The organism is Pseudomonas sp. GW821-FHT02A08, assembly GCF_059422045.1.
This window is the reverse complement of the sequence record NZ_JBWKWD010000029.1, coordinates 1-56,184: the sequence shown is the minus strand read 5'-3', so window position 1 is coordinate 56,184 and position 56,184 is coordinate 1. Positions and strand designations below refer to the sequence as shown.

Sequence of the window (56,184 nt, the reverse complement as noted above, 5' to 3'; positions counted from 1 at the left end):
TCTGGCGGCGAACCGCGTAATCGTTCTTCGCGAGCAAGCCCGCTCCCACAGGGTCGGTGTTGTTTGTGGGAAACCCGTCAGAGCTTGACGTTGCCCCGCGGTCCGGCAATGGCCCAGATGATCAGTCCCAGCACCGGCAACAGCGCGATCAGCAGTACCCAGAGGATTTTCATCCCGGTCTCGGCGCTACTTTTGAAAACATTGATGATCGCCCAGATATCCAGGACAAAAATGATCAAGGCAACCAGGCTGTTGAACGTGGAACCCATGGTGACGCTCCCAAAGAGTGATATGCCCCCTCAGGATAGACGGTCGCCACGAGGATTCCTTTTTATTGACAGTGTCTGGATCAGACGTGGATCGCCACTTTCAGGGCTTCCAGGGAGGGCGCGGCTGCGATGCCGACTTCGGCGCACAATTGCAGCACACGTGGCAGGTCATTGCCGTAGACCAGGACCACCTGCAACTCGTCATCGAGCAACTGGCTGAAGTTCATCAGCGTGTAGCCACCGTTTTCCTTGTTCATGCTGCTCATCTGCACCTGGATGCGGTTGAGCGCGGTCAGGGCTTCGGTCTTGGCCAGTTGCTTGGGCTTGAGATTGAACTCCACACCCGGGCCGAACGAGGCGACGATCTGCGCGAACAGGTCCATGTAGGTGTCAGCCTGGAACAGTACCGTTTCCGGCAGGCTGCCGACCACCACCCACTCACCCAGCGGGATCGGGAAGGTTTCGTCGTAGTTGATGTCCGGATTGGCCGTCAGGAAAGCCTCGGCATCGGCGTAGGCCTGGGCCGCTTCGTCCGCGACCTTGAGGATTTCGTCTTCACCCATGCACCCGGAGCTGATTTTGCTGATGAGTTCGACGAGTGCGGCTTTCATGGGGAGGATCCTGTAGCGAGGTGAATTTTGAGGGCGCGAAGGATAGCGCATTAATGAGTGATATGCGGACCTGTGGCGATGCAATCCCTCGCCACACACCCCCTCGCCACAGGGCTCAACGTCAACCCAGCAGTTTTTCCAGCTGCGCAACCGTATCGGAAGCACCCATGGTTTTAGCCGCTTCCAGCGCGGTGATGCCATTGGCGTCCTTGGCTTTCGGGTCGGCGCCCTTGCTGATCAGGTAGTCGACCACTTCGACGCGGTTGAACATCGCCGCCATCATCAGCGCCGTGCGGCCATCGAAGGAAGAGCCTTCAATCTGGGCACCGCCATCGACCAAGGCCTTGATCACCGCCAGGTCGCCCTTGAAGGCGGCGCCGGCAATCGGGCTCTGGCCGTTGTCGTTGCGGATCTCCGGGTCGGCCTTGTGCTCCAGCAGGACTTTTACCGTGTCCACATGACCGTGATACGCGGCCAGCATCAGCAAGGTATCGCCCTTGTGATTACGCAGGTTCGGCGGCAAACCCTTGGTCAGCAGCGCGGCCATCATCGCCGCATCGCCCTCCCGTGCCTTGTTGAATACCTGTTCGGTGAATTCAGCGGCTTCTTCGGGGGTCATCTGGCGGCTTTTGTCTGACATTGGGCACTCCCTTTTCTGTCATTCGTAAAAGCCGACAGTTTCCCGAGCGCCCCCGGCACTGTCACTTGTTTTTTCTCATGGGCCACCATAGCCAGATTCAATAGCGGTATTTGCCGCCGTGAATATCGGACAACAACTGCTCCGTGACCTGCACGTAAGTCTGCGTCCCCGGCAGCCAGGCATAAATCGGGTCATCGCCGGTTTTACCCGGATCGAAGGCCTCGTCCTTGAGTCGGGTCTTTTGATATTTGAAAGTCCCGGTGGTTTCCATTTTCACTTTCACCCGCAGGAACAATGGCACCGCATAGGCCGGCATTTGCTCGCGGGCGAAGGCTAGCAGTTCACTGAAGTCCAGGGTTGCCAGGGATTCGGCAGGCGTGATCGCCGCCATCCCGGCCCGGCCATTGGTGTTGCGGATTTCCACGCCATAGGCCACGGCTTCGGAAATCAGCGGATGTTGCAGGAGGATGTTTTCAACCTCCGTGGTCGAGACGTTTTCACCTTTCCAGCGGTAGGTGTCGCCCAGGCGGTCGACAAACTGCGCATGCCCGAAGCCGATGTTGCGCAACAGGTCGCCGGTGTTGAAGTAGCGGTCACCCTTTTCGAACACATCCTCAAGCACGACCTTGGCGGTTTTCTGCGGATCGGTGTAGCCGTCCAGGGGTGCCTTGTCGTCGATTTTTGCCAGCAACAACCCCTGCTCGCCCTTGGCAACCTTGCGCATCAGGCCATTGGCCTGACGTATCGGCGCGCCGCTGTCATGGTCATACGCGACCAGCTCCCAGGACATCAGGGAAAAACCGATGGTGTTGTCAAAATTGAGAATGTTGGTGAAACCGATGTTGCCGTCGCTGGCGGCGTACAGCTCGCAGATGTGATTGACCGCAAAGCGGGTCTTGAACTCGCTCCAGGCACCGGGACGCAAGCCGTTTCCGATCATTTTTTTCACATCGTGCCGACTGTCGTCGGCGCTGGGCGGTTGATCGACCAGGTAGCGGCACAATTCGCCGACATAACCGATGGTGGTCGCCCGGTACTTGCGCGCGTCGTTCCAGAACTGACTGGCGCTGAATTTGCGACGGATGGCGAACCCGCTGGCACCACTGACGGCCGAACCCCAGCACACGCAAAGGCCCGTGGCGTGGTACAGCGGCAAGGTGCAATAGACGACATCCTCGGGGCGCATGTCCAGGGCGATCATGCCGAAGCTCGCCGAGCTGCGCATCCAGCGTCCGTGCTTGAACACGCCAGCCTTGGGCAGCCCCGTGGTGCCCGAGGTGTAGATATAAAAACAGGGATCGTCGAAGAAAATCTGCCGGCTGCTGGCCGGGTTGTCGCTGGCGTCGTCGAGACTGGCGGTCATCAGGTTGACGAAACCTTCAGGCGCGATACCCGGTTGGCGCGAGGTGTCCTGATCGGCGACGAACCAGGTTCGGTCAGCCTTGATCGACACCCGGTCACGCACCGCCAGGTACGCCGGGACCAGTTCCTCGCCGACAATGATCGCCACCGGCGCCACCAGGTTCACACTGTGCACCAGGGTATCGCGGGTCTGCGAGGTATTGAGCAGCGCACTGATCGCGCCGACCTTGGCCACCGCCAGAATCGTCACCAGCAGTTCCGGGCGGTTCTCGATGAAGACCGCCACCACATCACCCTTGCCGATGCCTTGGCCGATCAGGTGATGGGCGATTCGATTGGCCCATTGGTTGACTTCGCAGTAACTGAGCGTTACGTCGCCTTGCAACAGCGCCGGGCCATCCGGGTTGCGCAGCGTGGCTTGCTCGAAACTCCAGCCCAAACCACACGCTTGGGCCGGGTCCTTGACGTTGGCGGCCTTCATGCCCTTTACCACCCGGGGGATGGCCTTGGCGATGGAAGGCAGCTTGCGGAGCATCATGCTCCAGGTAATCGTGTCGTTCGACGTGCGGCTCATGATGCTCCCGTTCGATCTTTTTATTGTCGGGCTGCGATGACTGAGCCCGAAAATACGTCAACGGTTCTTGAGCTGTACACGCGGTTTTTGAAATGTTTTGTATCCGCGATCTTGATCTGCGATTGATCCGGGCCAATCGTGAACCCCCGCACACACAATGGTTCCATCGAAGTGCCGAACGACCTCGCAAAATGCAGGATGCACAATGGCCGTTCATGCAGAATGCACGAAAGCAAAAATCACCAAAGATACCAACTTGCTGTTTTATAAGGTTATTTACAAACAACCAAGGCTGGCACAATCACTGCACTCCTCTCCGTATGCTTGCCATTCAAGAGCCAACGGAGCTGAAAGACATGAACCTGATTCAGGAAAAATTTTCGTCCCTGTTCGCCAACTTCGAAGTCACCACCCAAGACCGCCCCGACGGTGGGATCCTGCTGACCCTGAGCGGCGGCGAAGGCAAAGTGTTCAAGCGCTCGATTTCCTACCAGCAATTGCACAATGGCGACCAACTGACGTGGGTGATCAGCGCGATTCGCCGCGACCTCGCCGAACAAGCCAGTGAACTGCCGCAGATTTCCATGCTGCAAAGCCAGCAACGGTTTGCCTTGCCGACTTATCACTCGCTGTAAAAAATGTGGGAGCGGGCTTGCTCGCGAAAGCGGGGTGTCATTCAACATTGATGTTAACTGACACTCCGCTTTCGCGAGCAAGCCCGCTCCCACAGGGGTTTGTGGCGTTTAGAAATTAGCGGGATTTATCCGCGCAAAGCTGTCCACGGTGACGTGCCCCACCAGTTCCCCGCCTTCTCGAGCCAGGCCGCAAGTGGCCATTCCTGCCAAGCGCGCCGCGTCGAGCTCTTCGACGATGTCCGACAGAAACAGAATTTGCCCCGCCTCGATGTTGATCGCCTGGGTGATGTTGGCGTAGGACTGCGCCTCGCGCTTAGGCCCTGACGTCGTATCGAAATAACCGCTGAACAGCGGTGTCAGATCCCCCGCCTCCGAGCAGCCGAAAATCAGCCGCTGGGCCTGGATCGAACCGGACGAATAAACAAACAGTTGAAAGCCGTCCCGATGCCAGCGCTTGAGCGCGTCAACGGCGTCCGGGTACACGTGCCCCTTCAATTGCCCGGTCTGATAGCCCTGTTCCCAGACCATGCCCTGCAACGCCTTCAACGGCGTGGCCTTGCGGTCTTCAGCGATCCAGCCCAACAGGATCTCGATGACCCGCTCGACGTCGGCGTCCGGTTCGTTGCTGTCGCGGCGCACGGCAGCCAGTTGCTCCGCCACATCGACGCGTTCGGCGTGCTGACGGACAAACGCCGGCAAGTGTTTGGCGGCATAGGGGAACAGCACGTCGAACACAAAACTCACCGCGCTGGTGGTGCCTTCGATGTCAGTGAGAATCGCTTTGATCGGCATCGACTCAGTCCTCCAGACGCGGGAATTGGCTGGCAATGTCTTCGCCGGTGAAATTGGCCACCCAGCCTTCCGGGTTGTTGAACAGACGGATCGCGACGAAATGCGGATGTTCGCCCATGTCGAACCAGTGCCTGGTACCGGCCGGCACCGAGATCAGGTCGTTTTTCTCGCACAGCACCGCGTAGACGTAATCGTCGATGTGCAGGGTAAACAGGCCACGACCGGCGACGAAAAATCGTACTTCGTCTTCGCCATGGCGGTGTTCGTTGAGGAACTTGGCGCGCAATTCGGCTTTTTGCGGGTGATCGCTGTTGAGGCTGATCACGTCGACAGTGACGTAACCGCGCTCGGTCATCAGTTGGTCGATCTGCTCCCGGTAGGCGGCGATCACTTCTTCCTGACTGGCACCCGGCTGGATCTTCGCCGCCGCTTGCCAGCGGTCGAAACGTACGCCCTGCTCGGCCAGGGTCGAGACGATGTCTTCGAAATGGGTCAGCACCTTGTTGGGAATTTCAGGGCTGGAGACGTGATAGACGGACAGGCTGCTCATCAGGGCAACTCCTTAACGGTTCATGCTTTAAAGAGCGAGCGCACCTTCAACTCGCACTCGAACAAAAATTCAAAGGCCTCGATCTGCCGCAGGGCATCGCTCATGCGCGCGCCCCAGGTGTACAGGCCGTGGCCACGGATCAGGTAGCCGACGCAATCGGGATGGGCGTCGAGCCAAGGCTGCACCTTGGCGGCCAGGCGCGCAATGTCCTGGTCGTTGTCGAAAATCGGCACCCGCACCCGGGATTCGTGGGTCGTCACACCGCTGAAGGCCTTTTGCAGTTCGTAGTCTTCGAACTCGATGAAGTCTTGCGGCGTCAGGCGCGACAGCACGGTGGCGTTCACCGAGTGGGTGTGCAGCACGGCACCGATCTCCGGGCGCCAGTTGTAGAGTTGGGTGTGCAACAGGGTTTCGGCGGACGGTTTCTTGCCCGGCTCCAGGCTGTTGCCCGACAGGTCAGTGGCCAGCACATCGTCCATACCCAGTTGCCCCTTGTGCTTGCCGGACACGGTCAGCAGGGCTTCGGTCGGCGACAGGCGGGTCGAGTAGTTGCTGCTGGTGGCCGGCGACCAGCCGCGGCCATACAGAAAACGCCCGGCGTCGATGATTTCCTGGGCGAGTTGTTCACGGGTAAGGCTCATGGCCTGTCCTCTTGCATACGAGTGGCAATGATAACGGCAGCCGCGACGGCTGCGAGACTGGCAATACTAAAGGTCCATTCCGCGCCCAGGGCATTCCAGCTGTAGCCGGAATACAACGCGCCCAACGCACCGCCGGTGCCGGCCAATGCGGCATACAGCGCCTGGCCCTGGCCTTGCTGGCGCGCCCCGAAGCTACGTTGCACGAATGAAATGGCAGCGGCGTGAAAGCTGCCGAACGTCGCCGCGTGCAATACCTGGGCAAACAACAGCACCCAGAGAAACTCCGCGAGCGAACCCAGCAACAGCCAACGCAACGCCGCCAGCAGAAAACTCGCCATCAGCACCCGACGCAGGGAAAACCGCGCGAGGATCTTGCTCATGACCAAAAACATCAACACTTCGGCCACCACGCCAACGGCCCAGAGCATGCCGATCACGCCCCGGCTGTAACCCAGGTGCTCAAGATGCAGCGTCAAGAACGTGTAATACGGCCCGTGGCTCATCTGCATCAGCGCCACACAACCGTAAAACGCTAACACACCGGGGTTGCGCAGTTGCTGGAGAAATCCCACCCCGGTCAACCGTTCACCCTGAATCGGTTGCGCGTTAGGCACCCACAAACTGCTGACCACGATGCCGGCCAGGATCAGCACCAGCGCCGCCGGGTAGATGTCCAGGCTCAGCCATTCGAACAAGCGGCCCAGCGCGACCACGGTGATGATGAACCCGATGGAGCCCCACAGGCGAATCTGGCTGTAGCGCGAGGTCTGCCCCTGCAAGTGCGCCAGGGTGATGACTTCGAACTGCGGCAACACCGCGTGCCAGAAGAACGCGTGCAAGGCCATGACCATCGCCAGCCAGGCGTAGGTCTTGCTGACGAAAATCAGCGAAAAGGTCAGCAGCGTACACACTGCGCCGAAGCGCACGATGGCCAGTCGCCGACCGGTGTAGTCGCCCAGCCAGCCCCAGATGTTCGGCGCCACGCAGCGCATCAGCATCGGGATCGCCACCAGCTCGCCAATGCGCGCGGCGCTGAAACCCAGGTGATCGAAATACAGCGCCAGGAACGGCGCTGTCGAACCGAGCAAGGCGAAATAGAACAGATAGAAACTGGAGAGCCGCCAGTACGGGAGCGCCGCAGTCGCCATCAGACGGCTGCGACCATGATGTCAGCCATTTACAGCTGACCCAGCACCGGCGTGCTCACGCGCACATCGGCGTTCTGCCCACGGTGGCGCAGCAGGTGATCCATCAGCACGATGGCCATCATCGCCTCGGCAATCGGCGTGGCGCGGATGCCGACGCACGGGTCGTGACGGCCCTTGGTGATCACTTCCACCGGGTTGCCATGGATGTCGATGGAACGGCCCGGCGTGGTGATGCTCGACGTCGGCTTCAGCGCCAGGTGCGCAACGATGGGCTGACCGGAGGAAATACCGCCGAGAATGCCGCCCGCGTTGTTGCTGAGAAAACCTTCCGGGGTCATTTCATCGCGGTGCTCGGTGCCGCGCTGGGCGACGCTGGCAAAGCCGGCGCCGATTTCCACGCCCTTGACCGCGTTGATGCTCATCAGCGCATGGGCCAGTTCGGCGTCGAGGCGGTCGAAGATCGGCTCGCCCAGGCCCGGCATCACGCCTTCGGCAACCACGGTGATTTTCGCGCCGACCGAATCCTGGTCCCGGCGCAACTGGTCCATGTAGGCCTCCAGTTCCGGCACCTTGTCCGGGTCCGGGCTGAAGAAGGCGTTCTCTTCCACCGAATCCCAGGTCTTGAACGGGATTTCGATCGGGCCGAGCTGGCTCATGTAGCCGCGAATGACGATGCCCTGGCTGGCCAGGTACTTCTTCGCAATCGCACCGGCCGCGACGCGCATGGCGGTTTCCCGGGCCGAACTGCGGCCGCCGCCGCGGTAGTCGCGCTCGCCATACTTGTGGTGGTAGGTGTAGTCGGCGTGGGCCGGGCGGAACAGGTCCTTGATCGCCGAGTAGTCCTTGGACTTCTGGTCGGTGTTGCGGATCAGCAGACCGATCGGGCAGCCAGTGGTGCGGCCTTCGAACACACCGGAGAGGATTTCGACTTCGTCGGCTTCCTGGCGCTGGGTGGTGTGGCGGCTGGTGCCGGGCTTGCGGCGGTCCAGGTCACGCTGCAGATCCTCAAGGGATATCTCCAGCCCCGGCGGGCAGCCATCGACAATGGCGACCAACGCCGGGCCATGGCTTTCGCCCGCGGTGGTGACAGTGAACAGCTTGCCGTAGGTATTGCCGGACATGCAGGACGCTCCGTGAAATGAACCTGAATACGTAATGCGCGCCAGTATACGCAGGCTACCCAAGTAGTTCATCCTCGAACCTTATGGGTGCCTGTGAGTCCAACCGGCATCTTCTTGATGATGGCGCGATGATGCTGCGAGTTCTAGCCTTGAGCCTTACCCTGATTTCCGGCTTCGCCCAGGCGACTGTCCTGCAACGACCGATCACATTGGATACGGGCACCGGCGAGCTTTTCGGCTCGCTGTTGCTGCCAAAATCCGACAACCCTGTGCCGGTTGTGCTGATCATTTCCGGTTCCGGCCCTACGGACCGTGACGGAAACAACACCGACGGCGGGCGCAATGACAGCCTCAAGCGCCTGGCCTGGGTGCTGGCCAAACACAACATCGCCAGCGTGCGTTACGACAAGCGTGGCGTGGCCGCGAGCCTGGCGGCGACCCCGGATGAACGCAACCTGACGGTGGAAGCCTACGTGGCCGACGCACAGGCCTGGGGTCGCAAGCTCAAGACCGATCCGCGTTTCGGCCAACTGATCGTGCTGGGTCACAGCGAAGGCGCCTTGATCGCCAGCCTCGCTGCGCCGGATATCGATGCCGACGCGGTGATTTCTATCTCCGGCAGCGCAAGGCCGGTGGATCAGGTCATTCGCGAGCAACTGGGCAATCGCCTGCCGCCACCGCTGATGCTGCGCAGCAATGAATTGCTCGACAGCCTCAAGGCCGGGAAACCCGACGACAATGTGCCGCCACCCTTGCAGGCGATTTTCCGCCCGAGTGTGCAGCCATACCTGATTTCCCTGTTCCGCCAGGACCCGGCCACGGCGTTTGCCAAGCTGAAGATGCCGGCGCTGATCATCCAGGGCAGCAACGACATCCAGGTCGGCGTCAATGACGCAAGGCTGCTCAAGGCGGCCAAGCCGGACGCCGAACTGGCACTGATCGAGGGCATGAACCACGTCATGCGCATCGTGCCCAACGACGTCAAACGCCAAATGGCCTCCTATAAGGACCCGCAGTTGCCTCTGGCGGCGGAACTGGGCACGCGAATTCTCGGGTTTATTGACGGACTTCGCGCCAGTTAACCTCCAGTCTTGAAAAAAACGGCCGATAAGCCTTTGTCGCCAACACATTGGTTGGCGACAAGCTGAGCTTGGACAGGATCTCGCCGTTATGACTGACACCCAGACTTCACCCGACACCAGCGCTGAAAAAGACGCACCGCCAGCGGTCGAGCTACCCTGGGCGGACGTCCACGCCGAGCACCACAAGATGCTCCGTCTGGCGCCGCTGCAGACTGACCGCAACACCGGCGGGCGCCCATTGCGCTTTGTCGAATTAGGCTATGCCGAACGCAACGACAAAGCGCACAGCCTGATGCGCATGAGCATCACCCTGCCCGGCCAGCGCGTGCGCAAGGAACAGAATCATCTGGATGTGTGGGTCGATCACGCCGAAAAACGCGTGCATTTCGGACCGGAAAGCGGCTTGCAGGTCGAACCGCTGAACCGTGGCATTGGCCGATTCATGGCGGCCCAAGGCATCAACTGGGCGAAGAAGCGCTGGCCGACCTACACCGTCGACGGCTTTGACCTGAACAACAAGGATGCACTGAACGAAGACACCCGCCTGCGCCGCGATCACTTTTTGCGCGTTCACGGTTTCGACGTGGCGTATGCCGATGCCCAGCATTTGAAAGGCAGCGTCAAGCCGGTCAAGGTCGGCGACCTCTCTGGCGACTGGAACAGTGAAAAACTGCAGGTCGTGGAGATTCTCGAGGCGGCGCAGATGCTCCAGCAAGCCGAGCAGAACCTGGCCGAGCAGGAAGTCAAACTCAAGAAACACGAAGAGAAAGTCAGCAAGTACAAACGCGAAGACGCCGGGCTGCGATTCACCATCACCTGCCTGGTGGCGTTTGCGGTGTTTCAGGCGGGATTGTTGATCTGGATTGCCACGCACCGGTAAAGGTTCAAGACCGCGGTGCCGCCATTCGCGAGCAAGCCCGCTCCCACACTCGATTGTTATCGATAACGGATTTGTAGTCAGACACAAATCCAATGTGGGAGCGGGCTTGCTCGCGAAGCTTTTGGAAGTCAGACGCGGGAAGCGAACAACGCCTGATGCTCATGGCATTGCTGCGCGCTCAGCATGAACACACCATGGCCGCCACGCTCGAACTCCAGCCAGGCGAAGTCGACTTCCGGGTACAACGCCTCGACGTGCACCTGGCTGTTGCCCACTTCGACAATCAGCAAGCCCTTCTCGGTCAGATGATCCGCCGCCTCGGCGAGCATGCGTCGCACCAGGTTCAAACCGTCATCACCGCAGGCCAGGCCCAGTTCCGGTTCGTGCTGGTATTCGTCCGGCATGTCGGCGAAATCTTCCGCATCAACGTAGGGCGGGTTCGACACGATCAGGTCGAAACGCTGACCCGGCAAACCCTCGAAACCGTCGCCCTGCACCGTGTACACACGCTCATCGACGCCATGGCGCTCGATGTTCTGATTGGCCACTTCCAGCGCTTTGAACGACAGGTCCGCCAACACCACCTCGGCATGCTGGAACTCGTAGGCGCAGGCGATGCCGATGCAACCGGAACCGGTGCACAGGTCGAGAATCCGCGCCGGCTCGTTGGCCAGCCACGGGGTAAACCGGTTTTCGATCAACTCGCCGATAGGTGAACGCGGGATCAACACACGCTCATCGACGATGAACGACATGCCGCAGAACCAGGCCTCGCCCAGCAGGTACGCGGTAGGCACCCGCTCCTCGATGCGGCGCTTGAGCAAAAGCTGCAGGTGAACCACTTCGTCCTCTTCCAGATTGCAGTCGAGGTAGCTGTCGGCGATTTCCCACGGCAGGTGCAGCGCGCCCAACACCAATTGCCGGGCTTCGTCCCAGGCGTTGTCAGTGCCATGGCCGAAAAACAGATCCTCCCCATGGAAGCGGCTGACGGCCCAACGGATATGGTCACGCAGGGTACGAAGGCGGGAAGTGATCACGACGGCAAACTCCAGAAAAATCGACGGGAGATTCTACCAGTCAAACGACGTCACGACGACGCGGGAAACTACCGATTCAAATGTAGGAGTTATCCATTTTTTCGCCAGGCTATTGAACAAAACGTGACTATTGACAAGGCTACAGGCCAGCAACGACGGCACCTACGATCGTAGCGATTCACAGAACCGCTCAGCCAGAGGACAATGGCGCAAAAGCCCCACTTCAAGGAGCCCCAGAATGTCTGTTCCAAAAACGATGTTTCAACTCAGCGGCCGCGGTTATGCAGCGGCCAATCTGAGCCATGCCACCCTGGTCATCATCGATGCCCAGAAAGAATACCTCAGCGGTCCCCTGGCCCTGAGCGGCATAGATGAAGCTGTCGCGAACATCAAGCAGTTGCTCGAGGCTGCCCGCGCCGCCGGCCGGCCGATCGTGCATGTCCGCCACCTCGGTACGCTCGGCGGGCTGTTCAACCCCCAGGGCGTAGGTGGTGAGTTCATTCCGGGCCTGGAGCCACAGAGCGATGAAACCGTCATCGGCAAATTGTTGCCAAGCGCGTTTCACGGCACCGAACTGGCAAAACGCCTGGAAGACTTTGGCGCCCTTGACCTGATCGTCTGCGGCTTCATGAGTCACTCCAGCGTCAGCACCACAGTGCGCGCCGCCAAGAACCTGGGCTTCCGCTGCACCCTGGTGGAAGACGCCTGCGCCACCCGCGACCTGCCCTACAAGGGCGGCGTGCTGAGTGCCGCACACGTTCATCAGACGGAAATGGCGATCATGGGCGACAACTTCGCCACCCTCGCGCTGACCCGTGAACTGATCTGATCGACGCTCAATGAGCGGCCTGAAACGCCGCTCATCCGCAAAAGCCTCCCATTTGCCGTAATTGTCTTAGCCTCAGGAACATCCCGGTCAACTCCCGGTCGAAGGGCCGATACCCATTGAGGAAGGTCGGAATGAAGTTATCCGATGGTTTTGACGCTCGCCGCTTGCGGCCCAAAGGGCAAAGCAACTGGCGTTTTCGAATCGGCGCGACGTTCGCGGCGTTGCTGGCGATGTGTGGCGTGTTGCTCGCCATGGCCGGTGTCGCCGGCCTGCTCGGCCACGCACCTGCCCTGGGTGAATTGAACACCAGCCGCACCGGTGCTGCCGTGATCCTGGCCATCGGCCTGTTCGTGCTGTACCTCGGTGTCTGGCTGTGGCGCCGTTGCCGTCGTCGCTCGCGACAGTCCCGGGAACTGGCCATGTCGCCGCACCTGATGAAAAAACACGACTGAGCCTGGCGTCGCGCGCGTTTTTGTCGCGCCCGATTCGCTTCGAGTTGGGTAAACTGGCCGCCCTTCGCGGAGGCTGACATGCAAGACGACGATTTTTCCCTGTTCAAAAGCGCGATCCAAGGCGTCAAGCCGATCAAGCATGATCGCGCCGAAACCGGCAAACCCAAGGCTGATCGCGCGCAGATTGCCAAGCTGCGTCAAGCGGCAACCGTACGCACCGAATCCACCACCGTTGACGGGCTGTCCGATCAGTTCGTCATCGACGTCGGCCCTGAAGACGAACTGATGTGGGCTCGCGATGGCGTGCAGGAAAGCCAGATGCGCAAGCTCAAGATCGGACAGATTCCGTTCGAAGGCAGCCTCGACCTGCACGGCATGAGCGTGGAAAAAGCCCGGGAAACCCTCTGGGCGTTCCTGGCCGAAGCCACCAGATTCGAAATCCGCTGCGTGCGCGTCACCCATGGCAAGGCGGTACGCCTGGACGGCAAGCGGCCGATGATCAAAAGCCACGTCAACACCTGGCTGCGCCAGCATCCACAGGTGCTCGGCTTCACCTCGTGCCAGGCGAAACATGGCGGTGCCGGCGCCGTTTATGTGATGCTCAAACGCACCATGATGGAAGGTCGCGACGAGTAAAGCTGACGCGTCACGCTTGCAGCGTCGTGTCCGTCACCGTACCCTTGCCCTTTGCGTAAAATCCCACAGGTAGTTTCATGTCCCTGGAACAGAATTACACGGCGATCCTCGGCCAGCTCGGCGAGGACGTTTCCCGCGAAGGCCTGCTCGACACGCCAAAACGTGCCGCCAAAGCCATGCAGTACCTCTGCCGCGGCTATGAACAGACACTGGAAGAGGTCACCAACGGTGCCCTGTTCAGCTCCGACAACAGCGAAATGGTGCTGGTCAAGGACATCGAGTTGTACTCGTTGTGCGAACACCACCTGCTGCCGTTCATCGGCAAGGCTCACGTCGCCTACATCCCGAGCGGCAAGGTGCTGGGCCTGTCGAAGGTGGCGCGGATCGTCGATATGTACGCCCGTCGCCTGCAGATCCAGGAAAACCTCAGCCGCCAGATCGCCGATGCGGTCCAGCAAGTCACCGGCGCCCTGGGCGTTGCGGTGGTGATCGAGGCCAAGCACATGTGCATGATGATGCGCGGCGTGGAAAAGCAGAATTCGACGATGATCACCTCGGTGATGCTCGGTGAGTTCCGCGAAAACGCCGCCACCCGCAGTGAATTCCTCAGCCTCATCAAGTAATTCGCGGCACGAAGAAAACCGGCATTCATCGCCGGTTTTTTTTCACCTGCAAAAAATCAGGTAAGCTGCGCGCCCTTCTTCGTTTGCACCGTGAGGCTTTCAACGTGTTCGTAAAAGCGCTTCGTGTCGGCCTCGGCCAACTGATCATTTTCATCGACTTCATCACTCGCCCAAGCAAGATGAAGCGTCCTGCCGCCGCTCAGGTCCAGGTCGAATCCGCCGCCAAGGGCCTGACCCTGTATCAATTCCACGCCTGTCCGTTCTGCGTGAAGACCCGCCGCACCCTGCGCCGCCTGAATGTGCCGGTGGCTCTTCGCGATGCGAAGAACAATGAACAGGATCGCCAAACCTTGCTGGAGCAAGGTGGCAAGATCAAGGTGCCGTGCCTGCGCATCGAAGAGAATGGCCAGACCACCTGGATGTATGAGTCCAAGGTGATCATTGATTATCTGGACAAGCGTTTCGCGGCGGCCTGATGTTTTTTCGGTGAGGCTGCCGGCCTCTTCGCGAGCAAGCCCGCTCCCACAGGTTTTGTGAGCACCACAATACCGTGTGGGAGCGGGCTTGCTCGCGAAGAGGCCGGCACAGACACCGCAAACCTCAGACAAAAATAAACCGGCCCTTGCGCCGGTTTATTTGTTTTCAGGCCGCTTGCGCCGCCTGCGCCTGTCTCACCACCGCCGCCAACCGCTTGAGCCCTTCATCCAGTCGCGCCGGATCAATGTGACTGAAGTTCAACCGCAGATACCCCGGATGATTATCCGGCTCAGGGAAGAACGGTTCGCCCGGCATGAACGCCACGTCGTTGGCCAGCGCGGCATTGAGCAAGGTGCGGGTGTCTTGCGGCTGCTTGAGTTTCAGCCAGAAAAACAGCCCGCCCTGGGGCACATTCCAGTCCGCCAGATCGGAGAAATGAGTTTCCAGTGCAGCCTGAAACGCATCCCGACGGCCCCGATAAAAATCGCGCAATTCACTGCGGTGTCGTTGATATTTCTCGGTGCCGATCCATTGCAGTGCCTGCCACTGGCCGACCCGATTGGTGTGCAGATCCGCCGACTGCTTGAGTTTCAGCAGATGGGGAAACAGGTCCGGGCTGGCGATCAGGTAGCCGATGCGCAATCCCGGCAACAGGGTTTTCGACACCGTCCCGGTATAGATCCAGTTGGCCTTCTTCAAGCGACTGACAATCGGCGTGGCGCTGCCACCGTCGAAGGTCAGTTCGCGGTAAGGCTCGTCTTCAATCAGTGTCACGCCGAACTCATCGAGCAATGCCGCCACCGCGTCGCGCTTGGCTTCGCTGTAACGCACCGCCGATGGATTCTGGAAGGTCGGGATCAGGTAGATGAAGGCCGGGCTGTGTTGCTCCAGGCGAGCGCGTAACTCCGTCAGGTTCGGGCCGTCGGCCTCCAGCGGCACGGTCAGGCAATCGGCGCCGAACAGCTGAAAAATCTGCAACGCCGCCAGATAAGTCGGCGCTTCGAGCAGGATTTCGGTGCCCTTGTCGATGTACAGCTTGGCCGCCAAGTCGAGGGTCTGCTGCGAGCCGCTGACCACCAGCACCTGGCTCGCCTCACAGGCCACTCCCAACGCTCGCGCCTCGGCGGCCAGCGCTTCACGCAGTGCCGGCTCGCCTTCGCTCATGCCGTATTGACCCATGGAAACTGGCATCCCGGCCCAATCGACTTTTGGCAGCATGGCTTCGGCCGGCAGACCGCCGGCAAACGACATCATCTGCGGACGCTGGGCCGCGGCGAGGATTTCACGGATCAAAGAACTTTTAAGGCGTGAGACACGTTCGGAAAAAGCCATGGGGATCACCGGTAGCGAGGCATGTGGAAAATGAGTCAAACTTATTGACCGAAATTACGCTTCCTCGAACGGATACGTCAATATGCTTGACCTTAAAAACCCGATCTCCCAGCAGCAAGCCATGGAAGCGTTTTTCTTTGGCTACCAGGCCTTCACCGCCAAGGCCGATGAAATGCTCGAACGTCGCGGCCTGAGTCGGGTGCATCAGCGCATCGTGTTTTTCATCGCCCGCTATCCGAATCTGAGCGTGAAGGAGCTGTTGGCGTTGCTCGGCGTGAGCAAGCAGGCGTTGAACATGCCGTTGCGGCAATTGCTGGAGATGCATCTGGTCGAGAGCGTCGCGTCCGAGACGGACAAGCGTAAGCGCCTGCTGGAGTTGACCGCCGAAGGCGCGCGGTTTGAACAGGCGCTGCGGCGCGAGCAGGTGAAGTTGCTGGAGCGGGTGTTTGCCGAGGCTGGGGAGACGGCGGTGAATGGGTGGTTGGCGGTGAATCTGGCGTTGGGGCAAACCCGGTTGTCGGCAGACTGAGTGTTGAATCAGCTGGATTTGTAGTGGCTGAACCGACGCCTTCGCGAGCAAGCCCGCTCCCACAGGGGAATGCGGTCACCTGTGGGAGCGGGCTTGCTCGCGAAGACGTCGGAACAGGCGATATATCCCTAAAGCCAAACTTTTCGTCGACAAAATCAAAAACATTATTTGCTTTCTTTGTATACAAAAGCATAATCCACTTCGTGCGAGTTCCTGACCATACGGTCAACAAATTCGCAAGTGCCTCAAAGGGCCGCTGCCACCCTCATGGGTCCGGCCCTGGAAATAACAATAAAACTCTTGAGGAGTATTCGCTGTGGAAAGCCGCAAATCCGAAGCATCGACGCTGGATCTCTCGCCGCCATTACGCAATGGCTTGCTGGAACGTCTGTTCAAACTCAGCTTGCACGGCACCACGGTGAAGACCGAGCTGATTGCCGGTCTGACAACCTTCATCACCATGGCTTACATCATTTTCGTCAACCCCAACATCATGGCTGACGCCGGGATCGATCACGGTGCGGCGTTCGTCGCCACCTGCATCGCCGCGGCACTGGGTTGCCTGTTGATGGGCCTGTACGCCAACTGGCCGGTCGGCCTGGCACCGGGCATGGGGCTGAACGCCTTCTTCACCTACACCGTGGTCGGCACCATGGGCTACAACTGGGAAACCGCCCTCGGCGCGGTATTCGTGTCCGGTGTGTTGTTCATGATCCTGACCTTCTCGCGGATCCGCGAATGGCTGCTCAACAGCATCCCGGTCAGCCTGCGCTTCGCCATGGGCGCCGGCGTGGGTCTGTTCCTGGGGCTGATCGGTCTGAAAACCGCGGGTATCGTCGTCGATAGCCCAGCCACGCTGATCAAGCTCGGCTCCCTGCGCGAACCCGGCCCGCTGCTCGCTGCCGTGTGCTTCCTGATGATCTCCATCCTCAGCTACCACAAAGTGTTCGGCGCGATCCTCATCAGCATCATCACCGTGACCCTCGCTGGCTGGGGTCTGGGCCTGGTGCACTACGAGGGCATCATGTCGGCTCCACCGAGCCTCGCCCCTACCTTCATGGCCATGAACGTCGCCGGCGTGTTCAACGTCAGCATGATCAGTGTGGTCCTGGCGTTCCTCTTCGTACACATGTTCGACACCGCCGGTACCTTGATGGGTGTTGCCCAGCGCGCCAACCTGGTCGGTGCTGACGGCCGCATCGAAAACCTCTCCCGCGCCATGAAAGCCGACAGTGCGTCCAGTGTATTCGGTGCGGTAGTCGGCGTTCCGCCGGTCACCAGCTACGTTGAAAGTGCCGCTGGTGTAGCTGCGGGTGGTCGGACTGGTCTTACCGCAGTGACCGTAGGTGTGCTATTTATTGCAGCCATGTTCTTCGCTCCGCTGGCCGGGATGATTCCTGCCTATGCAACCGCGGGCGCACTGATTTATGTAGCGATGCTGATGATGGGCGGCATGGCCCACATCGAATGGGACGAAGCGACCGACAGCATCCCGGCGATCGTCACCGCAATCATGATGCCGCTGACCTTCTCGGTCGCCGACGGCATCGCGCTGGGCTTCATCACCTACGTGGCGCTGAAGGCCGGCACCGGCAAGTACAAGGAAATTTCCGTGAGCCTGTGGGTGCTCTGCGCGATCTTCATCGCCAAGTTCATCTTCTTGTAAGCCACACGCGGTACATGCTTGAAAACAGCCTCACCCCGTCGGGTGGGGCTTTTGTGCAAATGGAGGAAAGTGATGAGTCTGGAAACCTGGCTGCTGTTCAGCGGCGCTGCGCTGATAGTGATCCTGATCCCGGGGCCGCTGTCGTTGCTGATGATCAGCAACAGCCTGAATTACGGCCTGCGCCGCTCTTACCCGGCCTTTCTTGGCGGCGTGTCGGCGTCGATCTGCCTGTTGAGCGCTTCGGCGCTGGGCCTGGGTGCATTGTTGCTGGCGTCGGAACAGCTGTTCAGCGCTCTGAAGATTCTTGGCGCCCTTTACCTGTTCTACCTCGCCTGGCAGAGCTGGCAGCAATCGCGTCTGCCTTCCCATGGCGCTGAAGTGCCACAGGCCGCGCCGGTGCCACGCTTTCGCGCGCTGTTCGGGCGCGCGTTCATGCTGGGCGCCAGCAACCCGAAGGACATCCTGTTCTTCGCAGCTTTCCTGCCGCAGTTCTTGAGTGCTGAACTGCCGTTCCTGCCGCAGTTGCTGGTGATGATTGTCACTTGGACACTGCTGGATCTGGCCTGCAAGTTGGCTTATGGCCTCGGTGCCCATGGTGCGGCGCGGTATCTGCGCAGTGGCAAGGGGCAGAGCTGGTTCAACCGGATCAGTGCGGGGTTGTTCAGTGGTGCGGGGGCTGCGTCCCTGCTGAGCCGCTAAAAGCCAAAAGCTAAAGCTTCGCGAGCAAGCCCGCTCCCACATTGGAATGCATTCTCCTGTGGGAGCGGGCTTGCTCGCGAAGGCGCCCTCACAGCCCCCCCCTTTCCTCCAGACGAAAAAAAGCCCGCAGTGTGAGCGGGCCAAAGACCAAAGAAGCTATATGCGCAGTCGCTTCCAGGGTGCAGCAGCTGCTTGGGGGATCAGCTGCCGCGATAGGTGGAGTAGCTGTAAGGCGAAATCAACAACGGCACATGGTAGTGATCCTGCTCGGCGGAGATGCCGAAACGCAGCACCACCACATCCAGGAAGGCCGGCTCCGGCAGCTTGACGCCACGGGCGCGGTAGTAATCGCCGGCATGAAACTGAACCTGATAGACCCCGGTGCGGTAGTCATCGCCTTGCAGCAGCGGTGCATCGACACGGCCATCGCTGTTGGTTATCGCGCTGGCGACCAATTCCAGCTGCGAGCCTTCAACGCGGTACAACTCGACCTTGATCGAGCTGCCCGGGCAACCGTGTGCTGCGTCCAAAACGTGTGTAGTCAAACGTCCCATTGATTCTGCGCGCCTGCCTGCGTGGAGCAGTCAGACTTCGCGCCTCCCGAAGTCAGTTGAAAAGGAGACCGCACCGATTCGGAGCACGAAAAGCTGCGGCGAGCGACTGATTAAGACACTTTTCAAAAAAATTGTACACAATAAAAACGACATTTTTCGCATTAGCCCCGCCGTCTGCATATTTACCGTCGATTTCCCGCCAAACCGCACAGCCTATGAACCCTTCAATCAATAATTGACCAGTCAGGCAGATTTCTTGCAGGCTCACGCCAATCGCAGTAAAAGATGACAGTCGGTTAAAAATGCGAAAATTCAGGCTTACAAAGTGAATATAAAGTTGTATACAATCAGCCCATCGCTGTGACGCCAGCCTGCCCACCAATCTCCAGCTGCGTCACACCAACCGTCATCATCGAACAAGAAGGAAGCCTGCAGTGAGCGCTGACTACCCACGCGACCTGGTCGGTTACGGCAGTAACCCTCCTCACCCACACTGGCCGGGCAATGCCCGAATCGCCCTGTCGTTCGTACTCAATTACGAAGAAGGCGGCGAGCGCAACATCCTGCACGGCGACAAAGAATCCGAAGCGTTCCTCTCGGAAATGGTTTCTGCCCAGCCGCTGCAAGGCGCGCGCAACATGAGCATGGAATCCCTCTACGAGTATGGCAGCCGTGCCGGCGTCTGGCGGATCCTCAAGCTGTTCAAGGAATTCGACATTCCACTGACCATCTTCGCCGTGGCCATGGCCGCTCAGCGTCACCCGGATGTGATCCGCGCCATGGTCGATGCCGGCCACGAGATCTGCAGCCACGGCTATCGCTGGATCGACTACCAGTACATGGATGAAAACCAGGAGCGCGAGCACATGCTCGAAGCGATCCGCATCCTCACCGAGATCACCGGTGAGCGTCCGCTGGGCTGGTACACCGGCCGCACCGGCCCGAACACCCGTCGCCTGGTGATGGAAGAAGGTGGTTTCCTCTACGACTGCGACACCTACGACGACGACCTGCCCTACTGGGAACCGAACAACCCGACCGGCAAGCCGCACTTGGTGATCCCGTACACCCTGGACACCAACGATATGCGCTTCACTCAGGTCCAGGGTTTCAACAAGGGCGACGACTTCTTTGAATACCTCAAGGATGCGTTCGACGTGCTCTACGCCGAAGGCGCCGAGGCACCGAAAATGCTGTCGATCGGCCTGCACTGCCGCCTGATCGGCCGTCCGGCGCGTCTGGCGTCACTCAAGCGCTTTATCGAATACGCTAAAAGTCATGAACAGGTGTGGTTCAGCCGTCGCGTCGACATCGCGCGCCACTGGCAGGAAACCCACCCGTACCAAGGGGCCGCGAAATGAGCGCCTTTCAAACATTGAAACCATCGACATTGAGCCGCGACGCCTTCGTCAAAGCCTTCGCCGACATCTACGAACATTCGCCATGGGTGGCCGAGAAGGCCTTCGACCTGGGCCAGGACGCTTCGATCGACCAGATCGAAACCCTGCACCAGCGCATGAGCGACATCCTGTTGAGCGCCGATCACGCAAGCCAGTTGGCTCTGATCAACGCTCACCCGGACCTGGCCGGCAAAGCCGCCGTCCAGGGCCAGTTGACCGAAGCCAGCACCCATGAACAGGCTGGCGCCGGTATTCACCAATGCACGGCCGAAGAGTTCCAGCGCTTCACCGAGCTGAACGATGCCTACAAGGCCAAGTTCAAGTTTCCCTTCATCATGGCGGTAAAAGGCAGCAACCGGCATCAGATCCTCGCAGCGTTCGAAACGCGCATCCACAACCCGGTCGACACCGAGTTCAAATGCGCGCTGGCGCAGATCAACAAGATCGCCCTGTTCCGATTACTGACCCTATAGCAAGCCTGGCCCAGCGATTTCATGAACGCCGAAACCGCCCAGGGCCTTGCAAGCATCCCAAGCCACTTATTTAAAGGCAGACAAGAAGAATGAAAGCTTACGCCGTACCTTTCGAGAAGTTCGTCAACCTGGCCGATGCCCGCCTGGGCACCAAAATCATCTCGGTCACCGATGACTGGTTCGCAGACGCCAACCGTCTGTTCCAACCGACCCCGGCCGTATGGAAGGAGGGCGTGTTCGATGACAACGGCAAGTGGATGGACGGCTGGGAATCGCGCCGCAAGCGCTTCGAAGGCTTCGACAGCGCCGTGATCCGCCTTGGCGTACCGGGTTCGATCAAGGGCGTCGACATCGACACTTCATTCTTCACCGGCAACTTCCCGCCGTCGGCGTCCCTGGAAGCCTGCTTCCTGGCCGAAGGCGAACCGAACGAAAACACCCAGTGGGTTGAAGTGCTGTCCGCCGTCGAGTTGCAAGGCAACAGCCACCACTACCACGAAATCAATAACGACCAGGCCTTCAGCCACCTGCGCTTCAACATCTACCCGGATGGCGGCGTGGCCCGTCTGCGCGTGTACGGCGTGCCATTCCGTGACTGGTCGGCTACCGGCGACAACGAGCAAGTCGACCTGGCCGCAGCCCTCAACGGTGGCCGCGCCCTCGCCTGCTCCGACGAACACTTCGGCCGCATGAGCAACATCCTTAACCCGGGCCGTGGCATCAACATGGGCGATGGCTGGGAAACCGCGCGTCGTCGTACCCCGGGCAATGACTGGGTCATCGTCGCGCTGGGTCATGCCGGCGAAGTCGAGAAAGTCATCGTCGACACCCTGCACTTCAAGGGCAACTACCCGGACAGCTGCTCGATCCAGGGCGCGTTCGTGAAGGGCGGCACCGACAGCCAGATCGAAACCCAGTCGCTGTTCTGGCGCGAACTGCTGCCAAGCCAGAAGCTGGAAATGCACGCCGAACACACCTTCGCCGAGCAGATAAAGGCACTGGGCCCGATCACCCACATCCGCCTGAACGTGTTCCCGGATGGTGGTGTGAGCCGCCTGCGCGTTTTGGGCAAGGTCGCCAAGTAAGAGGTGAGGCCATTCGCGAGCAAGCCCGCTCCCACATTTGAAATGCATTCCCCTGTGGGAGCGGGCTTGCTCGCGAAGGCGTCAGAATAATCAGTACAAAATCTGGATAAGAAGAACAGCATGCGCACACTGACGATTGAACCGCTGACCAAAGAAGCCTTCGCCCCTTTCGGTGACGTGATCGAAACCGACGGCAGCGATCACTTCATGATCAACAACGGTTCGACCATGCGCTTCCATAAACTGGCGACGGTCGAAACCGCAACGCCAGAGGACAACGCGATTATCAGCATCTTCCGCGCCGACGCGCAGGACATGCCGCTGACCGTGAGCATGCTGGAGCGCCATCCGCTGGGCAGCCAGGCTTTCATTCCGCTGCTCGGCAATCCCTTTCTGATCGTGGTCGCGCCACTTGGCGATGAACCTGTATCAGGCTTGGTCCGAGCCTTCGTCACCAACGGCAGGCAGGGCATTAATTACCATCGCGGCGTCTGGCACCACCCGGTGCTGACGATCGAAAAGCGGGATGACTTCCTGGTGGTTGATCGCAGTGGCACAGGCAATAACTGCGATGAGCATTTTTTCAAAGAGGATGAGCGTTTGATCCTCGCCCCCCACCAATAAGAGAAGGTCCGATCACTCGACAACAAGAGTGACGGGCGAGAGGTAAAGACTGTGGAAGCACATCTGTTGGAATGGCTGAACCTGAGCGTGCGCTGGGTTCACATGATTACTGGCGTGGCCTGGATCGGTGCGTCGTTCTATTTCGTCTGGCTGGAAAACAACCTCAACCGGGTCAACCCGAAAAGCGGTCTGGCCGGCGATTTGTGGGCAATCCACGGTGGCGGTATCTACCACCTGGAGAAATACAAACTGGCGCCACCGACCATGCCGGACAACCTGCACTGGTTCAAATGGGAAGCCTACTTCACCTGGATGTCGGGTATCGCGCTGCTGTGCGTGGTGTTCTACTCCAACCCGACGCTCTACCTGCTGGCCCCGGGCAGCTCCCTGAGCGGTCCTGAAGGCGTGGCCATCGGTCTCGGCTCGCTGTTCATCGGCTGGTTCGTCTACTCCTTCCTGTGCGACTCGGCCTTGGGCAAACGCCCTGCCCTGCTGGGCTTCATCCTGTTCGTCCTGATCATCGGCGCGGCCTACGGCTTCAGCAAAGTGTTCAGCGGTCGGGGTGCGTACCTTCACGTCGGCGCGATCATCGGCACCATCATGGTCGGCAACGTGTTCCGCATCATCATGCCGGCGCAACGCGCACTGGTTGCGGCCATCGCCGAGAACCGCACGCCGGATCCGGCGCTGCCGGCCAAAGGCCTGCTGCGTTCGCGTCACAACAACTACTTCACCTTGCCGGTGCTGTTCATCATGATCAGCAACCACTTCCCGAGCACCTACGGCAGCCAGTACAACTGGTTGATCCTGGCCGGGATCGCGGTACTGGCGGTGTTGGTGCGTCACTACTTCAACACCCGTCACGACAGCCACAAGTTTGCCTGGACCCTGCCTGTGGCAGCGGTGGGCATGATCTGCCTGGCTTATGTGACTGGTCCGAAGCCGATGTCCAGCGCCCCTGAAGTGGCCAACGCTCCAGCGAAAATCGAATACCAGCCGCTGCCGGAAACCGCAGTGGGCGGTGGTTTGAAACCCGCTGAAGCCAAACCTGCAGAAGCGCCAGCCGCCGCACCGGCGCAAGCATCCAACGCCGGCCCTGGCTTTGACAAAGTGCACAGCGTGATTCAGGAACGTTGCGCGGTTTGCCACTCGGCCAAGCCCACCAGCCCGCTGTTCAGCGCGGCCCCTGCCGGCGTGATGCTCGACACCCCCGAGCAGATCCGCCAGAACGCACCGCGGATTCAGGCGCAAGCCGTCACCAGCCAGATCATGCCACTGGGCAACATCACTCAGATGACCCAGCAGGAACGTGACCTGATCGGTGCCTGGATTGTGCAGGGAGCCCAGACCAATTAATCGTTAAAAGCTTCGCGAGCAGGCTCGCTCCCACACAGGCAACACAGAACCTGTGGGAGCGGGCTTGCCCGCGAAAGCGTCGGGTCAGTCAACAACGATGTTGAATGTTATGGCCTCTTCGCGAGCAAGCCCGCTCCCACAGGTTTGCCTGACGCACAAAATCACAAGAATAAAAAAGATCCGAGGTGTTGCATGTCCGAGCTATCCGAAGCGCGCATCCCCGACGCACCCGCCATTCAGCGTTTGCCCCTCTTGCAACTGATCCTGGTCGGTTTGCAACATGTTCTGCTGATGTACGGTGGTGCCATCGCGGTACCGCTGATCATCGGACAGGCCGCTGGCCTGAGTCGTGAAGAAATCGCCTTCCTGATCAACGCCGACCTGCTGGTGGCGGGTATCGCCACCATCGTCCAGTCCCTCGGCATCGGCCCCATGGGCATTCGCATGCCGGTGATGATGGGCGCCAGTTTCGCCGCCGTCGGCAGCATGGTCGCCATGGCCGGCATGCCCGGTATCGGCCTGCAAGGGATCTTCGGCGCGACCATCGCCGCCGGGTTCTTTGGCATGCTCATCGCCCCGTTCATGTCCAAGGTCGTGCGCTTCTTCCCGCCACTGGTGACCGGGACGGTCATCACCTCGATCGGTTTGTCGCTGTTCCCCGTGGCCGTGAACTGGGCCGGCGGCGGTGCCAGCGCCGCTCAATTCGGCTCACCGATCTACCTGACCATCGCCGCCCTGGTACTGGGCACCATCTTGCTGGTGCACCGTTTCATGCGCGGCTTCTGGGTCAACATTTCCGTGCTGATCGGCATGTGCCTGGGCTACGTGCTCTGCGGCCTGCTCGGCATGGTCGACCTCAGTGGCATGGCTCAGGCGCCATGGCTGCAATTCGTCACGCCGCTGCACTTCGGCATGCCGAAATTCGAGCTCGCGCCGATCCTGTCGATGTGCCTGGTGGTGGTGATCATTTTCGTCGAGTCCACCGGGATGTTTCTGGCGCTGGGCAAGATCACCGGCCAGGAAGTCTGCCCACGGATGCTGCGTCGCGGTTTGCTGTGCGATGCCGGTGCCTCGTTCTTCGCCGGGTTCTTCAACACCTTCACCCACTCCTCCTTCGCCCAGAACATCGGCCTGGTGCAGATGACCGGCGTGCGCTGCCGTTCGGTGACCATCGTTGCCGGCGGGTTGCTGATCGTGTTGAGCCTGCTGCCCAAAGCCGCGTTTTTGGTGGCGTCGATTCCTCCGGCGGTACTGGGTGGCGCGGCGATTGCGATGTTCGGCATGGTCGCCGCCACCGGGATCAAGATTCTCCAGGAAGCCGATATCGGTGACCGTCGCAACCAGTTGTTGGTGGCGGTGAGCATCGGCATGGGCCTGATCCCGGTTGTCCGCCCGGAGTTTTTCGCCCACCTGCCCGTGTGGATGAGCCCGATCACCCACAGTGGCATCGCCATGGCCACCCTCAGTGCGCTGACGCTGAACCTGTTGTTCAACATCCTCGGTGGCGCCGAACGCGCGGCCATCAACGACTGCCACGCTCACACGCATTAACAGACGAAAGCCACAAAACCTGTGGGAGCGGGCTTGCCCGCGAAGGGGCCATCAGCCTCAACATCCTCGTTGACTGATGCACCGCTTTCGCGAACAAGCCCGCTCCCGCAGGAGAGCTACATGCGCCTCAAAAATAAAAACAAGAGGGAGCAACAGATGATTCGGACACAAACCAACCTGCTGTTGAGTGCTGGCCTGCTGGCCGCGAGTCAGGCCATGGCCGGCGATCTGCTGCTGTGGCAGACCAACAGCCTGAGCTACCTGTATGGCAAGGATTTCGTGGTCAACCCGCACATCCAGCAGACGATAACCTTCGAACACGCCGATCGCTGGAAGTACGGCGACAACTTCATGTTCATCGACAGCACCTACTACAACGGCGAGAAAGACCGGAACAAAGGCGTTCACGCCTACTACGGCGAGTTCAGCCCGCGCCTCTCCTTCGGCAAGATCCTCGACCGCCGTTTCGAATTCGGCCCGATCAAGGACGTGCTGCTGGCGATGACCTACGAGAACGGCGAAGACGACACCGAGGCCTACATGATCGGCCCCGGTTTCGACCTCGCGGTACCGGGCTTCAACTTTTTCACCCTGAACTTCTACTATCGCCAGACCGAAGGCTCGCGCCCTGGCGATGACGTCTGGCAAATCAGCCCGGCCTGGTCCTACACCCTTCCATTGGGCAGCTCGAACCTGTTGATCGACGGTTACATGGACTGGGTCGTGGACAACGACCAGAACGCCCATGGTACTTATCACGCCAACCTGCACTTCAACCCGCAGATCAAGTACGACCTGGGCAAGGTCATGGGCTGGCGGGAAAAACAGGTGTATGTCGGTGTCGAATACAGCTACTGGAAAGACAAGTACGGCATCGAAAACAGCTCCAGCTTCGACACCAATGAAAACACCACCAGCCTGCTGGTCAAGGTGCACTTCTGATGCTGCCCCGCAACCGTGCCCCAAGCCTGTCGTCGGTGCGCCGTTGCGGAGCACTTGAGACCTGGCCGAGGAGTCAGTATTCTCCGCGGCCGCCCGAATCCGGTTTAAAAAAAAGCCCGGATGTAAAACCTGACCAGAAAGCCAACTTATCCCGGCTCTGGCAGGCACCAAGGCACTCCAAAACCCCTCTCAATCGACCGCTCTTGAGCCGCCGAACGGGAGTTTTTTTGCTTTTTGAAAGCCTTGGCTCAGCTCTTGCTAACAGCATTAAAGCTGACCGAATGGATGATTTTTTACCGCTACAGAAACAGGCGCCACACCAGAGCGCCGACCTTAAAAAAATAACGTGGAACCACCTACTTTTTGGGAGCAACCGAATGAAACGTACGTGCACTAGCCTGATGCTGGCGGGATCAATGCTGGCCGGGGGCCAGGCCATGGCCGGCGATTTGCTGCAGTGGCAGAACAACAGCCTGACCTACCTCTATGGCAAGGACTTCCAGGTCAACCCGCGCATCCAGCAGACGGTGACCTTCGAACATGCCGATGGCTGGAAGTACGGCGACAACTTCTTCTTCATCGACAAAATCTTCTACAACGGCAAGGAAGACCACTTCGCGGGCGAGAACACCCACTACGGCGAATTCAGCCCACGCCTGTCGTTCAACAAGATCTTCGACCAGAAGTTCGAGTTCGGCCCGATCAAGGACGTGCTGCTGGCCATGACCTACGAGTTCGGTGAAGACGATACTGAGTCCTACCTGATCGGCCCTGGTTTCGACCTGGCCATCCCGGGCTTCGATTACTTCCAGCTGAACTTCTACAACCGCCACACCGAAGGCGACCGCCCGGGCGACAACATCTGGCAGGTCTCGCCGGTCTGGTCCTACACCATTGCGGTGGGTGGCTCGGACGTGCTGATCGACGGCTTCATGGACTGGGTGGTCGACAACGACGTCAACAGCAAAGGCGAGTACCACGCCAACCTGCACTTCAACCCGCAGGTCAAATACGACCTGGGCAAGGCGTTGAACCTGGGTGCCAAGCAGCTGTACGTGGGTGTCGAGTATGACTACTGGAAAAACAAGTACGGTATCGAAGACAGCCAGGGCTTCAAGACCGATCAGAGCGTGACCAGCTTCCTGGTCAAGGTTCACTTCTGATCATTTAATTCTGTAGGCGTCTGTATGGGCGCCTTCGCGAGCAAGCCCGCTCCCACATTTGATCTGCGCCGTACGCAATTATTGTGTTCGCTGAAAATCGAGTGTGGGAGCGGGCTTGCTCGCGAATGGCTGCACCGCCTGTCTCAAGCTGAAACTGCAGGCTCCGCCAAGCCGAGAAACCGGCACAACTCCCCGCGCTTGGCCAACGCATCCCGTCGCCCCAGTTCGATCAACTCGCTGCAATACCCCGCCTCGAACAGCAGGTAACTCAGCACTCCCGCCCCGCTGGTCTTGGTCGCACCCGGCCCGCGCAGAAACAGGCGCAATGCCGCCGGCAATTCCTGGCGATGGCGCGCGGCAATCTCGTCGATCGGCTGGCTCGGTGAGATCACCAATACGTCCACTGGCGCCACGCCCAAAGCGCGGATGGGTGTACCGTCGGGCATCAGGTGACTGAACTGGTTCAGGCGCTTTAACAGCTCGATATCGCTTTCCAGGCTGTCAATGAACGTACTGTTGAGCATGTGCCCGCCGATCTGCGCCAGGGTCGGCTGCTGACCGGTGTAGCTGCGCTGCAAGGGTTGTTGCGGGTCGACCCCGCGGGGGTTGCCGCTGACGCCCACCACCAGCACCCGACTGGCGCCCAGGTGCAACGCCGGACTGATCGGCGCCGACTGACGCACCGCGCCATCACCGAAATACTCTTCGTCGATTTTCACCGGAGCGAACAGCAGCGGAATGGCCGAACTGGCGAGCAGGTGTTCAACGGACAAGCGGGTGGGAACGCCAATGCGTCGATGGCGCAACCAGGCATCGATCTTGCCGCCGCCCTCATAGAAGGTGACTGCCTGGCCGGACTCATAGCCGAACGCGGTGACCGCCACCGCATGCAATTGCTTCTGTGCGATCGCTTCGGCGATGCCGCCCATATGCAGCTTGTCGTTGAGCAAATCCCGCAACGGAGAACTGTTGAGCAGCGCCACCGGCACCTGGGCACCGATGCCGAGCAAACTGTGGCTGACAAAGCGACTGGCCTGGCGGATCACCCCGGGCCAGTCGCTGCGCAACACCAGATGACTGCGAAAGCCCTGCCAGAAGGCCGTCAGACGTTCGATGGCGTTACGAAAATCCATTGCCCCGCTGGCGAGGCTGACGGCGTTGATCGCGCCCGCCGAGGTGCCGACGATCACCGGAAAAGGATTGCGGGCCCCCGGCGGCAACAATTCGGCAATCGCCGCCAGCACCCCGACCTGATAGGCCGCCCGAGCCCCGCCTCCGGAAAGAATCAACCCTGTAACCGGTTCAGCTGGACTCATGCACAACTCTCCATGGTGCTTGATGGGATTTCGTTGTTTCGACCTATTCCCCTGCAGGATCGGGACTCAACCGCGTTTGGCGTACAGCTTCGGTTCGCCCGGTGGACGGCTCTTGAAGCGACGGTGAGCCCACAGGTATTGCTCGGGATGCTCGCGCAGAACGCTTTCGATCCATTGGTTGATGCGCAGGCAGTCCTCTTCTTCGGTTTCGCCGGGGAAGCCTTCGAGCGGCGCATGGATCACCAAGCGATAACCGCTGCCGTCCGCCAGGCGCTCCTGGGTGAACGGCACCACCAGCGCCTTGCCCAGCCGCGCAAACTTGCTCGTGGCGGTGACGGTCGCAGCCTGGATGCCAAACAACGGCACGAAAATACTTTGCTTGGCGCCGTAATCCTGATCCGGTGCGTACCAGATCGCCCGGCCCGAGCGCAGCAGCTTGAGCATGCCGCGCACGTCTTCGCGTTCCACCGCCAGCGAATCGAGGTTGTGCCGCTCGCGGCCCTGGCGCTGGATGTAATCGAACAGCGGATTCTTGTGCTCGCGGTACATGCCGTCGATGGTGTGCTGCTGACCGAGCAACGCCGCGCCGATTTCCAGCGTCGTGAAGTGCAGGGCCATCAGGATCACGCCCTTGCCTTCGCGCTGAGCCTGCTGCAAATGCTCCAGCCCTTCGATGTGAGCGAGATTCGCCAGGCGCTTGCGCGACCACCACCAGCTCATCGCCATCTCAAAGAAAGCGATACCGGTGGAGGCGAAGTTTTCCTTGAGCAGGCGTTTGCGTTCGGCGGCGGTCTTTTCAGGAAAACACAGTTCCAGATTGCGCTTGGCAATGCGCCGTCTGTCGCCGGCCACCCGATACATCAAAGAACCCAGGACACGACCGATCCACAGCAGCGCCGGATACGGCAGCTGGACGATCAGCCACAACAGCCCCAGGCCACACCACAGCGGCCAGAAACGTGGAGATAGAAATGCTTTTCGAAAACGCGGGCGGTCCATTAATGCTTCCGGAATGACAATGGCCGCGCATTCTACATCGTTCGACCCGGCTTGCGGCCCGCGGGCGTTCTCGTTATAAGTCTCGGCACTTTTAGTGACAAGTCGTTGTATGCCGACCATGAGCCAAACCGAACCGCTAGACCAAGATCCCGTGTTCCAGTTGAAGGGCAGCATGCTGGCCATTACGGTGCTGGAACTGGCCCGTAACGACCTCGAAAGCCTTGATCGGCAACTGGCCGCCAAGGTCGCCCAGGCGCCCAACTTCTTCAGCAACGCACCGCTGGTACTGGCCCTGGACAAACTCCCGGCCAACGAAGGCGCGGTCGATCTGCCAGGGCTGATGCGCGTCTGCCGCCAGCATGGCCTGCGCACCCTGGCGATCCGCGCCAGCCGCATCGAAGACATTGCCGCCGCCATCGCGGTCGACCTGCCGGTGCTGCCACCGTCCGGCGCCCGGGAGCGGCCACTGGACCTGACCGAAGGCGAACCGAAGAAAAAACCGGAAAAACCGCCCGAGCCGACCATCAAGCCGACGAAAATCATCACCTCGCCAGTACGTGGCGGCCAGCAGATTTATGCCCAGGGCAGCGATCTGGTGGTGATCTCCTCGGTCAGTCCGGGAGCGGAACTTCTCGCCGATGGCAACATCCATGTATACGGCCCGATGCGTGGTCGCGTATTGGCCGGCGTCAAGGGCGACACCAAGGCGCGGATATTCTGTCAGCAAATGAGTGCTGAACTGATTTCCATCGCAGGGCATTACAAGGTTTCCGAAGATCTGCGCCGCGACCCTCTATGGGGTTCGGGTGTGCAGGTCAGCCTGTCCGGCGACGTGTTGAACATCATTCGGCTTTAACGGATACTGCCGCATTTTCCAAGCATCTCTAAAACGTAGCGAAAACGGCTCAAACGAAGTAGGAAAAAGGCCGAAAGCAGTGTTTACCGGGGGTAAACGCCGCTCAAAACCGAATTCCAGCCAAGGCTGTCCGACTGCAGTAGTTTTTCAGGAGATGTTTTTCAGGGACTGAAAAGTCCTTCTTCCTTAGGGGTGAAACACCTTGGCCAAGATTCTCGTGGTTACATCCGGCAAGGGTGGTGTGGGTAAGACCACCACCAGCGCCGCTATCGGTACCGGCCTCGCTCTGCGCGGCCACAAAACAGTGATCGTCGACTTCGACGTGGGCTTGCGTAACCTCGACCTGATCATGGGTTGCGAGCGCCGCGTGGTGTATGACTTCGTCAACGTGGTCAACGGCGAAGCCAACCTGCAACAGGCCCTGATCAAAGACAAGCGCCTGGAAAACCTCTACGTGCTGGCCGCCAGCCAGACCCGCGACAAAGACGCGCTGACCGTCGAAGGCGTGGAAAAAGTCCTGATGCAACTCAAGGAAGACTTTGAGTTCGTGGTCTGCGACTCCCCGGCGGGCATCGAGAAAGGCGCCCACCTGGCCATGTACTTCGCTGACGAAGCGATCGTCGTGACCAACCCGGAAGTCTCCTCGGTACGTGACTCCGACCGCATGCTCGGCCTGCTGGCCAGCAAGTCCCGTCGCGCCGAACGTGGCGAAGACCCGATCAAGGAACACCTGCTGATTACCCGTTATCACCCGGAACGTGTGAGCAAAGGCGAAATGCTCGGCGTAGAAGACGTCAAGGAAATCCTTTCGGTGACCCTGCTCGGCGTGATCCCTGAATCCCAGGCGGTGCTCAAGGCATCCAACCAGGGTGTTCCGGTGATTCTCGACGACCAGAGCGATGCCGGCCAGGCCTACAGCGATACCGTTGACCGCCTGCTGGGCAAGACCGTGGATCATCGATTCCTCGATGTACAGAAGAAGGGATTCTTCGAGCGCCTGTTTGGAGGCAACTAAGCAATGAACCTTTTTGACTTCTTTCGTGCCAACAAAAAGCAAAGCACCGCGTCGGTAGCGAAAGAGCGTCTACAGATCATCGTGGCGCACGAACGCGGCCAACGCAGTACCCCGGACTACCTGCCAGCCTTGCAGAAGGAACTGGTCGAGGTGATCCGCAAGTACGTCAATATCGGGTCCGATGACGTGCATGTCGCACTGGAAAGCCAGGGCAGCTGCTCGATTCTGGAACTCAATATCACCCTGCCTGATCGCTGAGTCGATCCGCCAGGAGCCACGGCGGCTCAGGTCCCTTCTGCAACCGGAAGGGACCTGAGTCGCCGTTGGCGTTTGTTACGAGGCTGTTTTAATGCCGTTGTCCAACATCCACATCATCCATCAGGATGCCGCCGTACTGGTGGTGAACAAACCGACCCTGTTGCTCTCTGTCCCTGGCCGGGCCGATGACAACAAGGACTGCCTGATTACCCGTCTGCAGGAAAACGGCTACCCGGAAGCGCGAATTGTCCACCGGCTGGACTGGGAGACTTCCGGCATCATCCTGCTGGCCCGCGACCCGGACACCCATCGCGAGCTGTCCCGACAGTTTCACGACCGCGAAACGGAAAAGGCCTACACCGCCCTGTGCTGGGGTCAGCCGGAACTGGACAGCGGCAGCATCGACCTGCCCTTGCGCTATGACCCGCCGACCAAGCCGCGCCACGTGGTCGACCATGAATTCGGCAAACATGCGCTGACCTTCTGGCGCGTGCTGGAACGCTGCGGCGACTGGTGCCGCGTTGAGCTGACACCGATCACCGGCCGTTCCCACCAGTTGCGCGTGCACATGCTCTCGATTGGCCATCCGCTGCTGGGCGACGGGCTCTATGCCCATGAACAGGCGCTGGCGGCCTGGCCGCGCCTGTGCCTGCACGCGAGCATGCTCAGCTTCACCCACCCGCAAAGCGGCGAGCGCCTGCGATTCGAGTGTCCGGCACCGTTCTGAAACAGATGTAATCCCTGTGGGATCGCCGCACCGCCGCTCCCACAGGGTTCTCTGCCAGATTCAATCCTGGCATCACCCCACCAGCAGTCCCCCGCCACTTCTGCAACCAATACGTTAAACTGGCGCCACTGCTGTCTGGAGCTACTTTATGCGCGAAGAGTTGAACCAAGGCCTGATCGATTTCCTCAAGGCCTCCCCTACCCCGTTCCATGCCACCGCCAGCCTTGTTCAGCGCCTGGAAGCGGCGGGCTATCAACGCCTCGACGAGCGCGAGCCGTGGAATACCGAAGCCAACGGTCGCTACTACGTCACCCGCAACGACTCTTCGATTGTCGCGATCAAGATGGGCCGTCATTCACCGTTGCACGGTGGCATTCGCCTGGTCGGCGCCCACACCGACAGCCCGTGCCTGCGCGTCAAGCCGCAACCGGAGCTGCAACGCCAGGGCTTCTGGCAACTGGGCGTCGAAGTCTATGGCGGCGCGCTGCTGGCGCCGTGGTTCGACCGTGACCTGTCTCTGGCGGGGCGCGTAACCTTCCGACGTGATGGCAAGGTCGAGAGCCAGTTGATCGACTTCAAGGCACCGGTCGCGATCATTCCGAACCTGGCGATTCACCTCAACCGCGAAGCCAACATGGGCTGGGCCATCAACGCCCAGACCGAACTGCCGCCGATCCTCGCGCAATTTGCCGGCGACGAGCGTGTGGACTTCCGCGCAGTGCTCACCGACCAACTGGCCCGCGAACACGGCCTGAATGCCGACGTGGTACTCGATTACGAGCTGAGTTTCTACGACACCCAAAGCGCTGCGGTCATCGGCCTGCATGGCGATTTCATCGCCGGCGCGCGCCTGGACAACCTGTTGTCGTGCTACGCCGGCCTGCAAGCGCTGTTGACGGCTGACACCGACGAAACCTGCGTGCTGGTCTGCAACGACCACGAAGAAGTCGGTTCCTGCTCGGCCTGCGGTGCCGACGGCCCGATGCTTGAGCAAACCTTGCGTCGCCTGCTGCCTGAAGGTGATGAATTCGTACGCACCATTCAGAAATCCCTGCTGGTTTCGGCTGACAACGCCCACGGCGTGCATCCGAACTACGCCGACAAGCACGATGCCAACCACGGCCCGAAACTCAACGCCGGCCCGGTGATCAAGGTCAACAGCAACCAGCGCTACGCCACCAACAGCGAAACCGCGGGGTTCTTCCGTCACCTGTGCATGGCTGAAGAAGTGCCGGTGCAAAGCTTCGTGGTGCGCAGCGACATGGGATGTGGTTCGACCATCGGCCCGATCACCGCCAGCCACCTGGGCGTGCGCACCGTGGACATCGGCCTGCCGACGTTCGCCATGCACTCGATCCGCGAACTGTGCGGCAGCCATGACCTGGCGCATCTGGTCAAGGTACTGAGCGCGTTCTACACCTGCCGCGAGTTGCCGTAACAAACCCTGCAGGAGCGAGCTTGCTCGCTCCTGCACACATCACACCAGCCGCATCAAAAGCGGCCTAGACTTCAAGTATCCCTTCGACAAGGCTGTCTCCATGATTTCGATGTCTACCTTTCACGCCATGCTGATTCCGATTCTAGCCGGGATGCTCCTGCTGGCCGTCGGCTTCAACTTTCGCGATAAGAATGCCGGTGTGTTTGCCATGTGGATCGGCATGCTGACCATCCTCGCGACCGTGGTGATCAAGATCCTCGCCAAACTCAACGAATAATTCATCACCCTTGGCTCGCATTGATTTTGACGGGCTCGTACACTCGGTCGATCCGCTCTCTGCGAGGTTGACCGCCTAGTGTTCGCTCGTCTTTTTGCCCTTCCGTATTTTTTCCTTGTCTGCCTGATGCTGCTGCCAGTGGCGCCTGCCCAGGCGGCCGGCCTGCCAAGCCTGCTCGGCGGCCAGGCCAAGGCGCAACCCGAAGCACAGGAACCGCTGGGGCAGTCCCTGGACGAAGTGATCAAGTCACTGGAAAACGATCAGCAGCGCACCAAGCTGCTGGCCGATCTGAAAAGGCTGCGTGACACTACCAAACAGGCCCAGCCGAATACCGAAGAAGGCGTGCTGGGCTTGATTGGCGGAACCCTGGCCACTCTCGAAAAGAAATTATCCGGCGACGACAGTCCGCTCACGCGCTGGTCCAGCGAGTTCGACCAGGCCCAGGATGAGTTGATGGCGCTGGCGCTGCCGGCCAATGAATGGCTGCCGATGCTCTTTGCATTCGCCATGATCCTGATGGTCTGGAGCCTGCTGGCCGCCGCGCTGATCTGGATCAGCCACCGCGTGCGCATGCGTTTCGGCCTGACTGAAGAACTGCCGCAGCACCCCCGTGCCCTGGACATGTTGCGCTTCGCCTTGCGCAAGCTCGGGCCATGGTTGATCGCCCTGGTGATCACGATCTACATGAGCTACGCCCTGCCCTCGTCCCTGGGTAAAAGCCTGGCCATGGTGCTGGCCTATGCACTGGTGGTCGGCACCTGTTTCTCGGCCATCTGCGTGATTGCCTTTTCCCTGCTCGACGGTCCACACCGCCACCGCGCCTTGTACATCCTGCGGCACCAGGCGTTTCGGCCGCTGTGGCTGATCGGCAGCTTCGCCGCGTTTGGCGAAGCGCTGAGCGATCCAAAACTGGTCGACAGCCTCGGCAGCCATCTGGCCCATACGGCTGCCACGATTGCCAACGTCCTGGCAGCCTTGTCCACCGCCCGGTTCATCTTGCGTTTCCGCCGCCCGATCGCCCACCTGATCCGCAACCAGCCGCTGTCCCGACGCCTGACCCGCCGCGCCCTCAACGACACCCTGTCGATTCTCGGCACCTTCTGGTACGTACCGGCGCTGGTGCTGGTAGCCATTTCCCTGTTCGCGACGTTCATTTCCGCCGGTGACACCAGCACTGCCCTGCGCCAGTCGCTGATCTGCACCGTGTTGCTGGTGTTGTGCATGGTCATCAACGGCCTGGTACGCCGCCACGCCCTCAAGCCCCAGCGCGGCATCCGGCGCTACGCCGTGTATTCGGAACGACTGAAAAACTTCTTCTACACCATCGCCCACCTGTTGGTGTGGCTGGCCTTTATCGAGCTCGGCCTGCGGGTCTGGGGCATGTCGTTGATCCGCTTTACCGAAGGCGACGGCCACGAAGTCAGCGTCAAGCTGTTCAGCCTCGCCGGCACGCTGCTGTTCGCCTGGTTGATCTGGATTCTCAGCGACACCGCCGTGCATCACGCCCTGACCCGCTCGCGCAAAGGCCTGGCCAATGCCCGCGCGCAGACGATGATGCCGCTGATCCGCAACGTGCTGTTCGTGGCCATTTTCATCATCGCGCTGATCGTTGCCCTGGCGAACATGGGCATGAACGTCACGCCCCTACTGGCCGGTGCCGGTGTGATCGGCCTGGCCATCGGCTTTGGTGCGCAATCGCTGGTAGCCGACCTGATTACCGGGCTGTTCATCATCATCGAAGACTCCCTGGCCATCGACGACTACGTGGATGTCGGCGGCCACCTCGGCACGGTCGAAGGCCTGACCATCCGCACCGTGCGCCTGCGGGACATCGACGGCATCGTCCACACCATTCCGTTCAGTGAAATCAAAAGCATCAAGAACTACTCCCGGGAATTCGGCTACGCGATCTTCCGGGTCGCGGTGCCGGCCAACATGGACATCGACTACGCCATCAAACTGATGCGCGAAGTCGGCCAGAAAATGCGCACCGATCCGTTGCAGCGACGCAATATCTGGTCGCCGCTGGAGTTTCAGGGGGTGGAAAGTTTCGAGTCGGGCAACGCCATCCTGCGTGCCCGTTTCAAGACTGCGCCAATCAAGCAGTGGGAGGTTTCACGGGCGTTCAATCTTTCGCTGAAACGACATATGGATGAAGCCGGACTGGATCTGGCGACACCGAGGATGAGCGTGCAAGTGATTACCGCTGGTGAAGTTCTACAGAAGAAATAGCGCTAAGAAAAGGCAGCTCGGGGGATAGCCGATACTGCCTCAACTAAAAAACATGCAGGATGTGTCAGATAACGGTAAAAACCTCAGGAACCCGTAACCACAACACTTTGAATATTTAGCTCGATAGGCACAGGTATCGCGGAATAGGATTTATCCCTCGAAACTTTAAGCCAAGCCCCATCTCCGGATGGCACATAATAACTAACACTGCCATCTCTTCCCTCTTTTCTGACCTTCTGCGCAGCTATCAAAAAATTATAGAGCGCTTCATCGTCCACATCAAACAAGTCATCCCCGGAGAACTGCAGTACAGGAGCCCCATTAGTTGCATATAACTTGACAGACACCTTGCCTTGCGAAACGATTTCCGACGACATTGATTTACCGCCAGCGTCTTTAATAAGAAGACTTGCGTGAGTGCTCCCCAGAGTAAGATACCCTTGGGTATCCAGAGCTACATAACGTTTATCTTCACCCTGTCCTACGGACAAAATAAACACATCATTTTCGCAATGGACATTAAAAATCGCTGGATCACCGTAGTTCCATTCCGTTCCAATCCGGCCCTCCGGAAAACACTTGACTGGACGTCCAAAAATTTCCACCGTTGCAACAAACGAAAAACTCGAATTAGACATACTAAATCCTTGTAAAATTAAAAATCCATAGCCATCAAAAAAGGCCTATGCAAAATCACACACCCAAATCAAATTCACCAGAAAAATAATAAATCTGATTTTTTCAATACACTTAGCGATTACAAACGAAACTTATTGTTTGATCACTACAGAACCAAACAACAAACAACCAAAAGTATGCTCTCAAACAATATTGATTGTGGTGGCATGCAACTCAAATCAAACCACATCCACACCGACATGAATTGCATCATGCCGCCAGAACTCCAGGTCGCAGTCGATCAAGCGTTCATGCTGGTCATAGTTGACCCGGGCAATCTGTAAACCCGGGCTACCTGCCGATACCTTCAACGCCGCCGCCGCATCCACCGACAACGCCGTGGGCACAATCTCGAAGCGCACCCGCCCGTAGTGCAGGTCGTAATGCCGCGCATACAACTCGGTGATCGACTGATTCAAATCGAAATCGAGGATCCCCGGAAAGTACTGCGGATTCAGGTAGTGCTCCACATACAGCACCAGCCGCCCGTCGATCCGCCGTGCGCGACAGATCTGAATCACGCTAGACAGCGCCGGCAATTGCAGCCAGGCACAAACGGCCGCCGACGCCGGTTGCAATCTTGCCGAAATCACCTCGGTGGAAGGTACCCGCCCCTGGGCGCTGACCATCGCGTGAAAGTGGCTGCGCTGCATCAGGTTGTACGCCAGGCGTGGTGGCGAGACGAACCAGCCACGACGCTCCTCGCGATAAATCTGCCCCTGCGACTCCAACTGCAACAACGCCTCACGCAAAGTGATCCGCGTGGTGCCGAACAATTCACTGAGCTTGCGCTCGGCCGGCAATTTGTTGCCGGGGGCCAACAGGCCATGGTCGATCTGCTCCTGAAGCACCTGGCCGATGGCTGTTACCGCTTTTGTCGCCTCTTCACGCATCAACGTTTCCTTTCTGGACTAGACCAGCACCAATTCAGGGCATAACCACCGCGCAAACCGGCTCATTCAATGATCTTCAAGCGTAGGCAGCGTAGATGACCGAGATGTGACAAAGCTGCCCAACGGTCGCCATTCTGCGAACTCAAAAACCTGCAATTCATCGGCCAAGTCCCTTGCCAGCCGAGGCCTTGACCATGGTCTACGCTTAGCAGGCCAGTCGCGATACCGCTCAACAAAAAGTCATTCCGGGCGACGAGCGACATCAAAATGTCATCCAGCCCCCTTAAATTGGCTCAGGTATTGCTGACCTAGACCAACACAAACCGCAATCGCAGCGTTGAACACGACCCAAGGAGCTTCGGAATGAAAAAGCTTTTCCTGGCATCACTGTTAGGCTCGACCATCGCAATGTGCACCGCCGCCATGGCGGCCGATGATTTGAAAACCCTGGAAGCCGCTGCAAAAGCGGAAGGCGCCGTCAACAGCGTCGGCATGCCCAATGACTGGGCCAACTGGGCCGGCACCTGGAAAGACCTGAGCGACAAGTACGGCCTCAAGCACATCGACACCGACATGAGCTCGGCCCAGGAGATCGCCAAGTTCGCCGCGGAAAAGGACAACGCCAGCGCCGACATCGGCGACGTCGGTGCAGCGTTCGGCCCGATCGCGGTCAAGCAAGGCGTGGTCCAGCCCTACAAGCCATCGACCTGGGATCAGGTTCCAGCCTGGGCCAAGGACAAGGACGGCAACTGGGCACTGGCCTACACCGGCACCATCGCTTTCATTGTCAACAAGAAGTTGCTGCACGGATCCGAAGCGCCAACCAAGTGGGCTGACCTCAAGACCGGTAAATACAAGGTCTCCATCGGTGACGTGAGCACCGCGGCCCAGGCAGCCAACGGCGTACTGGCCGCGGCACTGGCCAACGGTGGCGACGAGAAAAACCTCAAGCCTGCCCTGGACCTGTTCGCCGACATCGCCAAACAAGGTCGCCTGTCGATGTCCAACCCGACGATTGCCACCATGGAAAAAGGCGAAATCGAAGTCGGCGTGGTCTGGGACTTCAACGGCCTGAGCTACAAGGCCAAGATGGCCAACCCGGATGACTACGTGGTGCTGATCCCGTCCGACGGTTCGGTGATCTCCGGCTACACCACCATCATCAACAAGTACGCGAAAAACCCGAACGCCGCCAAGCTGACCCGCGAATACATCTTCAGCGACGCCGGCCAAATCAACCTGGCCAAGGGCAACGCCCGTCCGATCCGTGCCGAACACCTGACGCTGCCAGCCGAGGTACAGGCCAAGCTGCTGCCTAACGAGCAGTACAAGAAGGTCACCCCGATCAAGGACGCGGACGCTTGGGAAAAGACCTCCAAGGCCCTTCCTCAAAAGTGGCAGGAAGAAGTCATCATCAATATGCAATAACCGGGAAGATCCCCATTTCGGGATCTGATGGCGATCCAAATGTGGGAGCGGGCTTGCTCGCGAAGGCGTCGAATCAGTCAATACATCGTTGAATGACGCACCGCTTTCGCGAGCAAGCCCGCTCCCACTGTGGATCGAGTGAGCTTCGAATATCTGTTACACGGAGTTTTTGCCCCTATGAAGCACAACGTCATCCTTGTCGTGCTCGACGGCCTCAACCACGAGGTCGCCCGCCACGCCATGGGGCACCTGCAGGCGTACGTCGGCGCCGGACGCGCCGCACTCTACAAACTGGAGTGCGAGTTGCCAGCGCTGTCCCGCCCCCTGTACGAATGCATCCTGACCGGCGTGGCGCCCATCGACAGCGGTATCGTCCACAACAACGTCTCGCGCCTGTCCAACCAGCGCAGCATCTATCACTACGCCACCGACGCTGGTCTTGTCACCGCGGCGGCGGCCTATCACTGGGTCAGCGAGCTGTACAACCGTTCGCCCTTCGTGGCGGCCCGTGACCGTCACACCGATGACCCGCAACTGCCGATCCAGCACGGGCATTTCTACTGGAACGATCACTACCCGGACTCGCACCTGTTCGCCGACGCCGAAAACCTGCGCCTGCGCCATGCGCCGAACTTTTTGCTGATCCACCCGATGAACATTGACGACGCCGGGCACAAGCACGGTCTCGACACCCCGCAGTACCGCAACAGCGCCCGCTCGGCCGACATCATCCTGGCCGACTACCTGCAAGGCTGGCTCGATGACGGCTATCAGGTGCTGGTCACCGCCGACCACGGAATGAACAACGACCGCTCCCACAACGGCCTGCTGCCCGAAGAACGAGAAGTGCCGCTGTTCGTTCTGGGTGACGCGTTCAGCCTCGACGCCGGTGCCGCACCGAAACAAACCGAGATCTGCGGCACCGTCTGCCAGTTGCTCGGCGTGCCCCACGACAAACCGGTCTGCCGGGAGCTGTTGAAGTGAATGCCATGACCCGCAGTAAATGGCTGGCAGCCCTGTGCCTGGTCCCGTTCGCGCTGTTCTTCATCGTGTTCGAAATCGCACCGCTGACCTGGGTGATGATCAACAGCCTGCAATCGGAAGAGTTCGGCTGGGGCCTGGCCAACTTCAGCAAAATCTTCAGCTCGAAGTTTTACCTGCAGGCCATCCAGTACAGCCTTGAGATCAGCTTCTGGTCCAGCGTGTTCGGGATCGTCATCGCAATACTGGGCGCCTACTCCCTGCGTCGGGTCGATTCGAAACTGCGCAATTTCGTCAACGCCTTCGCCAACATGACCAGCAACTTCGCCGGTGTGCCCCTGGCCTTCGCGTTCATCATTCTGCTCGGCTTCAACGGCAGCTTCACCATCATGCTCAAGCAGGCCGGAATCATTCAGGACTTCAACCTGTACTCGAAAACCGGGTTGATCATTCTCTACACCTACTTCCAGATTCCCCTCGGCGTGCTGCTGCTGTACCCGGCCTTCGATGCGCTGCGCGAAGACTGGCGGGAATCGGCTTCACTGCTCGGTGCCGACGGTTGGCAGTACTGGCGGCACATCGGCTTGCCGGTGTTGACGCCGGCACTGCTGGGTACCTTCGTTATCCTGCTGGCTAATGCCCTCGGTGCCTACGCTACGGTGTACGCCCTGACCACCGGCAACTTCAACGTGCTGCCGATCCGCATTGCGGCGATGGTGTCCGGTGACATCTCCCTGGACCCGAACCTGGCCAGCGCCCTGGCCGTGGTGCTGGTGGCCTTGATGACCCTGGTGACCATCGTGCATCAGTTGCTGTTGAAGAGGAGCTACCATGTCTCGCGCTGAACTGGGGCCCGCCGGTGTCTACCACCGCGTCGTGGTGTACTTGCTGTTTGCCATCCTGCTGTTGCCGCTGGCCGGCACGCTGATCTACTCGATCGCCAGCAGTTGGTCGGCGACCATCCTGCCCAGCGGTTTCACCCTCAAGTGGTACATCCAGCTGTGGAGCGATCCGCGCTTCCTGAATGCGTTCGGACAATCGCTGCTGGTCTGCGTCGGCTCGCTGATTCTTTCGGTGGTGCTGATTCTGCCGCTGCTGTTCGTGGTGCATTACCACTTCCCGAAACTCGATGCGCTGATGAACATCCTGATCCTGCTGCCCTTCGCCGTGCCGCCGGTGGTGTCGTCGGTGGGGCTGTTGCAGCTCTACGGTTCCGGACCATTCGCCATGGTCGGGACGCCGTGGATCCTGATCGGTTGCTACTTCACCGTGGCGCTGCCGTTCATGTACCGGGCGATCACCAACAACCTGCAGGCGATCAACCTGCGCGACCTGATGGACGCCGCCCAGTTGCTCGGCGCCAGTACCTGGCAAGCCGCCTTCCTGGTGGTGCTGCCGAACCTGCGCAAGGGCCTGATGGTGGCGTTGCTGCTGTCGTTCTCGTTCCTGTTCGGTGAGTTCGTGTTCGCCAACATCCTGGTCGGTACCCGCTACGAAACCCTGCAGGTCTATCTCAACAACATGCGCAACAGCAGCGGTCATTTCACCAGTGCGCTGGTGATTTCCTACTTCTTCTTTGTGCTGGTTCTGACCTGGATTGCCAATATCTTGAACAGGGACAAAAGCGAATGAGCTATGTCAGCGTCCAACATCTTCAGAAAAGCTTCGCCGGCACCACGGTGTTCAGCGACATCAATTGCGAAATCCAGAAAGGTGAGTTCGTCACCCTGCTCGGCCCGTCCGGTTGCGGCAAATCCACCCTGCTGCGCTGCATCGCCGGCCTGACTTCGGTGGATGGCGGCAAGATCCTGCTCGACGGCCAGGACATCGTTCCCGTGAGCCCGCAGAAACGCGGGATCGGCATGGTGTTCCAGAGCTATGCGCTGTTCCCCAACATGACCGTGGAACAGAACGTCGCCTTCGGCCTGCGCATGCAAAAGGTCAACGCCGATGACAGCCGCAAACGCGTCACCGAAGTGCTGAAACTGGTGGAGCTCAATGACTTTGCCGCGCGTTACCCCCATCAGCTCTCGGGGGGGCAGTGCCAGCGCGTCGCTCTCGCACGCTCCCTGGTGACCCGGCCACGCCTGTTGTTGCTGGATGAGCCGCTGTCGGCCCTGGATGCGCGGATTCGCAAGCACCTGCGCGAACAGATCCGTCAGATTCAGCGCGAACTGGGTCTGACCACGATTTTCGTCACACACGATCAGGAGGAAGCCCTGACCATGTCTGACCGGATTTTCCTGATGAATCAGGGAAAAATCGTACAAAGCGGCGACGCCGAAACCCTCTACACTGCGCCGGTGGATGTGTTCGCTGCCGGTTTCATCGGCAACTACAACCTGCTGGACGCCGACAGCGCCTCGAAGCTGCTGCAGCGACCGATCAGCAAGCGCATCGCCATTCGCCCGGAAGCCATCGAACTGAGCCTTAACGGCGAACTGGACGCACAGATACGCAGCCACAGCCTGCTGGGCAACGTAATCCGCTACCGGGTCGAAGCCCGGGGCGTGGAATTGGTGGTGGATGTGCTGAACCGCTCGGCGGCCGACCTGCATCCCGATGGTCAGCGCCTGGCGCTTTCCATCGATCCGACGGCCCTGTGTGAGGTAGCCTGATGCCTTTGCTAATGCTCAAGAGAGGACCGCACTGATGGCCCTGGCAATTTTTGATCTGGATGAAACCCTGATCCACGGCGACTGCGCCTCACTGTGGAGCGAGCAAATGGTCCGCCTCGGCTGGGTCGATGGCGAATCGTTCCTGCGTCGCGACAAGGAGTTGATGGATGCGTACGGCAGGGGCCATCTGGCCATGGAGGACTACATGGCCTTCAGCCTGGAGCCGTTGATTGGTCGTACGCCTGAAGAAGTCGCGCACCTGGTTGGCCCGTGGGTGGAAGACTACATCGAGCCGATCATTTTCAGTGATGCCACCAAAACCATCGCCGCCCATCGCAAGGCCGGCGACCGGATCCTGGTGATCTCGGCCTCGGGCACCCATCTGGTCGGCCCCATTGCCGAGCGTCTGGGCATCGACGAGATTCTCGGCATCGAACTGGAAGTGGCCCATGGCGTTTACACCGGCCACACCGTTGGCACCCTGACCTACCGCGAAGGCAAGATCACCCGCTTGCTGGAGTGGCTGGATGCAGAGGAGGAAAACCTCGAAGGCGCGAGTTTCTATTCCGACTCACGCAACGACCTGCCGCTGTTGCTGAAGGTAGATTTCCCCCACGCGGTCAACCCGGATCCGGTGTTGCGCGAGCACGCCGAAAAGGCGGGCTGGCCGATCCATACCTGGAAATAACGCAAGCCCCCCTGTGGGAGCGGGCTTGCTCGCGAAGGCGTCGAATCAGTCAATACATCGTTGAATGACGCACCGCTTTCGCAAGCAAGCCCGCTCCCACAGGTTCAGTGTTGTCAGCTCAAGCTTTCATTTATCACCAATACAACTTTCCCCGCCACATTGTTACTCGCCAGCTCGGCAAACGCCGCCTCGGCATCCTTGATCGGGAATGTCCTGGCCAGTTGCGGACTCAACCGTCCCTCGGCAAACAGCGGCCAGACATGCTGGCTCAAATCACTGAACAGATCGGCCTTGAATTGATCGTCGCGGCTGCGCAGGGTCGAACCCAGCAACTGTACGCGCTTGGCCAGCACCTGGGCCAGATCCAGCCTGGCCTCGCGGCCGCCCATCAGACCGATCAACACCCAACGGCCATCCTGGGCCAGCAGCTTGAGGTTCAAAGCCGCATAATTACCGCCCACCGGATCGAGAATCACGTCGAACGGCCCCAGATCCCGCAGGCTCTCCAGATCGTCATTACGCACCACGCCACCTTGGGCGCCCAGCGCTTCGCAGTAAGCCAATCGCTCGGCGGAGCCAACACTGACCCAACACGGGTTGCCGAACGCCTTGCACAGCTGAATGGCCGCTGAACCGATTCCACTTGCCCCGGCATGCAGAAGAACTTTCTGACCCGGTTTGAGCGCAGCCAGTTGAAACAAATTCAGCCAGACTGTTGCATAAACTTCGGGCAACGCAGCCGCCTCGACCAATGACAGTCCGTCGGGAACCGGCAGCACATGCCGCCCGTCGACAACCACCTCTTCGGCCATCCCGCCCCCGGCCAGCAAGGCGCAAACCCGATCGCCAACCTGCCAGGAGGACCCGGCGCCAACCTCGCTGATGACCCCCGAGCACTCTAGACCAAGCACTTGACTGGCCCCCGGTGGTGGCGGATAAAGGCCGGCTTTCTGCAATAAATCGGCGCGATTGAGACCCGCTGCCGCCACTCGTATACGAACTTGTCCTACATCGCACGCAGGACTCGGCTCTTCAACCCACACCACTTGACCGTCAACGCCTTGCAATGCTTTCACAGTGCCTCCATAGTGAGTCTGGACTGAGCCCGAAGCTATAGCGCCGGGCTTTTTGCATTATGCGACCGGCTCCCAAAGAACCGGCGACTTCAAAGACGGCCTAATATGCGTTATCAATTGTCCCCGCGTCGAATCAGCATGAAGCATCTGTTCCCCAGCACTGCCCTCGCCTTGTTCATCGGTATCGGCTTGCTGCCGATGTCGAGCAATACATTCGCAGCCAATAGCTGGGACAAGCTTCAACCCGATCGTGACGAAGTGATCGCCAGCCTGAACGTCGTGGAGTTGCTCAAGCGCCACCACTACAGCAAGCCGCCACTCGATGACGCACGCTCGGTAATCATCTACGACAGCTACCTCAAGCTGCTGGATCCGTCGCGCAGCTACTTCATGGCCAGCGACATTGCCGAATTCGACAAGTGGAAGACGCAGTTCGACGATTTCCTCAAGAGCGGCGACCTGAACGCCGGGTTCACCATCTACAAGCGCTACCTGGACCGCGTCAAGGCGCGTCTGGACTTCGCCCTTGCCGAGCTGAACAAGGGCGTCGACAAGATCGACTTCACCACCAAGGAAACCTTGCTGATCGACCGCAAGGACGCCCCTTGGCTCAAATCCACCGCGGAACTCGACGACCTGTGGCGTAAACGCGTCAAGGACGAAGTCCTGCGTCAGAGGATCGCCGGCAAGGATTCCAAGCAGATCCAGGAAACCCTGACCAAGCGATACAAGAACCAGTTGGCGCGCCTGGACCAGACCCGCGCGGAAGACATCTTCCAGGCGTACATCAACACCTTCGCCATGTCCTACGACCCGCACACCAACTATCTGTCGCCGGATAACGCGGAGAACTTCGACATCAACATGAGCTTGTCCCTCGAGGGCATCGGCGCCGTGTTGCAGAGTGATAACGACCAGGTGAAAGTCGTGCGCCTGGTGCCGGCAGGTCCGGCGGACAAGACCAAGCAGGTTGCACCGGCCGACAAGATCATCGGCGTTGCCCAGGGCAACAAGGAAATGGTCGACGTCGTGGGCTGGCGCCTGGACGAAGTGGTCAAGCTGATCCGTGGTCCGAAGGGCACCGTGGTGCGCCTGGAAGTCATCCCGGCCAGCAATGCGCCGAACGACCAGACCACCAAGATCGTGCCGATCACCCGTGAAGCGGTGAAGCTTGAAGACCAGGCCGTGAAGAAATCGGTCTTGAACCTGAAGCAGGACGGCAAGGACTACAAGCTCGGCGTTATCGAGATCCCGGCGTTCTATCTGGACTTCAAGGCCTTCCGTGCCGGCGATCCGGATTACAAGAGCACCACCCGGGACGTCAAGAAACTGCTGACCGAGTTGCAGAAAGAGAAAGTCGACGGCGTGGTCATCGACCTGCGCAACAACGGCGGCGGTTCCTTGCAAGAGGCCACCGAGCTGACCAGCCTGTTCATCGACAAAGGTCCGACCGTGCTGGTGCGTAACGCCGATGGCCGGGTCGATGTCCTGGAAGATGAAAACCCGGGCGCGTTCTACAAGGGCCCGATGGCGTTGCTGGTCAACCGCCTGTCCGCCTCGGCTTCGGAGATTTTTGCCGGCGCCATGCAGGACTACCACCGTGCACTGATCATCGGCGGACAGACCTTCGGCAAAGGCACCGTGCAGACCATTCAGCCGCTCAACCATGGCGAACTGAAGTTGACCCTGGCCAAGTTCTACCGGGTTTCCGGGCAGAGCACCCAGCATCAGGGCGTCTTGCCGGACATCGATTACCCGTCGATCATCGACACCAAGGAAATCGGCGAAAGTGCCCTGCCCGAAGCCATGCCGTGGGACACCATCAAGGCGGCGATCAAGCCGGCGCTGGATCCGTTCAAGCCGTACATTTCGCAGCTCAAGTCCGAGCATGACATGCGTACGGCCAAGGATGCGGAGTTCGTGTTCATTCGCGACAAGCTGGCCCTGGCGCAGAAACTGATGGCCGAGAAAACCGTCAGCCTCAATGAAGTCGACCGTCGTGCCCAGCACGCCGACATCGAAGCCAAACAGCTGGCCATGGAAAACATCCGTCGCAAGGCCAAGGGCGAAGAACCGCTCAAAGAGTTGAAGAAAGAAGACGAGGACGCCATTGCGGCCGATGATGACAAGACCAAACCGGAAGACGACGCCTACCTCAGCGAAACCGGGCGGATTCTGCTGGACTACCTGAAACTCAACACGGCAGTGGCCAAGCACTGAGTTTGCACAAACAAGTGATGGCAATTTAATGCTGACGCCCCTGTAGCGTCATCATACAGTCATCATTCTGTCGTGAAATAAAGGACCGGGCGTGCTCTTTTTACCAAGGCACGCCCGGTCCTTTTTTTATTGCCAGAGATCGCCATGACCACAACCGAACAGCTGAGTGCCTTGAGCTCGATCCTGAGTCAAAGCGGTTTGCACAGCCTGTTCCAACCGATCATCAGCCTCTCTGAACGACGTATCCTCGGTTACGAAGCCCTCAGTCGCGGCCCCTCCAACAGCCCTCTGCACTCTCCTGTCGCCCTGTTCGCCGTCGCCCGTCAGGCCGGACGCCTGAGCGAGCTGGAAATTGCCTGCCGCGAAAGCGCTTGCCGACGCTTCAATGAACAACAACTGCCTGGTCTGTTGTTCCTTAACGTGTCCCCGGAGTCCCTGCTCGAAGCGGCCCATCAACCGGGGCGCACCTTGCAATTGCTGCAAGACTTCGGCATTCCGCCAAGCCAGGTGGTCATCGAGCTCACGGAGCAGACGCCGACGGACGATTTCCAGTTGCTGCAAACCGCCCTGCATCACTATCGGGCGATGGGGTTTTCGATTGCGCTGGATGATCTGGGGGCGGGCTATTCGAGTTTACGCTTGTGGTCCGAACTGCGGCCCGATTACGTGAAAATCGACCGGCATTTCATTGATGGCATTCATCAGGATGCGCTCAAGCGCGAGTTCGTCGGCTCGATCCTGCAAATCGCCAAGGCCTCGCGGGCACAAGTCATTGCCGAAGGTATCGAGCTAGCCGAAGAACTCACGGTGCTGACCGAAATGGGCGTGGACCTGGTGCAGGGCTATCTGCTTTGCCGCCCCCAGGAACACCCGCCACGGGATGCCCGGGCATTGATGCCCCGACAGGACAACACCGCCGTTGTACTGAGCGAAGACGGCAGCGACCTCAGCGCCCTGCTCAACGAACTCCCCGCGGTGAACCGGGACACCCCGACCGCCATGGTGCTCGAAGCCTTTCGCCGCCAGGCCAACCTGAACTCGCTGGCGGTCCTGGACGAACAGGGCCAGCCCTGCGGTATCGTCCATCGTCATTCGCTCTCCAACGCCCTGCTCAAGCCCTTTGCCACCGACCTGTTCGCCCGCAAGCCCATCAGCCGCCTGATGAACGATGACTTCCTCGCCGTCGAACTGAGCCAATCCCTGCAACAGGTCAGCCGACTGATCACCAGCCGTGCCCGCCAGCGCATCGAAGAAGACTTCATCATCACCCTCAACGGCGGTTATCTGGGGTTGGGGCGGGTGATTGACGTGCTCAAGCTGATCACGGAACTGAAGATCCAGCAGGCCCGCTACGCCAACCCGCTGACCTTGCTTCCGGGCAACGTACCGATCCGGCAATGCCTGACACGGCTGCTGCAACAACGACGGGAATCGGTGATCTGCTACGTGGACATTGATAGCTTCAAGCCCTTCAACGACATCTACGGCTATGGTCGTGGCGACGAAGTCCTGCTGTGCCTGGCGCAATGCCTGAACGACCGCGTCGACCCGTCCCGCGACTTCGTCGGCCACATCGGCGGCGATGATTTCCTGCTGGTACTCGGCCCGGAAGACTGGCGCAAACGTTTGAACCAGTTGCTCGACGACTTCCAGAGCCAGTGCCGGCGCTTCTACCGCAGCGAACACCTGGAAGCCGGCTGCTTCATCGCACCAAATCGCCAGGGCGTGCGGCAGGAGTTTGCGCTGTTGTCGTTGTCGATCGGCGTGGTGCATCTTCATCCACAGGCCTGTGGACAACTCGATGCGAGCCTGCTGGCGGAAATGGCGTCACAAGCCAAGCACCATGCGAAGAATGTGCAGGGCTATAGCGTGCATGTGATTGATAGCCGGGTGGTGCAGGAACGTGAAGGTGCTTGCCTGATGGGGCAGCGGTGATTGACAGGACGCTTTCGCGGGCAAGTCGGATCGCCGCACCGCCGCTCCCACAGAAGAGCAGAGCAAAAGCAGATCCGCGTACCCCCACGCTCCTCACCACTCATCAGGCCGAGCGTTAGCTCGCCTGCAGCTCTTGATCTTGATCCACCCGCCCCCTCGGCAGGCTGAGCGCAGGTGTTCATCCGGGGATGGGCGCGCAGCGCCGTTCGACGCAGTCGAACTCATTGCATGTAGGTCGAAGCGAAGCCGACCGGAGGGCAATGCCCCCGGATGGACACCGGAGCGAAGGAACCCCGAGCCTCAGCGAGGGGCCGTACGTAAGGGGCGAGACTTTTTGGTTCCTTTTGTGTCGTTTGACAAAAGGGACTCGCCGTAAGGGCGAAACCATAAGTCGCCGTTACCGAAGAAACGGATATGTACACAGTCGACAGGTCGCCTTGCAGACAGGCGCAGGACAACTCCCCAAATACCCATCCCCCCGCCAGTCCAGGGTTATAGGTCAGACTCGCGAGACGCCAGCTCTTGCAACTTGATCGGCGCCAACGGATGCCCGGCCTTCGCCGCGATCTCCCAGAACCGCGCGGCTTCAAGCGGATCCGGAGCCTTGCTCGCCGTCCCGGCCAAACAGATCACCCCCACTTGATACGCCGCCTTGCCATCGCCCGCCAAGGCCGCCAGGCGCAACAAACGCACGCCCTCCTCACGAGCACCCAGGCCGACGCCGCGAAACGCCAGGATGTGCCCATAGAAGCTCTGGGCGCCGACATTGCCCAGGTTGGCCATGCGTGCGAACTGGCCCTCGAGCCAGCGCCAGCCCTGCGGCTGGCGAACAAACCACGACCAGTGAAACAGTCGGCGCGCGAGCCAGTAACCGGCCCGCGCCTTGAGTTGTAAAAACACTCAGGCCTCGGCCGATTCCGGGTATTCGTACTCGAACACCCGCACCACTTCCGAGGCATGCCAGGACGCGGCGGCAACGCCGTCCGACGGCCCGGAAAAACGCCCGAGACGCTCGACACATTCAAAGAATCCGGTGCGCGGCAAGCGACTGGCGCCCTGACTGATCACCAGTGAACTGCGTAAAGGCTGCTCCGCCTTGGCGTCCAGGGCCGCCAGATGCTCAAGGGCCGCCGTCAGGGTCTGCATGGCCGGGGTCGGCAGCTGCAAACGCTCCAGCAATGCCCGATACGTCAACAGATGGCGCTGGCGCCGCGCCTGATCCAGTTCGCCCAGCAATCCGTCCCAATGTTGACGACTGATGCGTACGCTCACGATTCATCCCTCCACCCTGGCACCGTCAATTCCCAGGCCAGACTACGGCGAATCGCAGCGTCGGGCAGACGCTCGCCGCTTTCGATCATGGCCAGGTAAGACGGGCTGATGCCTACCGTGCGGGCCAACGCCTCGATGGCGATGCCCTTCCCCTCGCGCAAACTGCGTAGTTGATCCAGACCCGGAAGAATCGCGTCTGGTGTTGCCGCCTGGGCCTTCGTGGCTTGAGGCGACGCTTGCTCCTTGATACCCGCTGCTTTCAGTAACGCCTGATACTGAGCCCATGGCAGAACCGCATATTCGGGCTCGCCTTCGCGTGTAATTATCTGAATATCCATCACTACCCCGTAGGACAACAACACTTAGCGAGTCAGCACTTTTCCCTAGAAGTGTAATCCTAACAGCGGCCAAGGTCGCGGGGGACATCAATCTGTGAACGGGTCAAAATCGACTCAGTGCTTTTTCGGGCCTTGAAGTTGAAGTTGCTCGGGGGTAGCAGGCAGACGCTCAACCACCGCGAGCTTCTCCGGCACCTGCCGTTTGCGCCAGACGCGGAAGGCATTGAGTTCGTCGTCGAGCACTTTCATCAGCCACGCCAGTACCGCGATGTCATCGAACATGCCAAATAATGGAATGAAATCCGGGATCGCATCCACCGGGCTGAGGAAGTACATCAGGCCCGCGACCACCGAAATCAGCGCCTTGGGGCTGATGGCGCGATACTCACCACGCCAGTAGGCCAGACAGAGTGCCTGCAACAGCTTCAAGTCGTCCTTGATCTTGCCCAACCGGTTGCCCTGGCTTGCGACTTTACTGGCGACCGCGAACAACAGGGTCGGCAATCGACCGCGTGCCAGCAGGCGTCCGGCCAGTGGCAGGAAACGAGCGAAACTCCAGGGTGCTTTCATCATTCCTCCCGTTGAAATGTTATCCACACAAATTGTGGATAACCTTGTGAACAGAGCTGCTTTTCATCGCTGTAAGCCCCGTTTTACAAGGCCTGCGTTCAGATCGGGCGTTTTTTACTCATCAAAAAAAACCCATAATTTCATTGACTTGGCGGCCTTGTGCGTCTACCGCCAACGCTACTTGCCTAAGACTCCGGCCTAGAGCGCCTGTTCGTTTTGTTTACCCCTGCCGAACGCCAGATGCAACAACGCCCCGCATGAGCGAGGCGTTGTTATCGAAGCGGGCGCTGGTTATTTGGCAGCGGCGTCTTCTTTTGCCGGGTCCTTGATGGCCAGCAGTTCCAGGTCGAATACCAGCACCGAGTTGGCTGGAATCGCCGGGCTCGGGCTTTGAGCGCCGTAAGCCAGGTCAGCAGGGATGTACAGCTTGTACTTCTCGCCAACGTGCATCAATTGCAGGCCTTCGACCCAACCCGGGATCACACCGCTGACAGGCAGATCGATCGGGCTGCCGCGCTCGACGGAACTGTCGAATACGGTGCCGTTGGTCAGCTTGCCGGTGTAGTGAACGGTCACTACGTCAGTCGGCTTTGGCTGAGGGCCATCGGCTTTCTGCACGACTTCGTACTGCAAGCCCGAAGCGGTGGTGGTCACGCCAGGCTTCTTGCCGTTTTCTTCGAGGAATTTCTTGCCGGCGGCAGCCGACTCTTCGCTCATCTTGGCCATGCGTTCTTCGGCACGCTTTTGCAGTGCGGCGAACGCCTCGACCAGTTCTTCGTCTTTGAGCTTCTGCTCTTTCTTGCCGACGGCGTCTTCGATGCCCTGGGCTACAGCCTTGGAATCCAGGTCATCCATGCCTTCCTGAGCCAGGCTCTTGCCCATGTTCAGGCCAATGCCGTAGGAAGCTTTTTGCGCCGGAGTTTTCAGCTCTACGCTGGTCTGCGAATCACAACCCGCGAGTACCAGGCCAACCAGGGCTACCGCCGCCGCCAACCGATGCTGTTTCATGCTATTTCCTTGTTCATGCGCCTAAAGGGCAATCGAGTAAAGCCGCGAGCTTATCAGGCCGCCACGACCAATGGCTACCGGCATGAGAGCCAGAAACATTTGATAAGTTCAGGTGTTTAAACGCATTTCACAATTCGGCTGATGAAGCTTCTTTCATCTTGCTCCGACGCAGACTGATTCCTGAACCTACAACATCTGGCGTAATGGCCTCTTGCCGCACCTTCGACACTCGGGCATAACAGCATGATAATTCGACATGGATGTTTATCTTGCGCCTCTTCTTTCGCTTGCTGGCTCTCGTCGCAGTACTGCTCGGACTGGTCATGGCCGTGGTCCTGTACTACGTCGCCAACCCGAAACTGCCTGTCTGGTCGCCTGCGCAACAGGTGCATTACCTGGAACAATGGAGCGCAGCCGATCGCGAGACCTATTACTTCACCCCCCAGGGCACTCAAGTCAAAGGCTTGCGCTACGACTGGTTCACCGCCCTCGAACTGCCCTTCTCGCAACAACGCTTCGCCGCCCCCGAATACCTCGCCCGCTTCGGTTTTCTGGTGGACCCCGGCCAGAAACCGACACCGAACAACCCCGGCAACCTCCCCGCAGGCTTTACCCGGCATCAGAATGCGGGAAGCACAGATGTGTTTCTGGATATCACCTGCGCGGCCTGCCACACCGGCGAACTACGCTTCAAGGGTCAAGCCGTGCGTATCGACGGCGGCTCGGCGCAACATGTGCTGCCGTCCAGTGTTCCTACACTCAAAGGCGGCAGTTTCGGACAGGCTCTGGTGGCCAGCCTCGCCTCCACTTACTACAACCCGTGGAAATTCGAGCGCTTCGCACACAACGTGCTCGGCCAGGACTACGAGACGCACCACCAACAGTTGCGCAAAGATTTCAAATCCTCACTGGATACGTTCCTCAAAGTGGCCTGGAACGACACCCATCGCGGGCTCTATCCGACCGAGGAAGGCCCCGGGCGCACAGACGCCTTCGGGCGCATTGCCAACGCCAGCTTCGGTGATGCGATATCTCCCGACAACTACCGCGTGGCCAATGCCCCGGTCGATTATCCGCAGTTGTGGGACATCTGGACGTTCGAATGGGTGCAGTGGAACGGCTCGGCGAAACAACCGATGGCTCGCAACATCGGCGAGGCGCTGGGCGTCGGCGCCACGCTGAACTTCTTCGACAAGAACGGCCAGCCGCTGACGGGCGATGCCCGCTATCCCTCCAGTGTCCGCGTGCGCGATCTGCACCTGATCGAAGAAACCCTGCAACGACTCGCGCCTCCAGCCTGGCCGGAAGAACTGTTGGGCGCGGTCGACAAACCCCTGGCAGCCAAGGGGCGCGCCTTGTTCGCCGAAAACTGCGCAGGTTGCCATGTACCGCGCACCAGCCAGGGCGAGGGGCGATACGTCCAGCACCTGAAAATGCTCCCGGTGAATTACATCGGCACCGACTCCGGCGCGGCCAACAACATCGCCGACCACCGCTTCGACCTGACAGCGCTGCAATGGAAGCAGGCGGAACTGGAAAAGCTCGATGTCGAGCCAAAACCCGACGAACCAATGGACCTGAGCAAGATGTCCGTGGCCAAGGGACTGGCCTACGTCACCGCATTTGTCCAGGACCGCGCGTATCAAGACGCCAATGTCACCCCTGCCGAGCGTCCTGAAATGGACGGTTTCGGCCTGCCAATCGGAGTGCGCGAATTGCGTTCGTACAAGGCCAGGCCATTGGCGGGTGTATGGGCGACAGCGCCGTTCCTGCACAACGGTTCGGTACCGAACCTTTATCAATTGCTGTCGCCTCAGGATGAGCGTGCAACCACCTTCTATAAAGGCACGTTCGAATACGACCCGGGACACCTGGGTTACCGCACCGAAGCCTTTGCCAACGGTTTTCTGTTCGACACGCGAATCACCGGCAACCACAACAGCGGCCATGAATTCCGTGCCGGCAAACTCGGCGATGGCGTGATCGGCCGCTGGTTGCAGCCGCAGGAGCGTTGGGCACTGCTGGAATATCTGAAAGTGCTGGGCGGCCCGCTGGAAGCGCAATTGCCATGATCACGGACTCAGCCAAAAGGACACTCTCATGCTGATTACACTCTGGCTGCGTCTGGGCGCCTTCCTCGGCAAGCTGTTGCTGTGGCTGCTGGTTCTCGGCGTGCTTGGCTGGGCATTGGCCACCGCCTGGTTTGCCTGGCAGCAGCGCGGACCGGTCTCGGCGCAAGAGTCGATTGCGGACGATGAAGCCGCGATGACCCGGGACATCATCCAGACCGCCGTGCGCATCGTCGATCAGCACCGCGAAAGCACCCGCTACCTGCGCGATGCCCATGCCAAGGCCCACGGCTGTGTGAAGGCCGAGGTTCAGGTGCTGCCGGAACTGCCAGGCGAACTGCGCCAGGGCGTGTTCAGCGAACCGGGCAAAACCTGGCAAGCGACGATGCGCCTGTCCAACGGCAATGCCTACCCGCAGTTCGATAGCATCCGCGACGCCCGGGGCATGGCGATCAAACTGTTCGATGTGCCTGGCAAGCAACTGTTGAGCGACCGGCAGGGGCAAAGCGAACAGGACTTTGTGATGTTCAGCCACCCGAACTTCTTTGTCAGTAATGTCGCCGAATACCGTCAGAACGTCGCCGCACAGGCCGACGGTAAAAAAATGATGGCGTTCTTTCCGGGCTGGGATCCGCGCAAGTGGCAGATTCGTCACCTGTTCATTGCCCTGGCGACACTGGCCCCTGCCCCGTCGAGCCCGACCCGGACGACTTACTTTTCGGTTTCACCCTACAAATTCGGTGAAGCCAATGGGAAGTTCCGGGTCATGCCCGATCCGGATAACTGCCCGGCCTACAACCTGCCGGAACAAAATCGCAAGTTGCCGAACTTCCTGCGCAATGCGCTGAATCAACAGTTGTCGACCGACCGGGTACCCGCGTGTTTCGCCTTGCAGATCCAGCGACAGGACGCCAACAAGTACATGCCGATCGAAGACACCAGCATTGAGTGGCGCGAGAGCGATGCGCCCTTCGAGACGGTGGCGCGGATCAAGGTGCCGGCGCAGGATTTCGACACACCGGCGCTGAACCTGCAATGCGACAACCAGTCGTTCAATCCCTGGTTCGGAATCGAGGCGCACCGTCCGATTGGCGGGATCAATCGCCTGCGCAAGACTGTCTATGAAGCTGTCAGCGACTACCGGCACAGCCGCAACGCCGAGCAATAAACCGTCAGAAATGAAAAAAGCGACCCCACGGTTAATGCCAGTCAGTTAAGCGGTAATGCGATCTGTAGCAGCTGCCGAGCCCGCGAGGCGGCGTTCGGCTGCGAAGCAGTCGTGAGTCCAGCTGACGCGACCTGCCTGACGTACCGCAATGCCTGACTTTACGACTGCTTCGCAGCCTCGCGGGCTCGGCAGCTGCTACAAAGGGTGTCGCGGCTGAAATTGCTTAACTGACTGGCATTAACCCCAAGGTCGCTTTTTCATTGATGCCTGGCCAAATCCAGGACAGCAAAAAGCCCGCACTAGGCGGGCTTTCTGTGGTGACCTGGCGTTCAGTGTTCCAGGTTACCGAATATGGCGCAGCGGACGGGACTCGAACCCGCGACCCCCGGCG

59 protein-coding genes are annotated in these 56,184 nt (G+C 59.7%); 36 read left to right on the top strand and 23 right to left on the bottom strand.

The genetic code is table 11. From position 1 onward, the window contains the following. Window positions 1-77 precede the first annotated feature (77 nt). From AC07W4_RS19805 to AC07W4_RS19790, 4 genes are all read right to left on the bottom strand, one after another. The gene (locus AC07W4_RS19805) at window positions 78-269 is read right to left on the bottom strand and encodes a PLD nuclease N-terminal domain-containing protein (protein WP_046042941.1); all 192 of its coding nucleotides are present in this window, start codon (window positions 267-269) and stop codon (window positions 78-80) included. 80 nt (window positions 270-349) lie between these two features. Then, complete coding sequence (locus AC07W4_RS19800) at window positions 350-880, bottom strand: hypothetical protein (protein WP_495033650.1); 531 nt, start codon at window positions 878-880, stop codon at window positions 350-352. Between the two features lie 121 nt (window positions 881-1,001). Then, window positions 1,002-1,520, bottom strand: coding sequence for an ankyrin repeat domain-containing protein (locus tag AC07W4_RS19795; protein ID WP_495033649.1), 519 nt, complete (start codon window positions 1,518-1,520; stop codon window positions 1,002-1,004). Window positions 1,521-1,617: 97 nt separating this feature from the next. Next, window positions 1,618-3,456: a long-chain-acyl-CoA synthetase gene (locus AC07W4_RS19790; protein ID WP_495033648.1), complete on the bottom strand. Its 1,839-nt coding sequence runs from the start codon at window positions 3,454-3,456 to the stop codon at window positions 1,618-1,620. 356 nt (window positions 3,457-3,812) lie between these two features. Here AC07W4_RS19790 and AC07W4_RS19785 point away from each other — a divergent pair, with 356 nt between their 5' ends. Further along, window positions 3,813-4,091 (top strand): DUF3509 domain-containing protein, encoded by a 279-nt coding sequence (locus AC07W4_RS19785; protein ID WP_495033647.1) that lies wholly within the window; start codon window positions 3,813-3,815, stop codon window positions 4,089-4,091. 108 nt (window positions 4,092-4,199) lie between these two features. On the opposite strand, the gene mtnC is transcribed toward AC07W4_RS19785, so the two are convergent. The 5 genes from mtnC to aroC are packed head-to-tail and all read right to left on the bottom strand — an operon-like array spanning window position 4,200 to window position 8,343. After that, on the bottom strand, window positions 4,200-4,883 hold the full coding sequence (mtnC, locus tag AC07W4_RS19780; RefSeq protein WP_495033646.1) for an acireductone synthase: 684 nt from the start codon (window positions 4,881-4,883) through the stop codon (window positions 4,200-4,202). 4 nt (window positions 4,884-4,887) lie between these two features. After that, window positions 4,888-5,433: a 1,2-dihydroxy-3-keto-5-methylthiopentene dioxygenase gene (locus AC07W4_RS19775; protein ID WP_008048419.1), complete on the bottom strand. Its 546-nt coding sequence runs from the start codon at window positions 5,431-5,433 to the stop codon at window positions 4,888-4,890. 20 nt (window positions 5,434-5,453) lie between these two features. Further along, window positions 5,454-6,074, bottom strand: a complete 621-nt coding sequence (locus AC07W4_RS19770; RefSeq protein ID WP_008048417.1) for a methylthioribulose 1-phosphate dehydratase — start codon at window positions 6,072-6,074, stop codon at window positions 5,454-5,456. Then, the gene (locus AC07W4_RS19765) at window positions 6,071-7,222 is read right to left on the bottom strand and encodes an MFS transporter (protein WP_495033645.1); all 1,152 of its coding nucleotides are present in this window, start codon (window positions 7,220-7,222) and stop codon (window positions 6,071-6,073) included. The genes AC07W4_RS19770 and AC07W4_RS19765 overlap by 4 nt, the downstream gene beginning before the upstream one ends. A gap of 29 nt (window positions 7,223-7,251) precedes the next feature. Further along, on the bottom strand, window positions 7,252-8,343 hold the full coding sequence (aroC, locus tag AC07W4_RS19760; protein ID WP_347911405.1) for a chorismate synthase: 1,092 nt from the start codon (window positions 8,341-8,343) through the stop codon (window positions 7,252-7,254). Window positions 8,344-8,426: 83 nt separating this feature from the next. Here aroC and AC07W4_RS19755 point away from each other — a divergent pair, with 83 nt between their 5' ends. Further along, complete coding sequence (locus tag AC07W4_RS19755; protein ID WP_495033644.1) at window positions 8,427-9,425, top strand: alpha/beta hydrolase; 999 nt, start codon at window positions 8,427-8,429, stop codon at window positions 9,423-9,425. Between the two features lie 88 nt (window positions 9,426-9,513). Continuing rightward, window positions 9,514-10,305: a hypothetical protein gene (locus AC07W4_RS19750; protein ID WP_008048407.1), complete on the top strand. Its 792-nt coding sequence runs from the start codon at window positions 9,514-9,516 to the stop codon at window positions 10,303-10,305. A 128-nt stretch (window positions 10,306-10,433) separates the two neighbouring features. Here AC07W4_RS19750 and prmB read toward each other — a convergent pair whose 3' ends face one another. Next, on the bottom strand, window positions 10,434-11,342 hold the full coding sequence (gene prmB / locus AC07W4_RS19745; RefSeq protein WP_495033643.1) for a 50S ribosomal protein L3 N(5)-glutamine methyltransferase: 909 nt from the start codon (window positions 11,340-11,342) through the stop codon (window positions 10,434-10,436). A 238-nt stretch (window positions 11,343-11,580) separates the two neighbouring features. Between prmB and AC07W4_RS19740 the strand changes: the two genes are divergently transcribed. From AC07W4_RS19740 to AC07W4_RS19720, 5 genes are all read left to right on the top strand, one after another. After that, the gene (locus AC07W4_RS19740) at window positions 11,581-12,171 is read left to right on the top strand and encodes a cysteine hydrolase family protein (RefSeq protein WP_495033642.1); all 591 of its coding nucleotides are present in this window, start codon (window positions 11,581-11,583) and stop codon (window positions 12,169-12,171) included. Window positions 12,172-12,302: 131 nt separating this feature from the next. Then, the gene (locus AC07W4_RS19735; RefSeq protein WP_495033641.1) at window positions 12,303-12,623 is read left to right on the top strand and encodes a hypothetical protein; all 321 of its coding nucleotides are present in this window, start codon (window positions 12,303-12,305) and stop codon (window positions 12,621-12,623) included. 78 nt (window positions 12,624-12,701) lie between these two features. Next, window positions 12,702-13,259 carry a Smr/MutS family protein gene (locus AC07W4_RS19730; RefSeq protein ID WP_007974913.1) on the top strand — a complete coding sequence of 186 codons (558 nt, stop codon included), beginning with the start codon at window positions 12,702-12,704 and terminating at the stop codon, window positions 13,257-13,259. Between the two features lie 77 nt (window positions 13,260-13,336). After that, complete coding sequence (gene folE / locus AC07W4_RS19725) at window positions 13,337-13,882, top strand: GTP cyclohydrolase I FolE (RefSeq protein ID WP_007988130.1); 546 nt, start codon at window positions 13,337-13,339, stop codon at window positions 13,880-13,882. A gap of 104 nt (window positions 13,883-13,986) precedes the next feature. Continuing rightward, a complete protein-coding gene (locus AC07W4_RS19720; protein WP_495033640.1) occupies window positions 13,987-14,358 on the top strand; it encodes a glutathione S-transferase N-terminal domain-containing protein in 372 nt (123 codons plus the stop codon). A 166-nt stretch (window positions 14,359-14,524) separates the two neighbouring features. Here AC07W4_RS19720 and AC07W4_RS19715 read toward each other — a convergent pair whose 3' ends face one another. Then, window positions 14,525-15,691 (bottom strand): aminotransferase-like domain-containing protein, encoded by a 1,167-nt coding sequence (locus tag AC07W4_RS19715; protein WP_495033639.1) that lies wholly within the window; start codon window positions 15,689-15,691, stop codon window positions 14,525-14,527. 82 nt (window positions 15,692-15,773) lie between these two features. Between AC07W4_RS19715 and AC07W4_RS19710 the strand changes: the two genes are divergently transcribed. The 3 genes from AC07W4_RS19710 to AC07W4_RS19700 all read left to right on the top strand — a co-directional run bounded on the left by AC07W4_RS19710 (window position 15,774) and on the right by AC07W4_RS19700 (window position 18,585). Beyond that, entirely contained in the window at window positions 15,774-16,220 is a 447-nt protein-coding gene (locus AC07W4_RS19710) for a MarR family transcriptional regulator (protein ID WP_204931847.1), read from the top strand. 316 nt (window positions 16,221-16,536) lie between these two features. Further along, window positions 16,537-17,886, top strand: a complete 1,350-nt coding sequence (locus AC07W4_RS19705; RefSeq protein ID WP_008048392.1) for an NCS2 family permease — start codon at window positions 16,537-16,539, stop codon at window positions 17,884-17,886. Window positions 17,887-17,958: 72 nt separating this feature from the next. Next, a complete protein-coding gene (locus tag AC07W4_RS19700) occupies window positions 17,959-18,585 on the top strand; it encodes a LysE family translocator (RefSeq protein ID WP_008048387.1) in 627 nt (208 codons plus the stop codon). Between the two features lie 200 nt (window positions 18,586-18,785). Here the strand turns inward: AC07W4_RS19700 and uraH are convergent, their stop codons facing one another. Both uraH and AC07W4_RS19690 read right to left on the bottom strand, forming a co-directional pair. Continuing rightward, a complete protein-coding gene (uraH, locus tag AC07W4_RS19695; RefSeq protein WP_007988144.1) occupies window positions 18,786-19,139 on the bottom strand; it encodes a hydroxyisourate hydrolase in 354 nt (117 codons plus the stop codon). A gap of 52 nt (window positions 19,140-19,191) precedes the next feature. Next, on the bottom strand, window positions 19,192-19,407 hold the full coding sequence (locus tag AC07W4_RS19690; protein WP_495033638.1) for a hypothetical protein: 216 nt from the start codon (window positions 19,405-19,407) through the stop codon (window positions 19,192-19,194). A gap of 166 nt (window positions 19,408-19,573) precedes the next feature. Here AC07W4_RS19690 and puuE point away from each other — a divergent pair, with 166 nt between their 5' ends. From puuE to AC07W4_RS19650, 8 genes are all read left to right on the top strand, one after another. Further along, window positions 19,574-20,500: an allantoinase PuuE gene (puuE, locus tag AC07W4_RS19685; protein WP_102673301.1), complete on the top strand. Its 927-nt coding sequence runs from the start codon at window positions 19,574-19,576 to the stop codon at window positions 20,498-20,500. After that, entirely contained in the window at window positions 20,497-21,012 is a 516-nt protein-coding gene (gene uraD, locus AC07W4_RS19680; RefSeq protein WP_007993085.1) for a 2-oxo-4-hydroxy-4-carboxy-5-ureidoimidazoline decarboxylase, read from the top strand. The genes puuE and uraD overlap by 4 nt, the downstream gene beginning before the upstream one ends. An 89-nt stretch (window positions 21,013-21,101) precedes the next feature. After that, complete coding sequence (alc, locus tag AC07W4_RS19675) at window positions 21,102-22,097, top strand: allantoicase (protein WP_008048382.1); 996 nt, start codon at window positions 21,102-21,104, stop codon at window positions 22,095-22,097. 120 nt (window positions 22,098-22,217) lie between these two features. Further along, window positions 22,218-22,721 carry an ureidoglycolate lyase gene (locus AC07W4_RS19670; RefSeq protein WP_007960046.1) on the top strand — a complete coding sequence of 168 codons (504 nt, stop codon included), beginning with the start codon at window positions 22,218-22,220 and terminating at the stop codon, window positions 22,719-22,721. Between the two features lie 51 nt (window positions 22,722-22,772). Next, on the top strand, window positions 22,773-24,077 hold the full coding sequence (locus AC07W4_RS19665; RefSeq protein WP_495033637.1) for a urate hydroxylase PuuD: 1,305 nt from the start codon (window positions 22,773-22,775) through the stop codon (window positions 24,075-24,077). A gap of 192 nt (window positions 24,078-24,269) precedes the next feature. After that, window positions 24,270-25,628: a nucleobase:cation symporter-2 family protein gene (locus AC07W4_RS19660; protein ID WP_495033636.1), complete on the top strand. Its 1,359-nt coding sequence runs from the start codon at window positions 24,270-24,272 to the stop codon at window positions 25,626-25,628. Window positions 25,629-25,784: 156 nt separating this feature from the next. Beyond that, on the top strand, window positions 25,785-26,570 hold the full coding sequence (locus AC07W4_RS19655) for an outer membrane protein OmpK (protein WP_032829522.1): 786 nt from the start codon (window positions 25,785-25,787) through the stop codon (window positions 26,568-26,570). A 377-nt stretch (window positions 26,571-26,947) separates the two neighbouring features. Next, window positions 26,948-27,733, top strand: coding sequence for an outer membrane protein OmpK (locus AC07W4_RS19650; RefSeq protein ID WP_495033635.1), 786 nt, complete (start codon window positions 26,948-26,950; stop codon window positions 27,731-27,733). 143 nt (window positions 27,734-27,876) lie between these two features. Here AC07W4_RS19650 and AC07W4_RS19645 read toward each other — a convergent pair whose 3' ends face one another. Beyond that, the gene (locus tag AC07W4_RS19645) at window positions 27,877-29,049 is read right to left on the bottom strand and encodes a patatin-like phospholipase family protein (RefSeq protein WP_495033634.1); all 1,173 of its coding nucleotides are present in this window, start codon (window positions 29,047-29,049) and stop codon (window positions 27,877-27,879) included. A gap of 66 nt (window positions 29,050-29,115) precedes the next feature. After that, window positions 29,116-30,048: a lipid A biosynthesis lauroyl acyltransferase gene (locus AC07W4_RS19640; RefSeq protein WP_495033633.1), complete on the bottom strand. Its 933-nt coding sequence runs from the start codon at window positions 30,046-30,048 to the stop codon at window positions 29,116-29,118. A gap of 118 nt (window positions 30,049-30,166) precedes the next feature. Here AC07W4_RS19640 and minC point away from each other — a divergent pair, with 118 nt between their 5' ends. From minC to AC07W4_RS19605, 7 genes are all read left to right on the top strand, one after another. Then, entirely contained in the window at window positions 30,167-30,904 is a 738-nt protein-coding gene (minC, locus tag AC07W4_RS19635) for a septum site-determining protein MinC (protein WP_007974945.1), read from the top strand. Between the two features lie 202 nt (window positions 30,905-31,106). Then, a complete protein-coding gene (minD, locus tag AC07W4_RS19630; protein WP_007974946.1) occupies window positions 31,107-31,919 on the top strand; it encodes a septum site-determining protein MinD in 813 nt (270 codons plus the stop codon). 3 nt (window positions 31,920-31,922) lie between these two features. Continuing rightward, window positions 31,923-32,177 carry a cell division topological specificity factor MinE gene (minE, locus tag AC07W4_RS19625; RefSeq protein WP_007974947.1) on the top strand — a complete coding sequence of 85 codons (255 nt, stop codon included), beginning with the start codon at window positions 31,923-31,925 and terminating at the stop codon, window positions 32,175-32,177. Between the two features lie 91 nt (window positions 32,178-32,268). Next, a complete protein-coding gene (locus tag AC07W4_RS19620) occupies window positions 32,269-32,904 on the top strand; it encodes an RluA family pseudouridine synthase (RefSeq protein WP_046037585.1) in 636 nt (211 codons plus the stop codon). Between the two features lie 148 nt (window positions 32,905-33,052). After that, window positions 33,053-34,342 (top strand): M18 family aminopeptidase, encoded by a 1,290-nt coding sequence (locus AC07W4_RS19615; RefSeq protein ID WP_008048366.1) that lies wholly within the window; start codon window positions 33,053-33,055, stop codon window positions 34,340-34,342. Window positions 34,343-34,442: 100 nt separating this feature from the next. Then, on the top strand, window positions 34,443-34,619 hold the full coding sequence (locus tag AC07W4_RS19610) for a hypothetical protein (protein ID WP_008048365.1): 177 nt from the start codon (window positions 34,443-34,445) through the stop codon (window positions 34,617-34,619). Between the two features lie 126 nt (window positions 34,620-34,745). Next, window positions 34,746-36,851, top strand: coding sequence for a mechanosensitive ion channel family protein (locus tag AC07W4_RS19605; protein ID WP_495033632.1), 2,106 nt, complete (start codon window positions 34,746-34,748; stop codon window positions 36,849-36,851). An 83-nt stretch (window positions 36,852-36,934) separates the two neighbouring features. On the opposite strand, the gene AC07W4_RS19600 is transcribed toward AC07W4_RS19605, so the two are convergent. Beyond that, a complete protein-coding gene (locus tag AC07W4_RS19600; protein WP_495033631.1) occupies window positions 36,935-37,489 on the bottom strand; it encodes a hypothetical protein in 555 nt (184 codons plus the stop codon). 219 nt (window positions 37,490-37,708) lie between these two features. Further along, window positions 37,709-38,422 (bottom strand): phosphonate utilization transcriptional regulator PhnR, encoded by a 714-nt coding sequence (phnR, locus tag AC07W4_RS19595; RefSeq protein WP_495033630.1) that lies wholly within the window; start codon window positions 38,420-38,422, stop codon window positions 37,709-37,711. Between the two features lie 363 nt (window positions 38,423-38,785). Here phnR and AC07W4_RS19590 point away from each other — a divergent pair, with 363 nt between their 5' ends. From AC07W4_RS19590 to AC07W4_RS19565, 6 genes are all read left to right on the top strand, one after another. Further along, entirely contained in the window at window positions 38,786-39,850 is a 1,065-nt protein-coding gene (locus tag AC07W4_RS19590) for an ABC transporter substrate-binding protein (protein WP_495033629.1), read from the top strand. Between the two features lie 177 nt (window positions 39,851-40,027). Then, window positions 40,028-40,834: an alkaline phosphatase family protein gene (locus tag AC07W4_RS19585; RefSeq protein WP_495033628.1), complete on the top strand. Its 807-nt coding sequence runs from the start codon at window positions 40,028-40,030 to the stop codon at window positions 40,832-40,834. Between the two features lie 5 nt (window positions 40,835-40,839). Further along, window positions 40,840-41,676 carry an ABC transporter permease gene (locus AC07W4_RS19580; RefSeq protein WP_162130353.1) on the top strand — a complete coding sequence of 279 codons (837 nt, stop codon included), beginning with the start codon at window positions 40,840-40,842 and terminating at the stop codon, window positions 41,674-41,676. Beyond that, window positions 41,663-42,463, top strand: a complete 801-nt coding sequence (locus AC07W4_RS19575; protein ID WP_008048357.1) for an ABC transporter permease — start codon at window positions 41,663-41,665, stop codon at window positions 42,461-42,463. The genes AC07W4_RS19580 and AC07W4_RS19575 overlap by 14 nt, the downstream gene beginning before the upstream one ends. Continuing rightward, window positions 42,460-43,449: an ABC transporter ATP-binding protein gene (locus AC07W4_RS19570; protein ID WP_495033627.1), complete on the top strand. Its 990-nt coding sequence runs from the start codon at window positions 42,460-42,462 to the stop codon at window positions 43,447-43,449. Before AC07W4_RS19575 ends, AC07W4_RS19570 begins: the two co-directional genes overlap by 4 nt. A 34-nt stretch (window positions 43,450-43,483) precedes the next feature. After that, entirely contained in the window at window positions 43,484-44,137 is a 654-nt protein-coding gene (locus tag AC07W4_RS19565) for an HAD family hydrolase (protein WP_008048355.1), read from the top strand. Between the two features lie 113 nt (window positions 44,138-44,250). Here the strand turns inward: AC07W4_RS19565 and AC07W4_RS19560 are convergent, their stop codons facing one another. Beyond that, complete coding sequence (locus tag AC07W4_RS19560; protein ID WP_495033626.1) at window positions 44,251-45,213, bottom strand: zinc-binding dehydrogenase; 963 nt, start codon at window positions 45,211-45,213, stop codon at window positions 44,251-44,253. Between the two features lie 138 nt (window positions 45,214-45,351). Between AC07W4_RS19560 and AC07W4_RS19555 the strand changes: the two genes are divergently transcribed. Then, a complete protein-coding gene (locus AC07W4_RS19555) occupies window positions 45,352-47,433 on the top strand; it encodes a carboxy terminal-processing peptidase (protein ID WP_495033661.1) in 2,082 nt (693 codons plus the stop codon). 144 nt (window positions 47,434-47,577) lie between these two features. Continuing rightward, the gene (locus tag AC07W4_RS19550) at window positions 47,578-49,368 is read left to right on the top strand and encodes a bifunctional diguanylate cyclase/phosphodiesterase (protein WP_495033625.1); all 1,791 of its coding nucleotides are present in this window, start codon (window positions 47,578-47,580) and stop codon (window positions 49,366-49,368) included. A gap of 492 nt (window positions 49,369-49,860) precedes the next feature. Here AC07W4_RS19550 and AC07W4_RS19545 read toward each other — a convergent pair whose 3' ends face one another. From AC07W4_RS19545 to bamJ, 5 genes are all read right to left on the bottom strand, one after another. Further along, window positions 49,861-50,268: an SEL1-like repeat protein gene (locus AC07W4_RS19545; RefSeq protein ID WP_495033624.1), complete on the bottom strand. Its 408-nt coding sequence runs from the start codon at window positions 50,266-50,268 to the stop codon at window positions 49,861-49,863. Further along, window positions 50,269-50,640 (bottom strand): hypothetical protein, encoded by a 372-nt coding sequence (locus tag AC07W4_RS19540; RefSeq protein ID WP_003223109.1) that lies wholly within the window; start codon window positions 50,638-50,640, stop codon window positions 50,269-50,271. Further along, entirely contained in the window at window positions 50,637-50,978 is a 342-nt protein-coding gene (locus tag AC07W4_RS19535) for a helix-turn-helix domain-containing protein (protein ID WP_495033623.1), read from the bottom strand. The genes AC07W4_RS19540 and AC07W4_RS19535 overlap by 4 nt, the downstream gene beginning before the upstream one ends. Before the next feature lie 114 nt (window positions 50,979-51,092). Then, on the bottom strand, window positions 51,093-51,548 hold the full coding sequence (locus AC07W4_RS19530) for a YkvA family protein (RefSeq protein ID WP_008054187.1): 456 nt from the start codon (window positions 51,546-51,548) through the stop codon (window positions 51,093-51,095). Between the two features lie 291 nt (window positions 51,549-51,839). Then, complete coding sequence (gene bamJ, locus AC07W4_RS19525; RefSeq protein ID WP_007974985.1) at window positions 51,840-52,556, bottom strand: BamJ family beta-barrel-assembly machinery protein; 717 nt, start codon at window positions 52,554-52,556, stop codon at window positions 51,840-51,842. A gap of 269 nt (window positions 52,557-52,825) precedes the next feature. Between bamJ and AC07W4_RS19520 the strand changes: the two genes are divergently transcribed. Together AC07W4_RS19520 and AC07W4_RS19515 are read left to right on the top strand one after the other, a co-directional pair. Then, window positions 52,826-54,628 (top strand): di-heme-cytochrome C peroxidase, encoded by a 1,803-nt coding sequence (locus AC07W4_RS19520; protein WP_495033622.1) that lies wholly within the window; start codon window positions 52,826-52,828, stop codon window positions 54,626-54,628. Window positions 54,629-54,656: 28 nt separating this feature from the next. Beyond that, on the top strand, window positions 54,657-55,793 hold the full coding sequence (locus AC07W4_RS19515; protein WP_495033621.1) for a catalase family protein: 1,137 nt from the start codon (window positions 54,657-54,659) through the stop codon (window positions 55,791-55,793). The last annotated feature ends 391 nt before the right edge of the window (window positions 55,794-56,184 follow it).

Bases quoted from the DNA above. Each gene is read 5' to 3' on its own strand.
- AC07W4_RS19535 (WP_495033623.1), bottom strand. From the start codon at position 50,978: ATGGATATTCAGATAATTACACGCGAAGGCGAGCCCGAATATGCGGTT.
- AC07W4_RS19755 (WP_495033644.1), top strand. From the start codon at position 8,427: ATGGGTGCCTGTGAGTCCAACCGGCATCTTCTTGATGATGGCGCGATG.
- bamJ (WP_007974985.1), bottom strand. From the start codon at position 52,556: ATGAAACAGCATCGGTTGGCGGCGGCGGTAGCCCTGGTTGGCCTGGTA.
- uraD (WP_007993085.1), top strand. From the start codon at position 20,497: ATGAGCGCCTTTCAAACATTGAAACCATCGACATTGAGCCGCGACGCC.
- AC07W4_RS19600 (WP_495033631.1), bottom strand. From the start codon at position 37,489: ATGTCTAATTCGAGTTTTTCGTTTGTTGCAACGGTGGAAATTTTTGGA.
- AC07W4_RS19800 (WP_495033650.1), bottom strand. From the start codon at position 880: ATGAAAGCCGCACTCGTCGAACTCATCAGCAAAATCAGCTCCGGGTGC.
- AC07W4_RS19710 (WP_204931847.1), top strand. From the start codon at position 15,774: ATGCTTGACCTTAAAAACCCGATCTCCCAGCAGCAAGCCATGGAAGCG.
- AC07W4_RS19640 (WP_495033633.1), bottom strand. From the start codon at position 30,048: ATGGACCGCCCGCGTTTTCGAAAAGCATTTCTATCTCCACGTTTCTGG.
- phnR (WP_495033630.1), bottom strand. From the start codon at position 38,422: ATGCGTGAAGAGGCGACAAAAGCGGTAACAGCCATCGGCCAGGTGCTT.
- AC07W4_RS19610 (WP_008048365.1), top strand. From the start codon at position 34,443: ATGATTTCGATGTCTACCTTTCACGCCATGCTGATTCCGATTCTAGCC.
- AC07W4_RS19515 (WP_495033621.1), top strand. From the start codon at position 54,657: ATGCTGATTACACTCTGGCTGCGTCTGGGCGCCTTCCTCGGCAAGCTG.
- AC07W4_RS19765 (WP_495033645.1), bottom strand. From the start codon at position 7,222: ATGGCGACTGCGGCGCTCCCGTACTGGCGGCTCTCCAGTTTCTATCTG.
- AC07W4_RS19795 (WP_495033649.1), bottom strand. From the start codon at position 1,520: ATGTCAGACAAAAGCCGCCAGATGACCCCCGAAGAAGCCGCTGAATTC.
- AC07W4_RS19620 (WP_046037585.1), top strand. From the start codon at position 32,269: ATGCCGTTGTCCAACATCCACATCATCCATCAGGATGCCGCCGTACTG.
- AC07W4_RS19575 (WP_008048357.1), top strand. From the start codon at position 41,663: ATGTCTCGCGCTGAACTGGGGCCCGCCGGTGTCTACCACCGCGTCGTG.
- AC07W4_RS19605 (WP_495033632.1), top strand. From the start codon at position 34,746: ATGCTGCTGCCAGTGGCGCCTGCCCAGGCGGCCGGCCTGCCAAGCCTG.
- AC07W4_RS19590 (WP_495033629.1), top strand. From the start codon at position 38,786: ATGAAAAAGCTTTTCCTGGCATCACTGTTAGGCTCGACCATCGCAATG.
- AC07W4_RS19805 (WP_046042941.1), bottom strand. From the start codon at position 269: ATGGGTTCCACGTTCAACAGCCTGGTTGCCTTGATCATTTTTGTCCTG.
- AC07W4_RS19645 (WP_495033634.1), bottom strand. From the start codon at position 29,049: ATGAGTCCAGCTGAACCGGTTACAGGGTTGATTCTTTCCGGAGGCGGG.
- AC07W4_RS19790 (WP_495033648.1), bottom strand. From the start codon at position 3,456: ATGAGCCGCACGTCGAACGACACGATTACCTGGAGCATGATGCTCCGC.
- AC07W4_RS19565 (WP_008048355.1), top strand. From the start codon at position 43,484: ATGGCCCTGGCAATTTTTGATCTGGATGAAACCCTGATCCACGGCGAC.
- AC07W4_RS19735 (WP_495033641.1), top strand. From the start codon at position 12,303: ATGAAGTTATCCGATGGTTTTGACGCTCGCCGCTTGCGGCCCAAAGGG.
- AC07W4_RS19555 (WP_495033661.1), top strand. From the start codon at position 45,352: ATGAAGCATCTGTTCCCCAGCACTGCCCTCGCCTTGTTCATCGGTATC.
- alc (WP_008048382.1), top strand. From the start codon at position 21,102: ATGAAAGCTTACGCCGTACCTTTCGAGAAGTTCGTCAACCTGGCCGAT.
- AC07W4_RS19785 (WP_495033647.1), top strand. From the start codon at position 3,813: ATGAACCTGATTCAGGAAAAATTTTCGTCCCTGTTCGCCAACTTCGAA.
- AC07W4_RS19655 (WP_032829522.1), top strand. From the start codon at position 25,785: ATGATTCGGACACAAACCAACCTGCTGTTGAGTGCTGGCCTGCTGGCC.
- AC07W4_RS19740 (WP_495033642.1), top strand. From the start codon at position 11,581: ATGTCTGTTCCAAAAACGATGTTTCAACTCAGCGGCCGCGGTTATGCA.
- AC07W4_RS19670 (WP_007960046.1), top strand. From the start codon at position 22,218: ATGCGCACACTGACGATTGAACCGCTGACCAAAGAAGCCTTCGCCCCT.
- AC07W4_RS19580 (WP_162130353.1), top strand. From the start codon at position 40,840: ATGACCCGCAGTAAATGGCTGGCAGCCCTGTGCCTGGTCCCGTTCGCG.
- AC07W4_RS19730 (WP_007974913.1), top strand. From the start codon at position 12,702: ATGCAAGACGACGATTTTTCCCTGTTCAAAAGCGCGATCCAAGGCGTC.
- AC07W4_RS19750 (WP_008048407.1), top strand. From the start codon at position 9,514: ATGACTGACACCCAGACTTCACCCGACACCAGCGCTGAAAAAGACGCA.
- AC07W4_RS19570 (WP_495033627.1), top strand. From the start codon at position 42,460: ATGAGCTATGTCAGCGTCCAACATCTTCAGAAAAGCTTCGCCGGCACC.
- AC07W4_RS19700 (WP_008048387.1), top strand. From the start codon at position 17,959: ATGAGTCTGGAAACCTGGCTGCTGTTCAGCGGCGCTGCGCTGATAGTG.
- AC07W4_RS19585 (WP_495033628.1), top strand. From the start codon at position 40,028: ATGAAGCACAACGTCATCCTTGTCGTGCTCGACGGCCTCAACCACGAG.
- minE (WP_007974947.1), top strand. From the start codon at position 31,923: ATGAACCTTTTTGACTTCTTTCGTGCCAACAAAAAGCAAAGCACCGCG.
- AC07W4_RS19530 (WP_008054187.1), bottom strand. From the start codon at position 51,548: ATGAAAGCACCCTGGAGTTTCGCTCGTTTCCTGCCACTGGCCGGACGC.
- mtnC (WP_495033646.1), bottom strand. From the start codon at position 4,883: ATGCCGATCAAAGCGATTCTCACTGACATCGAAGGCACCACCAGCGCG.
- AC07W4_RS19770 (WP_008048417.1), bottom strand. From the start codon at position 6,074: ATGAGCCTTACCCGTGAACAACTCGCCCAGGAAATCATCGACGCCGGG.
- AC07W4_RS19660 (WP_495033636.1), top strand. From the start codon at position 24,270: ATGTCCGAGCTATCCGAAGCGCGCATCCCCGACGCACCCGCCATTCAG.
- uraH (WP_007988144.1), bottom strand. From the start codon at position 19,139: ATGGGACGTTTGACTACACACGTTTTGGACGCAGCACACGGTTGCCCG.
- minC (WP_007974945.1), top strand. From the start codon at position 30,167: ATGAGCCAAACCGAACCGCTAGACCAAGATCCCGTGTTCCAGTTGAAG.
- AC07W4_RS19715 (WP_495033639.1), bottom strand. From the start codon at position 15,691: ATGGCTTTTTCCGAACGTGTCTCACGCCTTAAAAGTTCTTTGATCCGT.
- AC07W4_RS19775 (WP_008048419.1), bottom strand. From the start codon at position 5,433: ATGAGCAGCCTGTCCGTCTATCACGTCTCCAGCCCTGAAATTCCCAAC.
- aroC (WP_347911405.1), bottom strand. From the start codon at position 8,343: ATGTCCGGCAATACCTACGGCAAGCTGTTCACTGTCACCACCGCGGGC.
- folE (WP_007988130.1), top strand. From the start codon at position 13,337: ATGTCCCTGGAACAGAATTACACGGCGATCCTCGGCCAGCTCGGCGAG.
- AC07W4_RS19615 (WP_008048366.1), top strand. From the start codon at position 33,053: ATGCGCGAAGAGTTGAACCAAGGCCTGATCGATTTCCTCAAGGCCTCC.
- AC07W4_RS19650 (WP_495033635.1), top strand. From the start codon at position 26,948: ATGAAACGTACGTGCACTAGCCTGATGCTGGCGGGATCAATGCTGGCC.
- AC07W4_RS19550 (WP_495033625.1), top strand. From the start codon at position 47,578: ATGACCACAACCGAACAGCTGAGTGCCTTGAGCTCGATCCTGAGTCAA.